We start from the raw sequence: 52,538 nt of genomic DNA on the forward strand, positions 1-52,538 counted from the left end.
TCGCCGGCAATGCCGCGCACGCAATGCCGATCTTCGGCGTGCGTGGCCTCAATTCGGGCTTCGACGATGCCGACAACCTCGCATGGAAGCTGGCGCTGGTGGCGCGCGGCGTGTCCGATGCCGCTCTGCTCGACAGCTACTCGCAGGAGCGCATCGCGGCCTTCCACATCAATGCCGAAAGCGCGATGCGCAGCACCGAATTCATGTCGCCGCCTTCGCGCGGCTTCGACCTGCTGCGCGAAGCCGCGCTTTCGCTCTCGGGCGCGCACCGCGAGATCGCGAACCTGATCAATCCGCGGCAGACGCAGGCGGTGCAATACGAGGCCTCGGCGCTGTCCAGCGCGAGCGACGAACTCTCGGCCGGACCCAAGCCGGGCGAAGCGATGCCCGAGCAGCAGCTGTCGGCCGAGCTGCATCTCACCGACTGGCTGGGTCCGGTGTTCACCGTGCTCGTGCTCAACATCGATCGCAAAAAAGACGCCGCGCTCGAAGCCGAACTCGCGGCCGCGCAGGCCGGCCCGCTGAAGGCGGTGCTGCGCAAGCTGCCGCCGGGCGCCGCCGATGCCGCGGTGTTCGCGGCCCTGGGCGCGCAGGACGGCGCCGTCTATCTGCTGCGCCCCGACGGCCACGTCGCCGCGCGCTGGCGCCGCGTGCCGCCGGGCGCGCTCTCGCAGGCGCTGGCGCGCGCATCCGCATTGGCAACAAAGGAGGCCGCATGACTGCTGCACTGAGCCCCGAAGCGCGCGACCGACTCTACGCCGACTGCGCGCGCGCCATCAGCGAGGCGGGCGTGGAACGAGAATCGCTGTTCCTTGCCCGGCTCGCGCTGCTGCTGTTCGAGCAGGTCGGCGACGAAGCGCGCTGCCGGGCCGCGCTGGCGCATGCGCTGGACCGACTGCCCACACCCTCGCTGTCTGCCGCGCCGGCCGACGAGCGCGCGAGCTGACCCTTTCACGCCAACTCACTAAAACCCAGGAGACTTTTCCAATGGATCGCAGAACCCTGCTCACCACCCTTGCCGCCAGCGCGGCTGCCGCTGCCGCACCGTGGGCGCGCGCGCAGAACTACCCCGAGCAGCTCATCAAGTGGGTGGTGCCGTATCCGGCCGGCGGCGGCACCGACGTGATCGCGCGCACCCTGGCCGAAGCCATGCGGCAGACGCTGGGCCAGCAGATCGTCATCGACAACCGCCCCGGCGCCTCGACCAACATCGGCGCCGACCTGGTCGCCAAGGCCAAGCCCGACGGCTACACCATCATGTCGGCCGACAACGCGGTGCTGGCCTTCAACGAATACCTGTTCAGCAAGCTGCCCTTCAGCCCCGAAAAGGACTTCAGCTACATCGGCGCCATCGGCAGGTTCCCGCTCGCGCTGGTGGTCCATCCGGACTTCCCGGCCAAGGACTTCAAGGCCTTCCTGGCCTACGTGAAGGCCAACCCCGGCAAGGTCAACTACGCCTCGCCCGGCAACGGCTCGCCGCACCACCTGGCGATGGAGATGTTCAAGAACCGCACCGGGACCTTCATCACGCACATTCCCTACCGCGGCGCGGCGCCGGCGATGGCCGACGTGATGGGCGGCCAGGTGCCGTGCATGTTCCTCGACCTTGCCTCGGGCCTTCCGATCATGCAGGGCAACAAGGTGCGCGTGCTGGCCATCGGTTCGGGCGCGCGCTCGAAGCTGCTGCCGGAGGTGCCGACGCTGGCCGAAGTGGGCGTGCCCAACAGCGAGGTATTCGCGTTCCAGGGGATTCTGGGCCCGGCCGGCTTGCCGGCGCCCGTGGTCGCCAAGCTCAACGCCGATTTGAACCGCGCCTTCGGCGTGCCGGCAGTGCAGAAGCGCTTCAGCGATTTCGGGATGGAGGCGATGCCGGGGACGCCTCAGCAATTCGCTGCGCTGTCGCGTGCCGAGTCGAAGCGCTGGGGGCCGATCATCAAGTCGGCGGGGATCAAGCTGGATTGAAGACTTCACCAGCAGCTCGGTGGCTAGGTCTGCAGCGATGACCCCCTCGCGGCCGGCGAAGCCAGGCCTGTTCGGGGAACACCGCGGAACCGGCTTTGCCGGGCCGCTGGTGTCGCCCCCGGCGAGGGGGTTGGCGGACCACACGAAGTGGGGGAGCCTGGGGGGTGAGCGCTACTTCGCGAAGGCCTTGCGCGACCCGTCCTCGAACACCTCGTCGTCGCGCTCCGGCTTGCCGTCGGCATCCCAGGTCCGTTCGCGCGTGACGCGGCCCTTGTCGTCGTAGATCGATTCGGCCATCAACGTGCCCTTGTCGCTGAAGCGCTGGTGCGTGCCGACGGCGATGCGGCGGAACCGGTCGATGAGCAGGTAGCGCCCGAGCGCGGCGCGCTGGCCGTTGTCGTGGAACTCGGTGATCTCCAGCTGGCGCGCATCGCCGGCCGTGCCGTAGCGGGCCTTGCTGCGCGGCTGTCCGTTGAGGTAGTAGCTCTCGTCGCTTTGCGGCTCGCCGGCCGCGTTCCAGCGCTGGTCGCGCACCAGCGTGCCCTTTTCCGAGAACTCCTGCTCGCGCTGCCTGATCGCGCCGCGTTCGACCAGCAGGAAGACCACTTCGCGGCGCTTGATGCCATCCGAAGACCAGCGCCGTTCGGTGCGCTGGTTGCCGCTGATCTCGTCCTGCACCGAAGGCTTGCCGTTGTCGTAGAGCTCCTCGCTGCGCACCCGCTTGCCGGCCGCATAGGCCAGCCGCGAACGCAGCGTGCCCTTGCTGTCGAACAGCTCCACCTGCGAGGGCCCGTTCACGAAGCCGCACAGCCGTGCATCGTCGACCGCCGGCGCCAGCATCGGCTTGTCGCCGCAGCGCAGTGCCGACAACTGGCCGCGCTCGGTGAACTCGGCCGAGGCACGTTCGCCCGGCTCGGCATAAAAGGCGATGCGGCGCACCTGGCCGCCGGGATGGAAGCTGCGCGTCAGGCCGGTTTCATGGCCGTTCTCGTAGATCGCCTCGCGCAGCACGCGGCCTGTGGGCGAGAACTCGCGTGCGCGGCCCTGCATGTTGCCGTTGGCGTTGACGCTGTGCTCCTTCACGAGCTTGCCCTTGTCGTAGTAGCGCACCAGGCCCATGAAGACGCCGTTCTGGATCTGCTGCTCGCGCATCAGCTCGCCGCTGTCGCGGTCCTTGCAGCGCATGAGGCCGGTCTTGCCTGCGGTGGTGTTGCCGTTGGCCGGATTCACGCTCTGGCCGTTGAGCTCGCAGTCCTGCACCGCATGCGCGGCGGGATGGAAGAGGGCGGCGAATACGGCAACGAGTCCGGCAATGCGCAGAGAAGTGACCATGGCGAAGCGGATGAAGTTCAGGTCATGCGTCGTAGACGGTGTCCAGCGATCGGAATCCCTTTGCCTCGATAGGGTTGCCGAAGGGGTCGCAGAAGAACATCGTCCATTGCTCGCCCGGCTGGCCTTCGAAGCGGACCTGCGGTTTCAGCACGAAGTCGGTGCCGGCCGCCTGCAGGCGCTCGGCCAGCGCGCGCCACGCGCGCAGCTCGAGCACGATGCCGAAGTGCGGCATCGGCACCAGCACGTCGCCGACGTGGCCGGTGCGCGAGGTGGCGAAGGGCTCTCCGAGGTGCAGCGAGATCTGGTGGCCGAAGAAGTCGAAGTCGACCCAGGTGTCGGTGCTGCGGCCTTCGACACAGCCGAGCAGGCCGCCGTAGAAGCGCCGCGCCTCATCGAGATCGCGGACATGGAAGGCAAGGTGAAATATGCTGCGCATGTAACAAGCATAGCCGCGCCGCTTCGCTTTGACACCCATGGATACAACTCCGATGACCTCGCCCGCCGCCCCTCCCGCCCCTGATCCCACCACTCGGCTGCTGCACGCCGACCGCCATTTCGGCGTCGAGCAGGGCGGCGTGCACATGGCGGTGCACCCGTCGGTGCAGTACGGCTACGAGCGCGTCGAAGACCTGATCGGCGTGTTCCAGGGCACGCTGAAGAACCGCTTCAACTACGCGCGCCAGGGCACGCCGACCACCGCGGCGCTGGAGGCCAAGCTCACGGCGCTCGAGGAGGGCGTGGGCACCGTCTGTTTCGCGACCGGCATGGCCGCGGTCTCGGCCGTGTTCCTGACGCTGCTGCGCGCAGGCGACCACCTGGTCGCGAGCCGTCATCTGTTCGGCAACACCCACAGCGTGCTGGGCACGCTCCAGGGGCTGGGCATTCAAGTGGGCCTGGTCGACGCGTCGTCGGCGGCAGCGGTGGCCGATGCGCTCACGCCCGCGACCCGCATGGTGTTCGTCGAGACCATCGCCAACCCCGGCACGCAGGTGCCCGACCTGGCGGGCATCGGCCGGCTCTGCGCCGAACGCGGCCTCGTCTACGTGGTGGACAACACCATCACCTCGCCGGCCCTGTTCCGGCCGAAGACGGTGGGCGCGAGCCTGTCGCTCAACTCGCTGACCAAGACCATCGCCGGCCACGGCAATGCGCTTGGCGGTGCGGTGACCGACACCGGCCTCTTCGACTGGAGCGGCTTCCCCAACATCTTTGTCGGCTATCGCCAGGGCGATGCGAAGCAGTGGGGCTTGGTGCAATTGCGCAAGAAGGGGCTGCGCGACCTGGGCGGCTCGTTGAGCTCAGACCATGCCCATCGCATCGCCGTCGGCGCCGAAACCCTGGCCCTGCGCGTCGCGCAGAGCAGCGCGACGGCCCTGTCGCTGGCCCGCTTCCTGGAGAGCCATCCGGCGGTGGCGCGCGTGCACTACCCGATGCTCGAATCGCATCCGCAGCATGCATTGGCGCGCGCACATTTCGCTTCGGGCGCCTGGCTGCTGTCCTTCGAGCTGCAGGATCCGCAGGCCTGCATACCCGTCATCAACCGGCTCCAGATCCCGATCAAGGCGACCGGCATGGGCGATACGCGCACGCTGATCATTCCGGTGGCGCCGACCATCTTCTGGGAGGCCGGTCTCGCGAGGCGGGCCGAGATGGGCATTGCGGAGGGGCTGATCCGCGTCTCGGTCGGGCTCGAGCGCGAGAGCGATCTGGTCGCCGATTTCGCGGCGGCGCTGGCATGAGCCGCCGGGCCGCTCCCAAGGCGAATACCGCAGCGCGCAGCGCGGAGGTTGCCTGATGACCGGCTGGCTTTCCCGCCTGCGCTGGCATCGTCCGCTGTGTGCCCTCGGCTTCGCGTTCCTGTGCGCCGGCGCCGCGCCCGCCTTTGCGGCCGACGAAGGCAGCGCCAAGCCCTTCTGCCCGCCGCCGGCCGCCATGCCCGACCTGTCGGCCGAGGCCATGCGGCGCGCGATGCAGCAGGCGATCGACCGCGGCCTCTTGTGGCGCATCGAGAAGGACGGCCGCAGCTCCTGGCTCTACGGCACCATGCACCTGGGCAAGGCCGAGTGGATGGTGCCGGGGCCGCGCGTGCTGCGCGCGCTGATGCAGAGCGACACGCTGGCGCTCGAACTCGATTTGCTCGATCCGGCGACGCTGGCCGTGTTCAGCGCGCCAGCTGACCAGGCGGCCAGCGCGCGCGTGCTCACGCCGGAACGGCAGCGCCGCCTGGACCGGCAAGCTGCCGCCGCCTGCCTGCCCCAGGGCGCGCTGGCCCGGCTGCGGCCGATCCTGCAGGTCACGACGCTGTCGATGCTCGCGGCGCGCTCCGAGGGGCTGTATGGCGACTACGGCAGCGAGGCCTTTCTCGCCGGCCTGGCGCGCGCCCGCGGCAAGCCCATCGTCGCGCTCGAGACCGCAGCGGACCAGTTGAAGATGCTCGGCGGCGATTCCGAGGCGGAGGAGGGCGAGCAGATCGACCAGGCCCTCGACGAACTCGAATCGGGCCGGACCGGCGCGCTAGCGGGCGAGCTGGCGCAGGCCTGGGCGCGCAACGACTGGGCCCGGCTCGACAGCTACACGCAATGGTGCGATTGCATGCGCACGCCCGCCGATCGGCGCGCGCTCAAGCGCCTGCTCGACGATCGCAACCCCGGCTTGGCCGATGGCATCGCGCGCCTGCATGCGCGGGGCCAGCGCGTGTTCGGCGCGGTCGGCGCATTGCACATGGTCGGACCGACGGGCCTGCCGGCGCTGCTGGCGGCGCGCGGCTTTCGCGTGACGGCGGCGGTGCCCGGCCCTTGAGCGCAGGACTGGCCGATAATCGCCGCCTCATGTCCTGCCTGCGCCACGCCCGCCACCTCGGCCGCTTCGTGCTGCTGTGGTTCGCGCTGTCGCTGGGCGTGGCGGTCGCCTCGCCGATCGTGAATCCGCAGGCGGTGGAGCTGGTCTGTTCCAGTGCCGGCGCCGTCAAGATGGTCGTGCACACCGACGACGGCGCGCAGGAGCTGGACATGAGCCACATGGACTGCCCGCTGTGCGTGTTGACCGGCGCGCCGCCACCCGCAGCAGCGGTTGCGCTGCCGAGTCCTCTCCCGCTGGCCCATGCGGTCCAGCCCATTCCGGCCGCACGCATCGCCGCGGCCACCGCCGCGCCGCTGCCCGCGCGCGGGCCGCCTTCCTTCTCCTGAACTTTTCATTCGTCGCAGCGCAGCACCCGCGGGGTGCCGGCTGCCGGCCGACCTGGCCTGAAGTTCTGGAGAGAATCCGTGAGAGAGAAATCCCTGGCCCTGGCGTTCGCCGTGGCCGTTCCCTGGGCCGCGCCGGCAATGGCGCAAGACGCGGCATCGCCGCCTGAAGGCCTGATTCGTTCCCTCGGCACCGTCACCGTGACCGGTGGCCGGCCGAGTTCGCTGCCGACGCAGATTCCCACCACCATCGAAGGCGTGACGCGCGAGCAGATCGGCGAGACGGTGAACGCCACCGACAGCGAGGACGCGCTCAAGTACCTGCCGAGCCTGGTGGTGCGCAAGCGCTACATCGGCGACTTCAACCACGCGGTGCTCGCGACGCGTGCCTCGGGCACCGGCAACAGCGCCCGCTCGCTGGTGTTTGCCGACGGCATCCCCTTGTCGAACCTGCTTGGCAACGGCGCCACCTTCGCGCCGCGCTGGGGCATGGTCTCGCCGGAGGAGATCGAGCGCGTCGATGTGCTCTACGGACCGTTCTCGGCCGCCTACTCGGGCAACGCGGCCGGCGCTGTGGTCGATTACGTGACGCGCATGCCGACGCAGCTCGAGGCGCATGCCAAGCTCACGGGTTTCCGCTCGAACTTCGATCTCTACGGCAGCCATTCCTCGCCCGCCGGCAACCAGGTCGATCTCTCGCTCGGCAGCCGCAGCGGCGACTGGTCGTGGTGGCTCGGCCTGAGCCGCACGCAAAGCAAGGGCCAGGCGCTGGTGTTCGCCAATCGTCTGCTGAGCGCGGGCACGGTGGGCAGTGCCGGCACGACGGTCACCGGCGCGGTACCGGGGCTCAACCCTTCGAACCAGCCCTGGTGGCTGCTCGGCGGCACGACGATCTACGACACGACCCAGGAGCAGGCCAAGATCAAGCTGGCTTACGATTTCTCGCCCACGCTGCGCGCCACCTACACTCTGGGCACCTGGAACAACAGCACGAGCGGCACGGTCGACAGTTGGTTGCGCGACCGCTTCGGCCAGCCGGTCTATTCGGGCCGTGTCAACATCGCCGGCCGCGTCTACAACCTCGACACGCCCAGCGCCGCCTTCGCCCCGACCCAGACCGATCTGCGGCACACCATGCATGGCCTCTCGGTCAAGAGCAACACGCAGGGGCAGTTCGACTGGGAGGTCGCGGCCAGCCTGTTCGACTACGCGAGCGACATCGCGCGCACGCCGACTGCGGCGCTGCCCGCTGCCTTCTACGGCGGCGCGGGGCGCATCACCGACATGGACGGCACCGGCTGGAACACCCTCAAGGCCGCCGGCACCTGGCGTCCGAGCGGGTCCGCCGAGGGCATCGGCGCCCATGTGCTCGACTTCGGATTCCAGCAGGAGCGCTACAAGCTGCGCACGCTGGTGAGCAATACGCCCGACTGGATCGAGGGCGGGGCCAAGAGCCGCTTCTCGGCCTTCACCGGCAACACCGAGCTGCAGTCGCTCTACGCGCAGGACACGTGGCGCTTCGCCCGGAACTGGAAGACCACGCTCGGCCTGCGCCACGAGCGCTGGCATGCCGACGGCGGCACGCTCGCCAACGCGACGGCCGTGCGAGCCTTTCCGACCCGTACCGACAGCTACAACTCGCCCAAGGCCGCGATCGCCTGGCAGGCCTCGCCCGAGTGGCTCTTCAAGGCATCGACCGGCCGCGCGGTGCGCATGCCCACGGTGAGCGAGCTCTATCAGGGCTCGATCGAGGGCAACACCATCCTCAACAGCGACCCGACGCTGCGGCCCGAGCGTTCGGTCACGACCGAGCTGAGCGCGGAACGCGATCTCAAGCGCTGGGGTATCGACGGCCTGCTGCGCACCACGCTGTTTTTCGAACGGACGAAGGACGCGCTCTACAGCCAGCAGCTGCGCCCGGGCGTCACCACGGTGCAGAACGTCGATGCGATCCGCACCCGCGGACTGGAGCTCGCCTTCCAGGGCGTCGACGTCGGCATCCAGGGGCTGGACCTCTCCGCCAGCCTGACGCTGGCCGATTCCGAGATCACCGCCAACCGCGGCTTTCCCGCCAGCGTGGGCAAAGCGCAGCCGCGCGTGCCGCGCACCCGCGCCACGCTGCTCGCCACCTACCGGCCCGACGCCCGCTGGTCATACTCCATCGGCGCGCGCTACAGCGGCAGGCAGTACGGTTCGCTCGACAACAGCGATCCGAACGGTTCCGCCTACATGGGCTTCAGCAAGTACTTCGTCGCCGACGTGCGAGTGCGCTATCGGATCGACAGGCAGTGGAGCGCAGCCTTCGGCATCGACAACCTCAACAACAACAAGTACTGGGCTTTCCACCCCTACCCGCAACGCACCTTCGTGGCCGAACTCAAGTTCGACCTTTGACTTTGACTCACACTCCCAAGGACCGTCCCCATGAACCTCTCGATCGCCATCAGAACCCTCGCGCTCTGCGCCGCCTTGACGGGTGCCGCCGGTGCTTTTTCGCAAACACCCGCCGCCGTCCAGGTGCGCGACGCCTGGGTGCGCCAGTCGGTGCCCGGCCAGAGCGGGACCGGCGCTTTCATGAAGCTCACCGCGCCGGCCGGCGCGCGGCTGGTCGGCGTCTCGACGCCCGCGGCCGGTGTAGCGGAAGTACACGAAATGAAGATGGAGGGCGACACGATGCGCATGCGCGCCGTGCCGGGCCTCGATCTGCCGGTCGGCAAGACCGTCGAGCTCAAGCCTGGTGGCTACCACCTGATGCTGATGGACCTCAAGCAGCCGCTGGCCAAGGGTGCCAGCGTGCCGGTCACGCTGCACTTCGAGGACGCGAAGGGCAAAACGAGCACGCTGGAATTCAAGCTGCAGGTGGGCGCGCCGGCCGATGGCGCGGCGGCGCCGGCGCACAACCACAAGCACTAGCTTTAGCGCCTGCCGCGGCGACAAAAGCGCATCCCCTTGGAGTAAGCTGCCCGGACAAGAATCACTCTCCAGGAGACCTCCCCATGAGCGACGCGAGCAAGCCTTTCGCCTTCAGCCAGTTCGTCCCGGGCTTCGACTTCCTCCAGAGCCTTGCGAGCGGTGCTGCGGGGAGCGCGAGCACGGTGCCCGGCATGCCGAGCCTGTCGAGCTGGGTGGCGCCGACCTTGAGCGTCGAAGAGGTCGACAAGCGCATCCAGGAACTCAAGACCGTGCAGTACTGGCTGGAGCAGAACGGTCACGCGCTCAAGGCCACCATCCAGGCGCTCGAGGTGCAGAAGATGACGCTCTCGACGCTGCGCGGCATGAATGTGCGCATGGAGGATCTGGCCAACGCGTTCACGCGGCAAGCGACGGCACCTGTCGCCGCGCCGGCGCCGCGCGCTGCACCGCCGGCTGCGCCGCCTGTGCCGGAACCGGAGGACGAGCCGGAAGACGAACCCGAAGACATCGAGACGCCGGTCGCGGCAGCCCGGGGCAACGGGCGCGGCAAGACCTCGGCGACTGCCGTCGCATCGTCGGACGCATCCGCCGGCGTGGTCGACCCGCTGCAATGGTGGGGCGCGCTCACGCAGCAGTTCCAGCAGATCGCCAGTTCGGCCCTGCAGGACGCGTCCCAGCTGAAAATGCCGGACATGGCCAAGCCGCTGGCCGATGCGGTCGGCAATGCGATGGGCACCGCATCGGGCAAGAAGCCGGCACGCAAGACGGCCGCGGCCGCCACGAAGAAGGAGAAGGCGCCGGCTGCGCCCGGCGCGGCCAAGAAATCCACGGCGCCGGCGCGCAAGCGAGCGCGCGGACGCTGATCCCCACACCGAACCACGCCAGAGAGCCGAGTCCATGAAGCTGTTTCCCTCCGGTCACGCCACCCATCCGCAATGGCGCATGGCGGCCGGGCTCGTGCTGGCCCAATTGCGGGCGCAGATGGCGTTGCCCGACTACGCACGTTCGCCCACGCTGGGCCTGCTCTACATCACCGACCACTACGCCGAGGATGCGCAGGAGATCCTCGACCACCTCGGCGCCGAGTTGCCCGAGATCACCGACTGGTCGGGCACCGTGGGCATCGGCGTCTCGGCCAACAACGCCGAGTACTTCGACGAGCCGGCACTCAGCGTGATGCTGTGCCAGCTCCCGAGCGACCAATACCGCGTGTTCTCGGGCGTGGCGCCGCTCGCCAGCACCGAGATGAGCGGCTTCGCGGCGCACACGGCGCTCGTGCATGCCGACCCGGCCACGCCCGAACTCGCCGAGCTGATCGCCGAGATGGCGGGCCGCACCGACACCGGCTACCTGTTCGGCGGCCTCTCCTCGGGCCGCGCCGGATCGCTGCAGTTCGCCATCGGCGGCAACGGCAATATTCGCGGCCACGGCGCCGCGGGCGGCGTGTTCTCGGGCGGGCTTTCGGGCGTAGTGTTCGGCGAGGGCGTGCGTGTGGTGTCCAGGGTTACCCAGGGCTGCCAGCCTGTGTCGCGCGAGCGCGTGATCACCGAAGCCGACGGCAACCTGCTGCTGCGGCTCGACGGCGAGCCGGCGCTCGACGTGCTGCTGGCCGAGCTCGGCGTTTCGCTGGAGGCGCCGCAGGAGGCGATCGATGCCGTGCGCGCCACGCTGGTCGGCCTGGTCGATGCCGGCAGCGACAGCATCCGTCGCACCGGCGACCTCGGCGCCGACGTGCTGGTGCGCCACATCATCGGCCTCGACCCCACGCGTCGCGGCGTCGCGATCGCCGACACGGCCGAAGCCGGCATGCGCATGACCTTCTGCCGCCGCAATGCGCAGGCCGCGCGCGCCGACCTGATGCGCGTGTGCGCCGAGGTCCGCGAAGAACTCGAGCCCCAGGAGCAGACGCTCGCGACCGCACGCGCCGTCGCGGCCGGCGAAGCCGAGGCCGCGCCCCATCCGGCGCGCCGCATCGCCGGCGCCGTGTACGTGAGCTGCTCGGGCCGCGGCGGCCCGCATTTCGGTGCGCCCGGGGCCGAGCTGCAGATCGTGCGCCATGCGCTCGGCGACGTGCCGCTGGTCGGCTTCTTCGCCGCCGGCGAGATCGCACGCCATCACCTCTACGGCTACACCGGCGTGCTGACCGTGTTCACCGCGGACGACTGAAAACTCACTGCCCTGCGTGCGCGAAAGCGCGAGAGTCCGGCGGGGAACACCGCGGAACCGGCTTTGCCGGGCCGCCGGTGTTGCCCCCGGAGAGGGGGTTGGCGGACCATACGAAGTGGGGGAGCCTGGGGGTGAGTTCAATCCCGCAGGAAGCGTTCGGTCAGAAGCACCCAGTATGCGGAGCCGATGGCGACGTTGTCGTCGTTGAAGTCGTAGCCGGGGTTGTGCACCATGCAGGCGCCGTGGCTGTCGCCCTCGCCATTGCCGATCAGCAGATAACTGCCGGGCACGCGCTCGAGCATGAAGGCGAAGTCCTCGCTGCCGGGCAGCGCCGGCGCCTGCAGCGTGACGCGCTCCGGGCCGAGCAGTTCGAGCGCCACTTCGCGCGCGAAGGCGGTTTCCTCGGGGGTGTTGACCAGCACCGCATAGCCGGGCCGCCAGTCGATCTGCGCCTTGACGCCGAAGCTCTCTGCCTGTGCCGCGACGAGCGCCTTGATGCGCTCTTCGAGCCTGCCGCGCACCTCGCGGTCGAGCGCGCGCACGCTGATCTCCAGCACGGCGCTCTGCGGGATCACGTTGTTGGCCTTTCCGGCATGGATGGCGCCCACCGTGACCACGGCCATCTGCAGCGGGTCGATGTTGCGCGACACCACGGTCTGCAGCGCCATCACGATGCTGGCCGCGGCGACGATAGGGTCGGCGGTGCGGTGCGGCATCGCGCCATGGCCGCCGATGCCGGCGAGCGTGACGGTGGCGTAGTCCGACGAGGCCATCGCCGGGCCTTCGCGCAGCGCCAGCCGGCCTTGCGGCAGGCCCGGCATGTTGTGCATCGCGAAGATCGCGTCGCACGGGTACTTGTCGAACAGGCCGTCCTCCATCATCCGCAGCGCGCCGCCGCCGCCTTCCTCGGCCGGCTGGAAGATCAGGTTCAGCGTGCCGTCGAAGCGGCCGCGTTCGGCGAGATGGTGTGCGGCGGCCAGCAGCATGGCCGTGTGACCGTCGTGGCCGCAGGCATGCATCACGCCGGCGTGGCTGCTCGCGTAGGCGAGGCCGGTGGCTTCGTCGATCGGCAGCGCATCCATGTCGGCGCGAAGGCCGAGCCGGCGCTTGCCCTTGCCGCGCACCAGCCGGCCCACCACGCCGGTGCCGCCGAGGCCGCGCTCGACCGCGTAGCCCCAGCTCTCCAGCTTCGCGGCGACCAGCGCCGAGGTGCGGTGCTCGTCGAAGGCCAGTTCGGGATGGTGGTGGATGTCGCGCCTGAGGCCGATGAATTCGCCGGCCTGCGCGTGCAATTGTTCGAGGAGTGTGCTCATGAGGCCAGCTTACTGCGGCTGCAGGTTGATCGACTTGGCGATGCTGCGGTAGCGGGCCGTTTCGGCCTCGAAGAACTTCGCCGATTCGGCCAGCGACATCGGCGCCGAAGCCACCTGCGTCTGGGCCGCGAGCTGGGCGCGCACGGTCGGGTCCTTCAGGGTCGCGCCGATCGCCTTGTGCAGGCGCTGCACCACTTCTTCCGGCGTGTTCTTCGGCACCATGAAGCCGCTCCAGATCTTGTAGGAGAAGTTCTTCAGCTCCTTGCCTTCGCTCACGGCCGGCACGTTCTTGAGCAGCTCGGAGCGCTGCGCGCCAAGCTGGCCGATCACCTTGAGCCGGCCCTGCTCGGCCAGCGCGCCCATGGCCGCGCTGTAGACCAGCACCGCGAAGTCCACCTGGCCGCCGCCGATGTCCTGCAGGAGCGGTGCGTTGCCCTTGTACGGCGCATGCATGAGCTTGATGCCGGCCTGCTGCTGCACGCTCTCGAGGATCAGGTGATAGAGCGATCCGACGCCCACGCTGCCGTAGCTCAGCGGCGCGTCGCCGGACTTGCGCGCCAGCGCGATCAGCTCGTCGACGGTGTTGGCCGGCAGGTCCTTGCGCGCGACGAAGACCATCACGGCGTCGGTCACCGGATGCACGAGGCGGAAGTCCTCGGCCTTGAGCTTGACGGCCGCATTGGCCAGCGGCGAGAGGATCACCTCGTTCGGCGAGCCCTGGAAGATGTAGTAGCCGTCGGCGGGCGCCGCCAGCACCTTCTGCGCAGCCATCGCGCCGCTGACGCCACCGAGGTTCTCCACCACGACCTGCTGGCCCAGTTCCTTGCCCAGCGGCACGGTGAAGATGCGCGCGGCGGCGTCGGAGGGCCCTCCGGCCGGGTAGGGAACCATCAGGCTGACGGGCTTCGTTGGATAGGTCTGCGCGAAGGCCGTGCTTGCGGCGAGCATGAGGCCGGCAAGAAGTAGGGTGCGCGAAGGTCGGGACAACGGTTTCATCGGGGCTCCGGTGGATGCGAGCGAATCGTAGGAGTCGTCAATCCGAACGTCCAATGCATTGTTGTCTGCATTAGCATGACTTCGATGCACTACTTTGCCGGGCACCCACGATGACGCTGGTTCAACTAAGGCATCTGATCTCGCTCGCAAAGAGCGGCTCCTTCAGCAAGGCCGCACAGGCCCAGCACCTGACCCAGCCGGCGTTGAGCCGCAGCATCCGCGCGCTCGAGGACGAACTGGGTATGCCGCTGTTCGACCGGGTCGGACGCCGCAACGAACTCACCGCTTTCGGGCGCGAAGTGCTGAACCGCGCGCGCCAGCTGGTGTTCGAGGCCGACGAGTTGCGCGACAGCGGCCGGCTAATGCGCGAGGGGCAGGGCGGCGTGATCCGCATCGGCATGGGCTCGGGTCCCGGCGCGATGCTGATGACGCCTTTTCTGATGCGCATGGCGACCCGCCATCCGAAGATGCGCGTGGTCGTGTCGCGCGGCGGCACCGATTTGCTGGCGCAGGCGCTGCGCGCGCGCACGCTCGATGCGCTGGTGGTCGATGCGCGTTCGCTGAAGCCCGCGGCCGACCTGGAGCTGAGCGCGCTGCACGAAATGCGCGGCGTCTTCATGTGCCGCCGCGGCCATCCGCTCGCGCGGCTTCGCAGCGCGGTGAGCTTCGAGGCGGTCCAGCGCTATCCCGTAGCCTCCACGCCGCTGAGCGACGAGGTGGCGCGCACCTTGGTCGAAGCCTATGGACCCGAGGCGCACCCGGCACTCTGCGTGACGCTGCAGTGCGAGGAAGTCCCGAGCCTGGTGGAGGTGGTGCGCCGGAGCGACGCCGTGCTGCTGGCCATTCGCGCGGCGGCGCCAGACCTGGTCGAGCTGAAGATGAAACCCGAGCTGAATGGCGTCGCGCGTTTCGGCCTCGTGACCTTGCGCCGGCGCACCGAGGCGCCGGCGCTGCCGATCCTGCGCGAGCTGATGCAGGAGTTGCTGCGCGACTGAGACTGAGACCTAGGAGGTGGCGAAAGCGAAGTCGACCTCGGGCTTGAGGCCGCTCACGATGCGCGCGATCGATTTGCCCGAGCCGCAGGCGTGGGTCCAGCCCAGCGTGCCGTGGCCGGTGTTGAGGAACAGGTTCGGCAGCTTCGTTTTGCCGATCAGCGGCACGTTGCTGGGCGTCGCCGGCCGCAGTCCGGTCCAGAACTGGGCTTGCGTGCTGTCGCCGGCGCCAGGGAACAGCTCTTCGACGCGCCGCACGATGGCCTCGCAGCGCACGCGGTTCAGGTCGCGGTCGTAGCCGTTGAGTTCGGCCGTGCCGGCGATGCGCAGGCGGTCGCCGGTGGCCGAGGTGTAGCGCGAGAACACCAGCTTGTACTCGTCGTCGGTCAAAGAGACCTGGTGCGCCTTCGAGGCATCCTTCACCGGCAGCGTGACCGAGTAGCCCTTGGCCGGGTAGATCGGCAGCCGGATGCCCAGCGGCGTCGCGTAGAGCGGGCTCAGCGAGCCCATCGCCAGCACGAAGGCGTCGCCGCGGATGCGCTGGAAGCGGCCTTCGTTGTCTGTCGCTTCCACGTGGTCGATGCTGCCGCCTGCTTCGCGCAGCGCGGTCACGGTGTGGCTCATGAGGAAGTTCACGCCGGCCGCAGAGGCCAGTGCGACCAGTTCGCGCGCGAAGCGGTTGGCATCGCCAGATTCGTCTTCGGCCGTGTAGGTGGCGCCGGCCAACCGGGGCCGGATGTGGGCTAGCGCGGGCTCGATCTTCACCGCCTCGTCGGCCGAGATCACCTGGCGCTCGCAGCCCAGTGCGCGCATCTGCTCGGCCGGCTTCAGCGCGCCGTCGAATTCCTTCTGTGTCGTATAGAAGTGCAGGATGCCCTGGGTGCGCTGGTCGTAGCTGAGACCGGTGTCGCGGCGCAGCTGCTGCAGCGTGTCGCGGCTGTAGGTGCCCAGGCGCACGATCTGCTCGATGTTGTGGCGCGTGCGCGCCGGCGTGCATTCGCGCAGGAACTGCAGGCCCCAGAGCCACTGGCGCATGTCGGCGCGGATGCGAAAGAGGAGCGGTGCATCTTCCTTGCCGAGCCATTGCAGCACCTTGAGCGGCGCGCTCGGGTTGGCCCAGGGTTCGGCATGGCTGACCGAGATCTGGCCGCCGTTGGCGAAGCTGGTTTCGGCAGCCGGTGTGGCCTGCCGGTCGATCACGGTCACTTCGTGGCCGAGTTGCTGGAGGTAGTAAGCCGAGGTCACGCCGAGCAGGCCGGCGCCGAGAACGATCACGCGCATTTCGAGAACCTTTGAGGTTGCAGCGCTTGAACGCAACGGAAACGGAAGCTCGAAAAAGAAAGCAACCGGACCATGCGTCCAAGTTGCCGCTCCCCCTGTCCTCGGTACCTGAGAGATTCACCCGCTGCGCCCGCAGCAGGTTTGCTCCTTCGGTGCATCACATGGCGTGATGGCTCTCCAGACGGCTTTGACAGTTGATGCAGTACAGGCTCATCTCGTGAGCCGACCTGAGCGTTTATGGGAGTTTGCGCCTTCGGTGGAGCCGCTTCCCGCGGCCCGCTCTCCTGCAGTGCAGCAATTGTAAGGCGGCGGGGACGCGCGCGGCTACGGATTTCTGAAGGCGAACTCGAGCTCGGGCCTGAGGCCGCTCACGATCCGGGCAATCGACTTGCCGGCGCCGCAGGCGTTGATCCAGCCGCGCGCGCCCGGCGCGACATTGAGGAACAGGTTGAACAGGCGGGTCTTGCCGATCATCGGCAGCCCGTCCCGGCTGACGGCATGCACGACCGTTTCGAGGGAGGCATGCGCCGTGTCGGCCGCGCCGGGCAGCAGCGTTTCGATGCGGCGCAGGATGGCGTCGACGCGGTCCGAATCGGGCTCGCTCTCTTCGTCGAAGCTGGCGCGTACCGTGGCGGAGACCCGCAGGCAGTCGCTGCCCGGCGTTTCGATGCGCCGGATGCCCAGCTTGCCCTGCCGGTCGCGCAGCGCGACGCGCGGTGCGCGAGTCGCGTCCTTGAGAGGGATCGTGACGATGTATTCGCGCAGGAAGCGAAAAGGCATGGCGATCTTCAGCTTTTCGGCGTGCATCGCGCTGGAGATGCCGAGCGCCAGCACATAGGCCTGGCCGCGCAGGACGACGGGCTGGCCATCGGCATCGAGCAGCTCGACATGGTCGATGCGGCCTGCGCGCTCCTCCAGGGAGATCACCGTGTGCTGGGTCAGGAAGCGCACGCCGGCCGCGCGGCACAGGAACACCATGCTGGCCGCGAACTGGGCCGGGTCGCGCGCCGCCGGATCGTCGAGCGAATAGGCTGCGCCGGCGAGCTCGCCGCGCAGGGCCTGCAGGGCCGGCTCGATGCGCAGCGCCTCTTCGGCGGAGACCAGGCGCTCCTCGCATCCCAGATCTTTCCAATGAGAGGCGCGCGCCAGCCGGGCGTTGAAGGCGTCGGCATCGGTGTAGATGCTCAGCAGGCCCGGGTTGCGCTGGCCCGGGGGCACGCCGACTTCGTCGCGCAACGAACGCACGATGTCGCGGCTGTAGGCGCCCAGGCGGACGAGGTGTTCGATCGGCTTGGATTTCGGCGCCTCGCCGATGGCGCGATCGAGCAGCTTCGCGAAGCGTCGCCGCAGGCGCACGTACAGCCCCACCCATTTCGCGCGGGCGGCACGGCGAGTGGCGGATTGCCGAAGAAGCTGGTCGGCCGCGGCCGTGACGACCGTGTCGACGCGCCCGCGCGCCTTGGCGGCCGGCGTGGCATGCCTGTCGACCACCGTCACTTCGTGGCCCAGCTGTTGAAGGTAATAGGCCGATGTCACGCCGAGCAAGCCGGCGCCGAGTACAACCACGCGCATGTCCAGATCCTTTTGGGATGGCATGAACGGCGGGTTTGGGCGCTCACTGTGCGGAGCTGCCGTAACCCGGGGTTCAGATGCCGCTCCCCCTGTCCTTGGTACCTGAGAGATTCATCCGCTGCGACCTGCAACGGACTTGCTCCTTCGGCGCATCACCTGGCGTGATGACTCTCCAGACGGCAATTGACTAAATGAGCAGTGATTCGAACCGATGCGAGGTTCACCTGAGCGTTCATGGGAGTTTGCGCCAACGGTGGGATGTCGATGCATCCGCTTTTCTGCGGTAAGAATCTTAGCTTAGAAACCGGTTTCCTGGCCGTCACGCGCGGCGCAGGCGGGTGAACAGCTCGAACTCCCAATTGCGCATGCCCAGCAGCAGCGTGTAGCCCTCGCGCTCCTTGGGCGAGAGCTTCTGGTCGGTCTGGTGTTGCTGGGCGAAATCCTGGGCCACGCGCTGCAGCCGGTCCAGAAAGGCCGGCGCCAGCGAGCGGCTGATCGAGCCGTGAACCAGCAGCAGGCCTTCGGCCGGCCCGTCGAAGCCGCCTCGGTAGTAGTCGAGCACCACGTTCTCGCGGAAGAAGTCCATCACCGGCCCGTGCGGGCGCCAGCGGAAGGTCTTGGCGAGTTTCAGGCGGTAGCGGTTCAGCGGCCGGAGCTCGATGATGCCGATGCGGTCGAGTTGCGCGAGGTAGCCGATGCATTCGGCCTCGCTGATCCGGTAGGCGGTCACGATCTGCTCCAGCGTCCACTGGCTCAGGACGCAGATGGCCAGGAGCAGCAGCTTCTTGTCCTTGACCACGGCCTTTTCCTGCTCGAGCGTCAATTCCTTGAGCAGCGGCTGCGCATCGGCCACGCGGCGGGCGAGTTCGGCGAAGTCGATCTTGAGTGCACGGCAGATCGCATCGACCCGCGTGAGCGGCATGTCGCCCTTGGCGAGCATGCGCTTGACGCTGGATTCGGCCATGTCGAGCGACTTGGCGAGATCCGCATAGGTCATGCGGGCGGTTTTGAGCTCGTTCTTGAGAGCCTGCACAAGGTCGACGGTGGTGCTCATGGCGGGAGTATTGGGATTTGATACCTGAGGTCGTGAAAAAGTACTCCGTATCGATTCTCGATGCTCCCGGAGCGGTTGACAACCTACATTCCGCCGCACACACATCACCCGGAGCCCGCCATGCCTCTGCCTTCTCTGACCCGCCGCGAACTTGGCCTCTTGTCCCTCTTCGTCCTGCTCCTGCTGCTTGCGATCGCCGGCCCGGCCCTGCCGGCGCCCGGCCTGGGCGGCGCGCCTTTCGCCGACGACCGCGGTTGGCACGGCGTGCCCTATGCGATGGACGTGCTGAGCAACCTGCCTTTCGCGGTGATCGGCGTCTGGGGGCTGCGCTGGTTGCGCTGGCTGGAACGGGCGCACGAGGAGGCGCAGGACGCCGCGCCGCTGCCCCAGGCCATGGCCCAGCCGCCGGTCAACACGCTCGACTGCGCCTGGATGTTCTTCGCGGGCCTGATCCTCATCGCCGCCGGCTCGGCCTTTTACCACCTGCAGCCCGACGGGCTGCGGCTGGCAGCGGACCGCGCCGGCATGGCGGTGGCCTTCGCCGGCCTGATCGGCTGTGCCGTCTGCGAGCGAGTCAGCGCCCGCGCCGGCTGGCCGGCCGCCTGGTTCACGCTGACCGGCGGGCTGCTGGCGGTGGCCGTCCACCAGGTGAGCGGCAACGTGCTGCCGTGGGCGCTGGTCCAGTTCGGCGGCATGGCGCTGGTGCTCGCGCTGGCACTTGCCAAGCCCCTGGACGGCGCCATCGGCCTCAGGCTCGGCTGGGTGATCTTCTTCTACGCGCTGGCCAAGTTGCTCGAGCTGTCGGACCATGCCATTTACGAAGCGACGCATCATCTGATGTCGGGCCACAGCCTCAAGCACCTGGTCGCGGCGCTGGCGGCGCTGCCGGTGCTGCATGCGTTGCAGTCCATGGGGCGGCAGACGCTGCGGCACAATCCGGGCGCGGCCGCGGTGACGGCCTGAGGAACCCGCCAGGGAATTCGCATGACAGCACCGGTCGACGCCTCCATTGCCATCGCGCCCGAAGCGCATGCGCACGCCAATCAATTCGCCTTGCTCGGGCAGCGGAGGTTCGGCCCGTTCTTCTGGACCCAGTTCGCTGGCGCGGCGAACGACAACCTCTTCAAGTTCGCATTCACCGTGATGGTGACCTACCAACTGCAGCTGGGCTGGATGCCGCCGGCCATGGCGGGATTGGCCATCGGCGCACTCTTCATCCTGCCCTTCCTGCTGTTCTCGGCGACCGCGGGGCAGCTCACCGACAAGTACGACAAGACGAAGATGATCCGCTTCGTCAAGAATCTCGAGATCGCGATCATGGCGGTGGCGGCGTGGGGTTTCATGCGTGCGGACGCCGTGATCCTGCTGGGCTGCGTGTTCCTGATGGGGCTGCATTCCACGCTGTTCGGTCCGGTCAAGTTCGCCTACCTGCCGCAGGTGCTTGATGCGCGGGAGCTCACCGGCGGCAACGGCATGGTCGAGATGGGGACCTTCGTCGCCATCCTGCTGGGACAGGTGGCCGGGGGCCTTCTCGTGGCATTGCCGCAGGTCGGCCACACCACGGTGGCGGTGGCTTGCGTGCTGTTGGCGCTCGCGGGGCGCGCGGTGGCGCAGGCGATTCCACCCGCGCCGGCCACCGATCCGGGCCTCGTGATCAACTGGAATCCGTTCAGCGAAACCTGGCGCAATCTCAAGCTGGCGCACGGCAACCTGGTCGTGTTCCGTTCGCTCCTGGGCATCTCGTGGATGTGGTTCTTCGGCGCCGTGTTCCTGAGCCAGTTCCCGAGCTTCGCGAAGGAGGTGCTGCACGGCAACGAGCAGGTCGCCTCCCTGCTGCTGGTGGTGTTCTCGGTCGGCATCGGCATCGGCTCGCTGCTGTGCGAAACCCTGAGCCGCCGCCAGGTGGAGATCGGCCTGGTGCCGCTGGGCGCGATCGGCATGAGCGTGTTCGCCATCGATCTCTACTTCGCCTCGCGCGCGCTGCCGCCCGCGGCGGAGATGGGGCTCGGTGCCTTCATGGCCCAGGCCGTCCATTGGCGCGTGATGGCCGACCTCGGCCTGCTGTCGCTCTTCGCGGGGCTCTACAGCGTGCCGATGTACGCGCTGATCCAGCTGCGCAGCCAGCCCACGCACCGGGCTCGGATCATCGCGGCCAACAACATCCTCAATGCCCTGTTCATGATCGGCAGCGCGGTCATCGCCGGCGCGCTGCTCAAGGCCGGCTTCACGATCCCGCAGATCTTCTTGTTTACCGGCATCGCCAATGCGGTGGTGGCCTTCTACATCTTCATGCTGGTGCCGGAGTACCTGCTGCGCTTCGTGGCCTGGGTGCTGTCGCGCATCGTCTACCGCTTCGACGTCAAGGGCGAGGAGCACATTCCGGCCGAGGGCGCTGCCGTGCTGGTCTGCAACCACGTGAGCTTCATCGATGCGGTGCTGCTGATGGCCGCGAGCCCGCGGCCGATCCGCTTCATCATGGACCACCGCATCTTCCGCGTGCCGGTGCTCGGCTGGCTGTTCCGGTTGGCCAAGGCCATTCCGATCGCGCCGCAGAAGGAAGACCCGGCAGCCTATGAAGAAGCCTTCGCGCGCGCGGTACAGGTGCTGCGCGAGGGCGATCTGCTCGCCATCTTCCCCGAGGGTGCGATCACGCGCGATGGCAGCCTGCAGCCCTTCAAGGGCGGGGTGATGAAGATCCTCGAGGCCGCGCGTGCCGAGGGCATCGATCCGCCGGTGATCCCGATGGCGCTGACCAATCTCTGGGGCTCCTACTTCAGCCGCTTCGAGGTGCGCGACGGCGAGAACGTGGCCATGGCGCGTCCGTTCCGGCGCGGCTTTTTCAGCCGGGTGGGGCTCCATGTCGGCAGTGCGATGCGGCACGCCGAGGTGCAGCCCGAGGCTTTGCAGCGGCGCGTGAGCGGGCTGCTGGAAAGCCAGCCGAGCTGATGCTGTTCCTGCCTGACGGCTTCTGGTATTCGATCACCTGGTTTGGTGACAGCGGCTTCCTGCTGCCCGTCGCGGCCTGGATTGCCGTGTGGCTGGGCGTGCGGACGGTCACACGGCCGATCGCATGGCGCTGGCTCGCGCTGTTCGGCTCCGCCGGCGCCATGGTGGCCGCTTCGAAGATCGCCTTCATGGGCTGGGGCATCGGCAGCGCCATGCTCAACTTCACCGGCATCAGCGGGCACACCATGCTCTCGGCCAGCGTCTGGCCGGTCGCCTTCTGGCTGACCGCAGCGCATTGGGAACCGCGCGTGCGCGTCTCCGCCGCCACGCTCGGCTGGGTCTTCGCTGCGCTCATCGGGCTGTCGAGGCTGGCGATCTATGCCCATTCCAAGTCGGAGGTGGCCGCCGGATTCGCGCTGGGCGCGGCCGTCAGCGCGTTCTTCCTGTGGCAGCAACAGCACCGGCCGCCGCCGCGGCTTCATTGGATCCTGCTGCTGATCAGCATGGTCTCGCCGATGCTCTTCCTGCGCCCCGGCACTACAGCGCCCACGCACGACGCGCTCGGGGTGATCGCGGTGCGGCTGGCCGGTACGGAGCGGCCCTTCACGCGCGACGACCTGCTGCGCCGTCGGGTGCGCCAAGGTATCGACTAGAGATACCGGAGGCGTCGCAAGGTGCCACTGGTGCAGTAATTTGCGCCTCGCCGAGGAAGTGCGAACCATCATTCGCGCACCTTCACTACGCCGCGAGGCATTCATGCAACCCTTCTCTTCCACCGTTTCCATCCAACGCGACACCCGTGCCTGGCAAGTCCAGGTCTGGATCTCCTTCGGGATGGCCGTGTTCCTCTGCGCGACCGGGCTCGGCTGGCTGCCGGGGCAGGCGCTGGACCGCGCGTTCATGGTGATGGGCTACGTGTTCTGCCTCTCGGCCGCCTTCGTGCTGGCGAAGTTCGTGCGTGACAACCAGCGCGGCACCACGCCCGGTGCCGGCGACACGCCGATGTGGAAGCTGGTCGTCTGGGGCGGCTTCTTCACCGCGATGGGCCTGACCGGCTGGGGCCTGCTGCGGATGGAGATCAGCGAGACCTACAAGGCCTTTCTCGGCGTGAGCTGGCTGTTCCTGATCAGCTCGGCCTTCACGCTCGCCAAGATCCTGCGCGACCGCCATGAAGCCGATCTCGCCGAGGCGCGCCTCCAAGGCCGCCGCGAAGCCCGCGCCGAAACCGGCCAGGGCGAATGAAGCACTCCATACACCTCATCTTTCGAAAGCACATCATGAAGAAGTCCTTCGTCACGGTTCTGATGGCGGCTTGCGCCGCGATGGCGGGTGTTGCCGCCCCGCTTCACGCTCATGCACAGAGCGAAGCCTCGGCAGCGCTCTCGATGCTGCCGCTGGCCTCGGTCGTCGGCGTCGCCTCGGTGGCCGGCAGCGCGGCGAGTGCCGCGGTGGCCGTGCCCGCGGCGCTGTCGGTGGGTGGCTCGGTGCTTACGGTGGTGGCGGTAGAGGCATCGGTCGACGGTACCGTCTACCTGCTCGAACGTGCCTCCGATGGCGCCCGGGCCAGCGTCAAGGTACTGGGCCGCGCGGCCCACGGTGCCTCGGTCGTTGTCGGCACGATGGTCACGGTCAGCGTGATCGGCTCGGGCATCGTGCTGTCGGCGGCCGGCGAGGTGCTGGCCTTCGTGCCCAATGCGGTCGGCCGCGCGCTGCTCTACAACGAGAGGCTGTCATGAGGCGCGCGCCCACCAACTTCGGCCCCTACGAAATCGAGTACCGGGCCCAGGTTTCCCGCCCGCGCCGAATGCTCCGGGCCATTCTTCAGGTGTTTGCGGCGGCGGCGGCCGTGGTGCTGGCGGGGCTCTTCCTGTTTCCGCTCAACGCGCACGCCGGTCGTTCCTGTGAACAGCAGAAGCCCGGCGCGGCGGCGGTCATGAAGGGTATGCAGCTCGCCGAGCGCACGGCACAAGGGCTCGATGCAAGCGGTGCGCGGGTCGTGCTGCTGGCGCGTGCGGGGCAAGACCTGAGCAGGTACGGCCTGCGCTACTCGCATCTGGGCCTGGCCTACAAGACAGAGGCGGGAACGTGGCGCGTGGTCCACAAGCTCAACCAGTGCGGCACGGCGGTGGCAGCCATCTATCGCCAAGGGCTGGGCGAATTCTTCCTCGATGACCTCTGGCGCCATGAAGCCGCCTGGGTGATCCCGGCGCCGGCCGTGCAGGCGCAGGTGCTGGCGGCGCTCAACGAATCGCCCGCTCGCATCACGCGGCTGCACGCCGCGCCCTACAGCATCGTGAGCTACGCCTGGGGTCACAAGTACCAGCAGTCGAACCAATGGGCGATCGAGACGCTGGCTGCGGCGATGGAGCCCGGCACCATCCGCACCCGCGAGCAGGCGCAGGCCTGGCTGCAGTTCAAGGGCTACGAGCCCGGCGTGCTGAAGCTCGGGCCGCTCACGCGACTCGGCGGACGCGTGGGTTCGGCCAACGTGGCCTTCGACGACCATCCCAACGAGAAGCGCTTCTCCGATCGGATCGAAACGGTGACGGTCGATTCGGTGTTCGCCTGGCTGCCGCGGGCGGGGCTCGGCGCCGCGCCGGTGGTGCTGCGCCTATGAGCCCGGCAAGCGGCATCCTAGTATCGCGCCGCACCCTGCTCGCCGCCGCACTGATGGGGGCCGGCCTGCTGCTGGTCTCGCCCACGGAGGTCCATAGCGGAACGCTGCACCCCGTCGAGAACGTGACGCGGCTCTACACGGTGAAAGTCGAACGTGTGGTGACTCCGCGCTCGCGCGAAGCAGTTCGCAACGCGCTTCTCGAGTGGCCCGGCCTGATCGCTGTAGGCGGCGGACGCTATTCCATGGGCGGCCAGGTTGCAGTCGCAGGTGGCCTGCACATCGACATGCGTGAAATGAATCGGCTGGTCTGGCTGCGCCCCGACACGAAGACGGTGCGTGTAGAGGCCGGCATGCGCTGGCGCGACCTACAGGATCACATCGACGCACATCAACTCTCGGTGCAGACCATGCAGAGCTATGCCAACTTCACCGTCGGCGGCTCCGTGTCGGTGAACGCTCATGGCCGGTATGTGGGCCATGGGCCGATCGGGCACTCTGTGCGAGCGCTGCAGCTGGTGCTGGCCGATGGCGAGATCGTCGAGGTCGATCGTCAGAAGCACCCGGAGCTTTTTCGCGCGGCCATCGGCGGCTACGGCGCCGTCGGCGTGATCACGGAGGTCGAGCTTGCACTGGACGACAACGTGCGGATCGAACGCACGGTCGAGGCACTGGCGCTGCGGGACTATCCGGCCTGGTTCGAGCGGGAAGTGCGGGCCGCAAACGGACTCCTCCTGCACAACGCTGACTTGGTCCCGCCCTTTTTCGACGAGGCATCGGCCGTGAGCTGGCGTCGCTCGGACAAGCCACTGACGGTGGCCGCACGACTGGTTCCGCGCGATCGGAGCTATCGGCTGGAACAGGGCATGGTCTGGGCAGTGACCGAGCTGCCGAACGGCGATGCGCTGCAGCGCAAATACATCCGCCCTGCGTTGCTCGATAGACCGGAGGTGGTCTGGCTGAACTACGAGGCGAGCCTGAACCTTCGTTCGCTGGAGCCAGCCAGCCGGCGAGCATCCACCTACGTGCTTCAGGAGTACTTCATTCCGACGCAGCACTTTCTCGTCTTTGCAACCGAGATGGCACGGATCATCCGAAAGCACCAGGCGAAAGTGCTCAATGTGTCGATCCGGCATTCGCCGACCGACGAGGTGTCGATGTTGGCTTGGGCACGCGAGGAAGTGTTTTCATTCGTCGTGTACTACAAGCAGCGCACCGACTCCCAAGCCTTGGAAGATGCGGGCCGCTGGACCCGCGACATGATCGACGCTGCGCTGAAGTGCGGCGGAACCTATTACCTGCCCTATCAGCTGCATGCGACCCGGGCGCAATTTGCTGCCGCCTATCCTCAGGCTGATGCGTTCCGGGCCGTGAAGCGCGCGGTAGACCCTCAAGGACGGCTGAGCAATGCGCTGTGGCAGCGATACCTTTGAATCGAAACAGGAGCTATTGCGATGAGCAAGTCCTTGCGTTTGTCCGAAAAGTGGTTTCGCCGCGGCCTCTGGGTGGTGGCGCTGGTGTTCGCGAGCTTTCTGGTCGGGCTGGGCAGCACGATCGTCGGCGATCTGCCGCAGGTCGAGCGCACGCTGACCCTCGACGATTTCATCGACAAGGCGGCGGCCGAGCCGCTTCGCGCCACGATCCGCAACGCGCAGCGCACCGAGCAGGAGTCGACACGCGAGCGCGAGCAGGCGGAGCTCGCGCTCCTGACCGCCCAGCAGACCAGCCGGGCGGCGCGCGAGACCTTCGGCAACTGGCTCGCGACGCGGCGCGCCACTGCGCAGCCCGACCAGGACACCGAGTTGATCGCGCGCACCAAGGCGCTCGATACGCTGAAGGCCAGGGAAGACGACGCCCAGAGGGCCGTGGGCGCGCAGCGCCAGATCGCGCTCGATGCGCGGCAGGCGCGCCAGAGCGCGCAGCAGAAACTCGCGCCGCTGGAAGATGAAGCGCGCAAGAAGCTCGAGGCGGAAAACCGTCGCGTCGAACTGCGCGTGTTCGGCTACCGGCTCGCGCTCACCTTGCCGCTGCTCTTGATCGCCGGCTGGCTCTTCGTGAAGAAGCGCAAGAGCACCTACTGGCCTTTCGTGTGGGGCTTCATCTACTTCGCGCTCTTCGCCTTCTTCGTCGAGCTCGTGCCCTATCTGCCGAGCTATGGCGGCTATGTGCGCTACGTGGTCGGCATCGTGGTGACCGTGCTCGTGGGGCGCTACGCCATCATCGCGCTCAACCGCTATCTCGCGCGCCAGAAGCTGGCCGAGGCGCAGCCCGACACGGTGCGCCGCAACGAGCTGAGCTACGACACCGCGCTGGCGCGGCTCGCCAAGAGTGTGTGCCCGGGCTGCGAACGGCCGGTGGACCTGAAGAACACCGAGATCGATTTCTGCCCGCATTGCGGCATCGGCCTGTTCGATCACTGCGGCGTCTGCGAAGCGCGCAAGAGCGCGTTCTCGCGCTTCTGCCACGCCTGCGGGACCGGTGCGGCTGCCGCGGCGGCGCCGGGTATTCCGCCTCAGGTCCAGCCTGCGTCCACCACGTAGTCCTGCGCGGTGCACATCTTCGAATCGTCGGCCGCGAGAAAGAGCGCCATGCTGGCGATGTCCTCGGCCATCACGCGGCCCGGCAGGCACTGGGCGGCATCGATCTGGGCCTCGGATTCGGGCTTGACCCAGAGCTTCAACTGGCGCTCGGTCATCACCCAGCCCGGCACGATCGAGTTGACGCGGACGTTGGCCTTGCCGAGGTCGCGCGCCAGCGAACGCGTGAGGCCGCGCGCGGCCGCCTTGCAGGCCTGGTAGACCGGGTAGCCGGCGCCCTTGATCATCCAGCTGATCGAGCCGAAGTTGATGATCGACCCGCCGCCCTGCGCGCGCATGTCCTCGGCCACGGCCTGCGCGGCGAAGAACTGGTGCTTGAAGTTGATCGCCACCAGCCGATCGAAGTCTTCGCTCGTGACGTCGGCCATCTCGTGGCGGCGGTCGTTGGCCGCATTGTTGAGCAGCACGCGGATCGGCCCGAAGCGCGCGCGCACCGCGGCGATGGCTGCGCCAAGCGCTGCGACGTCGGTCACGTCGCACTCGTGGAACAGCACCTCGTTTTCGCCCTGCAACCGGGCGGCAAGCGCGCAGCCCGCAGCCGCATCGATGTCGCAGAAGCCCACATGCGCGCCCTGCGCATGGAAGGCGCGCACCAGGCTTTCGCCGATGCCGGTGGCGCCGCCGGAGATGAACACGCTGCGGCCGGCGAGCGATGGATAGCGGGCGGAGGGGGTCGATGCCGTCATGAGGAGGATCCGTGCAGGAACGAAGTGCCAGTTGCGATTCTCCACGCCAACGATGGTGCGTGTCACCCGGGTTGGCCGAGAATGCCGCGTTCGCATCAACGATCGAAGGCACGCACTCCCATGAACGACAACGACGAACTGGTGCATCTTGCGGCGGGCGCATTGCATCTGGTGCTGGCGCCGGAGGTCGGCGGCGCGATCGCAGCCCTCTACGATGAGCGCGACGGCCGGCGCTTCGACTGGTTGCGGCCGGCCACGGCCGATGCGCTGGCCGCACGTCATCTCTTGGCCATGGCGAGTTTTCCGCTCCTGCCCTGGTGCAATCGCCTTCGCGACGGCCGCGCGCATGTCGGCGGGCGCGACATCGCCATTGCGCCGGGCCATCCTGCGGGGCCCTCGGGCCGGCATCCGCTTCACGGCATCGGTTGGCAACGGCCATGGCAGGTGGCAGAGGCCTCGCCAACCCGCGCGGAGCTCGTGCTGAGCGTCGAGGCCGATGCCCAGTGGCCCTGGCGCTTCGAAGCCTCGCAGCTGTTCGAACTCGATGCGACGGGGCTGCGTTGCACCATCACGCTGATCAACCGCGACAGCGCCCCGATGCCGGCCGGCATCGGCCATCACCCCTACTTCATCCATCACGCGGGCACACGCCTGTCGGCGAACACCGGCGCCATGTGGCGTGGCGATGCGGAGGTGATGCCGGTCGCGCTCGAGCCGACGCAAGAGGTGGCCCGGCTGCGCGAAGGCGTGGAGCTGGCCGAGCTCGATCTGGACAACAACTTCACAGGATGGCTGCGTGAGGCCCGCATCGAATGGCCGACGGCTTCGTGCGCGCTGGCGATGGCGGCCGAGGCGCCGCTCGACTTCTTCGTCCTGTACTGCCCGAGCGGCGCGGATCATTTCTGCGCCGAGCCGGTGAGCCAGTGCACCGATGCTTTCAACCTGTGGGACCGCCATGGGCTCGGCGAAGTGGGCGGCACGGTCCTCGCGCCCGGGGCCTCGCTTTCAGGGCGCTGGTCGCTGCTGCCGCAGCGCTGACGCGGGCACTCCCGCGTGCGGCGTATGGCTTCCGGCGTGTTCTCGCGCGAGCGGGTTCTGGCTACGCTCAACGCCTTTGATTCAGAGCACGATCATGTTCAGGAACCTCATTCGCCGCCATGCCGCCGCAGGTCTTTACGTCGCGTCGGTCGCTGCTGCCTTGCTGTCGGCGGCGAGCCTCGTGACCCATGCGCAGGAGCCGGCGACCGTCCGTCTCTTCAAGGTGGTTTCGCCGCGCGACGACATCGTGGTCGGCATCGAGGCGGCTCAGCTCGGCGCCGGCAGCACGCCGGAAGTGCAGCGCTTCGCGGCGCTGCTGGCGGACAAGAGTCCCTTGACGGTGTGGCAGTACGCGTCGCAAAAGGATGCGGGCGGCGCGCTGGTGCAGGCGCCGCTGCGGCAGGTCGCGCTGTTCACGAACGAGCTGCTGCGCATCGAGCCCTACACGACGCCGCTGCCCATCAAGGTGCCTGGCGCCAAGTAGGCGCATCCTAGACGCCGCGGGCCCGGTCGGCCTTGAACTGCGCGCGGAACTGCGTGTAGGTGCCGGCATCGAGCGCCGCGCGGATCTCGCGCATCAGGTTTAGGTAGTAGTGCAGGTTGTGGATGGTCGTGAGCATCGGGCCCAGCATCTCGCCGCAGCGGTCGAGATGGTGCAGGTAGGCGCGGCTGAAGCCGTCGCGGCCACCTTCGTTCCACGACACGCCTGATGCGCCGGCGCAGGCATGGCAGCTGCAGCTCGCATCGATCGGCTGCGGGTCGCTCTTGTGGCGCGCATTGCGCATCTTGAGGTCGCCGAAGCGCGTGAACAGCGTGCCGTTGCGCGCATTGCGCGTCGGCATCACGCAGTCGAACATGTCGACGCCCTGTGCCACGCCCTCGACCAGGTCCTCCGGCGTGCCCACGCCCATCAGGTAGCGCGGCTTGTGCGCCGGCAGCCGGTGCGGCGTGTGCGCCATGATGCGCAGCATCTCGTCCTTGGGTTCGCCGACGCTCACGCCGCCGATCGCGTAGCCGGGAAAGTCCATCTCGACGAGCTGGGCCAGCGACTCTTCGCGCAGGTTCTCGTACATGCCGCCCTGCACGATGCCGAAGAGCGCGTTGGGGTTCTCGAGCCGCGCGAACTCCGCCTGGCAGCGGCGCGCCCAGCGCAGGCTGAGCTCCATAGAACTGCGCGCCTCGGCCTCGGTCGTGAGGTGGCCCTGGGTGTCGTAGGGCGTGCACTCGTCGAACTGCATGACGATGTCGCTGTTGAGAATGGTCTGGATCTGCATCGAGACCTCCGGCGTGAGGAAGAGTTTGTCGCCGTTGACCGGCGACGCGAACTTCACGCCCTCCTCGCTGATCTTGCGCATCGCACCCAGCGACCAGACCTGGAAGCCGCCCGAGTCGGTGAGGATGGGCTTGTCCCATTTCTCGAACTGGTGGAGGCCGCCGAAGCTCGCCATCACGTCCAGGCCGGGACGCATCCAGAGATGGAAGGTGTTGCCGAGGATGATCTGGGCGCCCATCTCCTCGAGGCTGCGCGGCATCACGCCCTTGACGGTGCCGTAGGTGCCCACGGGCATGAAGATCGGAGTTTGCACCACGCCGTGGTTCAGCGAGAGCGTGCCGCGGCGCGCATGGCTCGCGGGGTCGGTGGCGAGGAGTTCGAAGTTCAGCATGGTTGTCTCGAAAGAAGCATCGCGTCGCCGTAGCTGAAGAAGCGGTAGCGCTCGCGGATCGCGTGGGCATAGAGCGCCATCACGCGCTCGTAGCCCGCGAAGGCGCTCACCAGCATCATGAGCGTGCTCTTGGGCAGGTGGAAGTTGGTGACCAGCAGGTCGACGTGTTCGAAGGCGAAGCCCGGCGTGATGAAGATGCGCGTGTCGCCCGCCGCTTCGCCGCTCTTGGCCCACGATTCGAGCGTGCGCACGGTGGTGGTTCCGACCGCGACGATGCGGCCGCCGCGCGCCCTGGTTTCGGCGATGGCGCGTTGCGTCGTCTCGGGCACCTCGTAGCGCTCTGCATGCATCGTGTGATCGGCGATGTTCTCGGTCTTCACCGGCTGAAAGGTGCCGGCGCCGACGTGCAGCGTGACGTTGGCGCGCTGCACGCCGCGCGCCTCGAGCTCGGCCAGCAGCGCCTCGTCGAAGTGCAGCGCCGCGGTCGGCGCGGCGACCGCACCCGGCACGCGTGCGAACACGGTCTGGTAGCGGCGCTCGTCGTCCTGCGAGTCGGCGTGTTCGATGTACGGCGGCAAGGGCACGTGGCCGCAGCGGGCCATCAGCGCATAGGGGTCTTCACCGGCGGCGCTGTCGAAGCGGAAGCGGAACAGCGCGCCGTTCTCGTCAGGCCAGCGGCCGAGCAGCGTCGCCCGGAACTCGCCGGCCATCGCCAGCGCGGTGCCGGCCGGCGGCTTCTTGCTGACCTTCATGTGCGCGACGATTTCGTTGCCTTGCAGCACGCGCTCCACCAGCAGCTCGAGCTTGCCGCCGGTGGGTTTTTCGCCGAAGAGGCGCGCCTTGACGACGCGCGTGTCGTTGAAGACCAGCAGATCGCCGGCGCGCAACTGCGAGGGGAGGTCCTTGAAGATGCGGCCGATGGGTGGATCGACCGTGCCGTCGAGCAGTCTCGAGGCGCTGCGCTCGGCGGCGGGATGCTGGGCCACCAGTTCGGGCGGCAGGTCGAAATCGAAATCGGAAAGCGTGAAGGCGCGCATGGTGCTTGAGGGCCGGACGGGCCCGTGCCAAGGAGGCGGAGGAAGAGGCGGCGAAGAGCCGGGCAGAATTGTCCCATGCCCGCCGCCGCCAAGTCGTCTCCACCGGAAAAGCCCGCAGCAGTACCGGCGCCAGCGCCCGGCGCGGGCCTGAGCCCGGTGCAGCGCGCGCTGCGCAAGCTCGGGCTCCTGCGCGACATCGATTTCGCGCTGTACCTGCCGATGCGCTACGAGGACGAGACGCGCATCGTGCGGCTGGCCGACACGCGCGACGGCGACACGGCCCAGATCGAGGCCGTGGTGAGGGATTGCGAAGTCGTGTTCAGGCCGCGCCGTCAGCTGATCGTGACGGTGGACGACGGCAGCGACACCTGCCAGCTGCGCTTCTTCAACTTCTATCCCTCGCAGCAGAAGCAGCTCGCGGTCGGCGCGCGGGTGCGGGTGCGCGGTGAGGTGCGCGGCGGTTTCGTCGGGCGGCAGATGATGCATCCGACGGTCAAGGCCGCGGGCACCGAGCTGCCGCAGGCGTTGACGCCGGTGTACTCGACGATCGCGGGGCTGGCCCAGCCGATGCTGCGGCGCGAAGTGCGCTCCGGCTTGGCGCGGGCGGTGCTCGACGAGACCGTTCCGCCGGCGCTCGCGCCGTCGGGCGCATGGGAACTGCGCCGGGCGTTGAGCTTTCTCCACTACCCGGCGCCCGACGTGGCGATGGCCACGCTGGAAGACCACAGCCACCCCGCCTGGCAGCGCCTCAAGGCCGACGAACTGCTGGCGCAGCAGCTCTCGCAACTGCAGGCGCGCCGGGCCCGCGCGGCGCAGCGCGCGCCGGTGCTTTCGGCGGCGGCTTCCGGTGACTCGCTGTACAAGGAACTGCTGGCCACGCTGCCCTTTGCATTGACCGGCGCACAGCATCGGGTCGGCGAGGAGATCACGCACGACCTCGCTCGCGACGTCCCGATGCACCGCCTGCTGCAGGGCGACGTGGGCTCCGGCAAGACCGTGGTGGCGGCGCTGGCCGCCGCGCGCTGCATCGATGCCGGCTACCAGTGCGCACTGATGGCGCCCACCGAGATCCTCGCGGCGCAGCACTTCGGCAAGCTGGTCGGCTGGCTCGACCCCTTGCTGGCCGAGCGCGGCCTGCGTGTCGCCTGGCTCACCGGCAGCCAGAAGAAGAAGGAGCGCGACGCGATGTCGGCCGCGGTCGAGAACGGCGAGGCCGCGCTCGTGATCGGCACGCATGCGGTGATCTCGGAGAAGGTGCGCTTCGACAAGCTCGCGCTGGCGATCATCGACGAGCAGCACCGCTTCGGCGTTGCGCAGCGCCTGGCCCTGCGCGGCAAGGCCGTCGGCGACCTCGAACCACACCTGCTGATGATGAGTGCCACCCCAATCCCGCGCACGCTCGCGATGAGCTACTACGCCGACCTCGACGTCTCCACGCTCGACGAGCTGCCGCCGGGTCGCACGCCGATCGTGACCAAGCTGGTGGCCGATCACCGGCGCGACGAGGTCATCGATCGCATCCGCGCCCAGCTTGCGCAAGGGCGGCAGGTCTACTGGGTCTGCCCGCTGATCGAAGAAAGCGAGGCGGTCGATTTGCGCAACGCGACCGAAACGCGTGACGAGCTGGCCGCCGCACTCGGCGCGCAGGTCAGCGTGGGGCTGCTGCACTCGCGCATGCCGACAGCCGAGAAGCAGGCGGTGATGGAGAGCTTCACGGCCAACCGGCTCCAGGTGCTGGTCAGCACCACGGTGATCGAGGTCGGCGTCGACGTGCCCAATGCCTCGCTGATGGTGATCGAGCATGCCGAGCGCTTCGGGCTTTCGCAGCTGCATCAGCTGCGCGGGCGTGTCGGACGTGGCGCGGCCGCTTCGGCCTGCGTGCTGCTCTATGCGCCGAACGAAGGCGGCCGGGTCGGCGAGGCGGCGCGCGCGCGGCTCAAGGCGATGGCCGAAACCAGCGACGGCTTCGAGATCGCACGGCGCGACCTCGAGATCCGCGGGCCCGGCGAATTCCTCGGCGCGCGGCAGTCGGGCGCGCCGCTCCTGCGCTTTGCCGACCTGAGCACCGATGTGTTGCTGCTCGATTGGGCGCGGGCGCTGGCGCCGCGCATGCTCGACCGCCATCCGGAACTCGCAATCAAGCACGTCGACCGCTGGCTCGGCAGCAAGGCGGAGTACCTCAAAGCCTGAATTCGGCAGAGGTCGCAGCGTCTGCGCATAATTGACGCAGGCTATGACTCTCACCGAACTCAAATACATCGTTGCAGTCGCGCGTGAGCGGCATTTCGGCAAGGCGGCCGAGGCCTGCTACGTGTCGCAGCCCACCTTGTCGGTCGCGATCAAGAAGCTGGAAGACGAACTCGAGGTCAAGCTTTTCGAGCGCAGCGCGGGCGAGGTCACGGTCACGCCGCTGGGCGAGCAGATCGTGCAGCAGGCCCAGAGCGTGCTCGACCAGGCCGCGAGCATCAAGGAGATTGCCAAGCGCGGCAAGGACCCGCTGTCGGGGCCGCTCAACCTGGGCGTGATCTACACCATCGGCCCGTACCTGCTGCCCGACCTGGTGCGCCAGAACATCGCGCGCACCCCCCAGATGCCGCTGGTGCTGCAGGAGAACTTCACCGTCAAGCTGCTCGAGATGCTGCGCGCCGGCGAGATCGACTGCGCGATCATGGCCGAGCCCTTTCCCGACACCGGCCTGGCGATGGCAGCGCTCTACGACGAGCCCTTCATGGCGGCCGTGCCCGTCCATCATCCGCTGGCGGAGCGCGAATCCGTGAGCTCCGACGAGCTCAAAAAAGAGACCATGCTGCTGCTCGGCACCGGCCATTGTTTTCGCGACCACGTGCTCGAGGTCTGCCCCGAGTTCGCGCGCTTCTCAAGCAATGCCGAGGGCATCCGCAAGAGCTTCGAGGGCTCGTCGCTCGAAACCATCAAGCACATGGTGGCGGCCGGCATGGGCGTGACGCTGGTGCCGCGCCTGTCGGTGCCGAACGGTGCGCTCAAGTCCAAGGCCAAGGGCCGCGGCAAGGAGCCCGAGCAGATCGTGCGTTACCTCCCCGTGCGCGACGAGCAGGGCGGCGAGCCGACGCGCCGCGTGGTGCTGGCCTGGCGCCGCAGCTTCACGCGCTACGAGGCCATCGCGGCGCTGCGCAACGCGATCTACGCCTGCGAGCTGCCGGGCGTCAAACGACTCTCGTAGGACTTGCTGTCATCGGCCTACGCGTTCGACCCCGGCCGAGGGCAATCGCTGCGATAGAGTTCGGCTGTTGCGAAGCCCGCCCTTGGCTTCTAAAGTTTCTGACCGCCAATTCAACCTTGAAGAAAGAACTCGCGCCATGGCCAAAGTCGTGAAGAAATCCAAGTCCCCGATCTCCGCTGCACCCTCGGCCTCCGCCGGCAAAGTGCCCAGGAAGGGCGGCGCCGTGGTGGCCCTGGAGTCGGGCAGCCGCAATGCGCCGATCATCAACATCGGCATCGAGCGTCAGGACCGCGCCGCCATCGCCGAAGGCCTGAGCCGCGTGCTGGCCGACACCTACACGCTCTACCTCACCACGCACAATTTCCACTGGAACGTGACCGGCCCGCACTTCAACTCGCTGCATGCGATGTTCATGGCGCAGTACACGGAGCTCTGGGGTTCGACCGACGTCATTGCCGAGCGCATCCGCGCCCTGGGTCATTACGCGCCGGGCTCGTATGCCGAGTTCAGCAAGATCGCGACCGTGCCTGACGTGCCGAAAGATCCGCCGAAGGCGATGGAGATGGTGCGCATCCTGGTCAAGGGCCACGAGACCGTTTCGCGCATCGCGCGCGAGTTCATCCCGGTGGCCGAGGAGGCCGGCGACGACCCGACCGCCGACATGCTCACCGCGCGCTGCACGGTGCACGACCAGACGGCCTGGATGCTGCGTTCGCTGCTCGAGGACTGATCCGCCCCGATCAGAACTTGGCGCGCAGGGTCAGCTGCAGTTCGCGCGGCGGACCCGGAATGATCAGGTTGTCGACGCTGCCGTGGGCCGAGATGTAGTGCTTCTTGTCGAAGATGTTCTTCAGGTTCAGCGCCAACTCGTAGCGATCCGTCTTGTAGCTGCCCGCCAGGTCGGCCGTCATGTAGCCTGGCAGGGCCACCAGGTTGGTCAGCGAGGCGTAGCGCGCGGCCACGTAGTTCAGGCCGCCGCCCGCGCTGAAGCCATGGCCCAGGTCCTTCATGAGCCAGACGAAGGCCGAGTGCCGCGGCGTGAGCGGTGCGACCTTGCCCTGGACCGGGATGGGTGCACCGACCGGCAGTTGCAGTGAACTGACGGTGGCCACCGACTTGACCATCCGCCCGTCCAGGTAGGCATAGCCCGCGCTCACGTCCCAGCGCCCCGGCAGCTTGCCGGCGAGCGTGAGTTCCAGTCCGTTGGTGCGCTGCGTGCCCACGTTGATCTGCCGCGCCGGATTGGCCGGATCGCTGTTCTTGATGCCCGAGCGCTCCAGGTTGAAGGCCGCGGCCGTGAAGCTGAGCGCACCGTCCAGGAAGTCCAGCTTGGCGCCGATCTCCTTGTTGACCGTGATCTCGGGTGCGTTGTCCGCGTTGCCGGCCGAGAGCGCGAAGGTTTCCGCCGAGGGCTGGAAGGAGCGGCTGTACGACAGGTAGTAGGACTGCGCCTCGCCGGGCTGCCACACCAGGCCGGCGCGCGGGCTGAACTTCTTGTCGGTGCGCGTCAGGGTCGGGAGACTGCGCTCGAACGAGGTCTCCTGGTCGAACACGTCGTAGCGCCCGCCGACCAGCGCCTTCCATTGCGGCGCCAGCGTGATCTGGTTCTGCGCGTACAGCGCAGAGGTTTTGAAGGTGGAGTTGCTGGGAATCGCGCTCGTCGCCAGATAGTTGGCGAGCGGGATGGGTGGCGGAACAGCGACAGGATTGAAGATGCTGACGCGCTGAAAACCGACGGCCGAGGACACGGAATAGGCGCGCTTGTCCTGCACGCCGAACTCCGTGCCGACGAGCCATTCCTGCTTGAAGCCGCCGATGTCGTTGCGCCACGTCAAGTCGGTCTGGTTGAACCAGCCGCTCTCGTCCCGATCGACGAAGCCGCGGGTGCGGCCCACGGTCAGGCGCACGGGGTCGGTGGTGCCGCTGGGCAGCGTGTTGTAGCGATCCAGGTGGTAGCTGGAGTAGCGCGTCGTGTTGCGCAGGTTCAGTTCATCGCTGAAACGATGGTTCAGCGTGGCGGTGAAAGACTGGACCTTGGAGGTGCTCGTGTCGTCGCGCTTGGCCAGGGCGGAGCCGTAGTAGGTGCCGATCGGCACGTCGACCGGCCGGCCGTTGAGCGCCGGGATGCCGAAATCCGTCAGCCGCTGGTCGTGGGCGTTGGTGTATTGCAGCAGCAGGTCGGTCTGCGGGCTGAACTTCATCGCGAGCGAGGGCGCGATGCTGTAGCGGTCGATGAACTGCTGGTCGCGGTAGCTGCCCGACTTCTCGCGGGCGACGTTGAGTCGGAACGCCATGTTCTCGCCGATGGGCGTGTTGAGGTCCGCGGTCGCGCGCTTGAAGTCGTGGCTTCCCAGGCCGAGCGACACCTCGCCGAAGGACTCTCCGAATACCGGCTTCTTCGTGACGCGGTTGATCAGGCCGCCCGACGACCCGCGGCCGTAGAGCACTGCGGCCGGTCCCTTGAGCACCTCGATGCGCTCGGTATCCGACAGGTCGCGGAAGTACAGCGCGTCGTCGCGCACACCATCCACGAACCAGTCGGCGATGGCGGTGAAGCCGCGGATGACCACCTGGTCGCGCTGGCCGTCGCCGCTGCTGAAGGAGACGCCCGGCGCATTGCGCAACGCATCCTGCATCGAGGTGGCGCCTTGATCGCGCAGCAATTGCGCCGGCAGCACGTTGACGGCTTGCGGTATGTCGCGCAGCGGTGCGCTGCCCTTGGTGGCGGTGCTGCTGGCGGCCGGGGCGTACCCGGCGTCCTGCTCCGTGCTGACCGTGATTTCCTTCAGCGTGTTGTTCTGGGCCTGCGCCGTGCAATGCAGCAAGGCGAGCGCGGCAGCGGTCAGGGGCAGATGGCGCAGGCGTGGGCGCAGCGCGCGTGGGCGTAGAGACATGGATTTCCTTCAGGGCAAGAACCGGATCGCGAAGCGCCACGCGGCTCGCCATCGAAGTGATGACTAAACCGGATGTGCCCTGCCTGGAAATGTCTGGGTTGGGTGCCTTTTGCGCGGAAGTCCTGGCGCTGGGCCGGGCTCGATGCAAAGGGTGATCGCGTCGCGCGAACCGCCGGATTCTAGTGTGGCAAACGAGGGCGTCTATTTGGCGTGACGCAAAATCGGCCCATGTCCGCATCCACTGCTGCCGCGCCGCGCGGCCGCCTTTCGCTCTACCTGGACCTGATCCGCTGGAATCGTCCCGCCGGTTGGCTGCTGCTGCTGTGGCCGTCGCTCGGCGCCCTGTGGTTTGCCGCCGGAGGCTGGCCGGGCTGGCACCTGCTCACCGTGTTCGTGCTGGGCACCATCCTCATGCGCAGCGCCGGCTGCTGCGTCAACGACGTGGCCGATCGCGATTTCGACCGCCATGTCAAGCGCACCGCCCAGCGGCCCGTCACCAGCGGCGCCATCTCGGTCAAGGAGGCGCTCGCCGTGGGGGCGGTGCTCGCGCTGGCCGCCTTTGCGCTGGTGCTCACGACCAACCGCGTCACCGTGCTGTGGTCGTTCGCGGCCTTGGCTGTGACCCTGATCTATCCGTATGCCAAGCGCTTCATGTCGATTCCGCAGGCGGTGCTGGGCATCGCATTCAGCTTCGGCATCCCGATGGCCTTCGCGGCCGTGCAGTCCAGCGTGCCGGCTTTCGCGTGGTGGCTGCTGGCGGGCAACCTGTTCTGGGTGCTGGCCTACGACACCGAGTACGCGATGGTTGATCGCGACGACGACCTGAAGATCGGCATGAAGACCTCGGCCATCACCTTCGGCCGCTTCGATGTTGCGGCCGTGATGGCGAGCTACGCGATCTTTCTGGCGGTATGGGCCGCGGCCGGCGCGAGCGAGGCCCTGGGCCCCGCCTTCTTCGCCGCCATCGGCATCGCGGCGGCGCAGGCGCTGTGGCATTGGCGGCTGATTCGCGACCGCATGCGTGACGGCTGCTTCAAGGCCTTCCGGCTCAACCACTGGCTGGGCTTCACCGTGTTTGCCGGTGTCGTGGCCGGCTACGCGCTGCGCTGAAGCCGCGCTGCCTCAATCGCGGCCGAATTCCTTGGCGAGTTCGCCGGCGCGCTGGTGTGCGGCGCGGATCGCGGCCTTGAACTTCGCCTTGACGTCCGCGCTCTCGAGCGAGCTGATCGCTGCATAGGTGGTGCCGCCCTTGGAGGTCACGCGCTCGCGCAGCACCGCGGGCGGCTCGCTCGCATTGCCGGCCAGGGCCGATGCGCCGCTGAAGGTGCCCACGGCGAGGCGATGCGCCTGCTCGGGCGAGAGGCCCAGCTCGACGCCGGCCTCCGTCATGGCCTCGATGAAATAGAAGACATAAGCGGGGCCCGAGCCCGAGACCGCGGTCACGGCATCGAGCGCGCCTTCGGCATCGACCCACAGCAGGTCGCCGGTGGCATCCAGCACCTGCTCGGCCAGCTTGCGGCCGGCGGCATCGACCGCCGGGCGCGCGAACAGGCCGGTCATGCCCTGGCCGACCAGGGCCGGCGTATTGGGCATGGCACGCACCACGCGCTCCGTGGCCAGCCAGCGCGCGATGCTGTCGGAGGGGATGCCCGCCGCGACGCTGAGATGCAGCGCCTCGCTCGCCAGAGCGCGGACCGGTCGCGCGGCCTCCGCAAAGCTCTGCGGCTTGACGGCCCAGACCACGACGGCGCAACGCGCGAGAGCGGCACCGGCCTCGGGTTGGGCGGTGATGCCGAAGTCGTGCAGGAGCCGTGCGCGGGCTTCGGCAAAAGGTTCGACCACTTCGAAGGTCTCTGCAGGGACGTCCCGCTTGATGAGCCCGCCGATGATGGCGCTGGCCATGTTGCCGCCGCCGATGAATCCGATCGGCGGCAAAGGGGTCGGTTCCCGGCGGGGCAGGAAGGTGACTGCGATGTTCATGACTTGTTCCGTGACACTCAACGATGGCCCCAGCGCTCTCGCGGCAGCGGCCGGACCGAAATTGTCGCCGCTCGCCAGTGCCCGGCAATGCAGAAGCAGGCAGTTTTTGAAAGCGCGCGCTCACATCTAAAAATAATCGCTGAGTGTTGTGCGGCGTCACGGATTGGCCGGTTGACAGTACTCATAGGCCGTGCAACAATCGTGGGCTTCGCTTTTCAAAAGGCGAAGCTTCTGCCCAACGGAGGCGCATCAAAGTGGTTTTGATGCGCGGACGACGGGCCCAAGACTGACCGCAGAGCCTTCGCAGGGAAATCCTGGGGAGATGAGCGGTACAAGTTGGGAACTACTAGACATGATCCAAACTGAATCCCGGCTCGATGTGGCCGACAACACGGGCGCGAAATCCGTCCTGTGTATCAAGGTGCTCGGCGGCTCCAAGCGGCGTTATGCCAGCGTGGGCGACGTCATCAAGGTCAGCATCAAGGAAGCCGCTCCGCGTGGTCGCGTCAAGAAGGGCGAGATCTACAGCGCAGTGGTGGTCCGTACCGCCAAGGGCATCCGTCGCAGCGACGGTTCGCTCGTCAAGTTCGACGGCAATGCCGCCGTTCTGCTCAACGCCAAGCTGGAGCCCATCGGCACCCGCATCTTCGGACCGGTCACGCGCGAACTGCGCACCGAGAAGTTCATGAAGATCGTGTCGCTGGCCCCCGAAGTTCTGTAAGGACAACAACGCCATGAACAAGATTCGCAAAGGCGACCAGGTCATCGTGTTGGCCGGGCGCGACAAGGGCAAGCGCGGCACGGTGTCGCTGCGCAAGGACGACTCGCACCTGATCGTCGACGGCATCAATCTGGTCAAGAAGCACACCAAGCCGAACCCGCTCAAGGGCACGACCGGTGGCATCGTCGAGAAGGCCATGCCGATTCACCAATCCAACGTGGCGATCTTCAATGCCGCGACCGGCAAGGCCGATCGCGTGGGCATCAAGGTCACGGACGGCAAGCGCGTGCGCGTCTTCAAGTCCAGCGGCGACGAAATCAAGACCGCCTAAGGGGTACTTACATGGCACGTCTCCAACAACACTATCGCGAAAAAGTCGCGAAAGACCTGACCGAAAAGTTCGGCTACAAGTCGCCGATGCAGGTTCCGCGTCTGACCAAGATCACGCTCAACATGGGTGTGGGCGAAGCGGTCGCCGACAAGAAGGTCCTCGACAACGCCGTCGCCGACCTGACCAAGATCGCCGGCCAGAAGCCGGTCGTGACCAAGTCGAAGAAGGCGATCGCCGGCTTCAAGATTCGCGAGAACCAGCCGATCGGCTGCATGGTCACGCTGCGCGGCGTGCAGATGTATGAGTTCCTGGACCGTTTCGTGACCGTGGCCCTGCCGCGCGTGCGCGACTTCCGCGGCATTTCCGGCCGTGCGTTCGACGGCCGCGGCAACTACAACATCGGCGTGAAAGAGCAGATCATTTTCCCCGAGATCGAATACGACAAGGTCGATGCCCTGCGCGGTCTCAATATCAGCATCACGACGACGGCCAAGACCGACGAAGAGGCCAAGGCGCTTCTCGCGGGCTTCCGTTTCCCGTTCAAGAACTGAGGTGATTTGTGGCTAAAGTAGCTTTGATCGAGCGCGAACTCAAGCGCGACAAATTGGTCGCAAAGTACGCCGCCAAGCACGCGGAACTGAAGGCGATCGCCAACGACGCGAAGAAGAGCGACGAAGAGCGCGCAGCCGCCCGCCTGGGCCTGCAGAAGCTCCCGCGCAACGCCAATCCGACGCGCCAGCGCAACCGCTGCGAAATCACCGGCCGCCCGCGCGGCACCTTCCGCCAATTCGGTCTGGCCCGCGCCAAGATCCGTGAACTGGCTTTCGCTGGCGACATCCCCGGTGTCACCAAGGCCAGTTGGTAAGCCAGGCAGGAGCAAACAATATGAGCATGAGTGATCCCATTGCCGACCTGCTGACGCGTATCCGCAACGCGCAGATGGTGGCGAAGCCCACCGTGTCGGTCCCGTCTTCCAAGGTGAAGATCGCGATCGCACAGGTGCTGAAGGACGAGGGCTACATCGACGGCTTCCAGGTCAAGACCGAAGCCGGCAAGACCGAACTCGAAATTGCACTGAAGTACTACGCCGGCCGCCCGGTCATCGAGCGCATCGAGCGCGTGAGTCGTCCCGGCCTGCGCGTCTACAAGGCCAGCGCCGCGATTCCGCAAGTCCAGAACGGCCTCGGCGTTGCCATCGTCACGACCCCCAAGGGCGTGATGACCGACCGCAAGGCCCGCGCTACCGGTGTCGGTGGCGAAGTGCTGTGCTACGTCGCCTAAACGAGACATCGAGGAGAAACTGAAATGTCCCGAGTAGGAAAAATGCCGGTCGCCATCCCCGCAGGCGTGGATGTGTCGATCAAGGAAGACCAGATCAGCGTCAAGGGCACGGGCGGCACGCTCAACCTGGCGTTGAACGCGCTGGTCAATGTCGTCAGCAAAGACGGCAAGCTGAGCTTCGAACCCGCCAACGAATCGCGTGAAGCCAACGCGATGAGCGGCACGGTTCGCCAGCTGGTGAACAACATGGTGGTCGGTGTGACCAAGGGCTTCGAGAAGAAGCTGAGCCTGATCGGCGTGGGCTACAAGGCCCAGGCGCAGGGCGCCAAGCTGAACCTGCAAGTCGGTTACTCGCATCCGGTCAACATCGACATGCCGCAAGGCATCACGGTGGCGACGGCGACGCCGACCGAAATCGTGATCAAGGGCGCCGACCGCCAACGCGTCGGCCAAGTGGCCGCTGAGATCCGCGCGATTCGTCCGCCCGAGCCTTACAAGGGCAAGGGCATCCGCTATGCGGACGAGAAGATCGTGATCAAAGAGACCAAGAAGAAGTAAGGGGCAGCAAAATGATGTTGACCAAAAAAGCACAGCGTCTTCGCCGTTCGCGCCAGACCCGCATCCGCATTGCGACGCAAGGCGTGGCGCGCCTGACGGTGAACCGCACCAATCTGCACATCTACGCCACCGTCATCTCCGACGACGGCACCAAGGTGATTGCCACTGCATCGACGGCCGAAGCCGAAGTGCGTACCTCGCTGGGTGGTTCCGGCAAGGGCGGCAACGCCGCTGCGGCCACCGTGGTCGGCAAGCGCATCGCTGAAAAGGCGAAGGCCGCCGGCATCGAGAAGGTCGCTTTCGACCGCGCAGGTTTCGCCTACCACGGCCGCGTCAAGGCGCTGGCCGATGCGGCTCGCGAAGCCGGCCTGCAGTTCTAACCGGACACGAGATTCAAAATGGCAAAGATTCAGGCAAGAACGCAGAGCGAAGGCCCCGAAGACGGTCTGCGCGAGAAGATGATCGCGATCAACCGCGTCACCAAGGTGGTGAAGGGCGGTCGTATCCTCGGTTTCGCGGCACTCACCGTGGTGGGTGACGGCGACGGCCGCGTCGGCATGGGCAAGGGCAAGTCGAAGGAAGTGCCGGCCGCCGTGCAGAAGGCGATGGAAGAAGCGCGTCGCAACCTCGCGAAGATCTCGATCAAGAACGGCACGCTGCATCACCGCGTGACGGGCCATTGGGGCGCTGCCTCGGTGGTCATGATCCCGGCCCCGAAGGGTACCGGCATCATCGCCGGCGGCCCGATGCGCGCCGTGTTCGAAGTCATGGGCATCACCGACATCGTGGCCAAGAGCCATGGTTCCTCGAACCCCTACAACATGGTCCGCGCCACGCTGGACGGCCTGAAGAATTCGACGACGGCGTCCGAAGTCGCTGCCAAGCGCGGCCTGACCGTCGAACAACTCTTCGCCTGAACGGGAGTATCGACATGACGACGCAACAACAAACCCTCAAGGTGCAATTGGTCAAGAGCCCGATCGGCACCAAGGAATCGCATCGCGCCACCGTGCGTGGCCTCGGCCTGCGCAAGCTCAACAGCGTGAGCGAGCTGCAGGACACGCCCGCGGTGCGCGGCATGATCAACAAGATCAGTTATCTGGTCAAAGTGCTCTAAACAGAGTCGCTGAGAGAGAGACGTATATGGAACTCAATGGCATCAAGCCGGCTGACGGCTCCAAGCACGCCAAGCGCCGTGTCGGCCGCGGCATCGGCTCCGGCCTGGGCAAGACCGCGGGTCGCGGTCACAAGGGTCAGAAGTCGCGTGCGGGCGGTTTCCACAAGGTCGGCTTCGAAGGCGGCCAGATGCCGCTGCAGCGTCGCCTGCCCAAGCGCGGCTTCAAGTCGCAGCTGCTCAAGTACAACGCCGAAGTAACGCTGACCTCGCTCGAGAAGCTCGGCCTGGCCGAAGTCGACGTGCTGGCGCTCAAACAAGCCGGCCTGGTCGGTCAGATCGCCAAGGTCGTCAAGGTCATCAAGTCGGGTGAACTCACCAAGGCCGTCAAGCTGACCGGCATCGGTGCGAGCGCCGGCGCCAAGGCTGCGATCGAAGCAGCCGGCGGCAGCGTGGCCTGATCGGACTGAAAGAAGTCTTCGTGGCAACCAACGCGGCAACGCTCGCAAAAACAGGCAAGTTCGGCGACCTGCGTCGCCGGCTCGTCTTTTTGCTGCTCGCGCTCGTGGTCTATCGCATCGGAGCTCACATTCCGGTGCCGGGCATCAACCCGGACCAACTCGCGCAGCTGTTCCAGGGCCAGCAGGGCGGCATCCTGAGCCTGTTCAACATGTTCTCGGGCGGGGCGCTGTCGCGCTTCACCGTGTTCGCGCTGGGCATCATGCCGTACATCTCCGCGTCGATCATCATGCAGTTGATGACCTACGTGGTGCCGACCTTCGAGCAATTGAAGAAGGAAGGCGAAGCCGGCCGGCGCAAGATCACCCAGTACACGCGCTACGGCACGCTGGGCCTGGCGCTGTTCCAGTCCTTCAGCATCGCGGTCGCGCTGGAATCGTCGGCAGGCCTCGTGATTTCGCCCGGCTTCGGCTTCCGCATCACGGCGATGGTCAGCCTCACGGCCGGCTCGATGTTCCTGATGTGGCTCGGCGAGCAGATCACCGAGCGCGGCCTCGGCAACGGGATTTCGATCCTGATCTTCGCGGGCATCGCGGCCGGCCTGCCGAGCGCGATCGGCGGATTGCTCGAACTGGTGCGCACCGGCGCCATGAACGTGATCGTCGCGCTGTTCATCGTCGCGGTGGTCATCCTGGTGACCTACTTCGTCGTGTTCGTCGAACGCGGTCAGCGCAAGATCCTCGTGAACTACGCGCGGCGCCAGGTCGGCAACAAGGTCTACGGCGGCCAGTCCTCGCACCTGCCGCTGAAGCTGAACATGGCTGGCGTGATCCCGCCGATCTTCGCGTCGTCGATCATCCTGCTGCCGACCACGGTCGTGGGCTGGTTCAGCACCGGCGAGAGCATGCGCTGGATCAAGGACATCGCGAGCGCGCTGACGCCGGGGCAGCCGATCTACGTGCTGCTCTATGCCACCGCGATCGTGTTCTTCTGCTTCTTCTACACGGCGCTCGTGTTCAACAGCCGCGAGACGGCCGACAACCTGAAGAAGAGCGGTGCGTTCATTCCAGGCATTCGCCCAGGTGACCAGACCGCGCGCTATATCGACAAGATCCTGGTTCGTCTGACGCTGGCCGGCGCGGTGTACATCACCTTCGTCTGCCTGCTGCCCGAGTTCCTGATCCTGAAATACAACGTGCCGTTCTATTTTGGCGGCACCTCTCTGCTGATCATCGTGGTTGTCACGATGGACTTCATGGCCCAAGTGCAGAACTACATGATGTCGCAGCAGTACGAATCGCTGCTAAAGAAAGCCAATTTCAAGACTTCCTAGGCGATTGAGATGTCGAAGGACGATGTCATCCAGATGCAAGGCGAGGTTCAGGAGAACCTGCCGAATGCGACCTTCCGGGTGAAGCTGGAAAATGGACACATCGTGCTGGGGCATATTTCCGGAAAGATGCGGATGCACTACATCCGCATCCTTCCAGGTGACAAGGTCACCGTCGAGTTGACGCCCTATGACTTGAGCCGGGCGCGCATTGTGTTTCGGGCGAAATGAGTCGCCGGGTTGGACAGAGTTTTAGGAGAATGAAATGAGAGTTTCGGCTTCGGTCAAAACCATTTGCCGTAATTGCAAGATCATCCGCCGCAAGGGTGTGGTGCGCGTGATCTGTACCGACCCGCGCCACAAGCAGCGCCAGGGTTGATTGAAAGAGTATTAGAGGACGCACATGGCACGTATTGCTGGCATCAACATTCCGCCGCACAAGCACGCTGAGATCGGCCTGACCGCCATCTTCGGCATCGGTCGCACCCGCGCCCGCAAGATCTGCGAAGCGAGCGGCATCGAATATTCGAAGAAGATCAAGGATCTGACCGACGCCGATCTCGAGAAGATCCGCGACCAGATCGCGCTCTTCACCATCGAAGGTGACCTGCGTCGCGAAACGACGATGAACATCAAGCGCTTGATGGACATCGGCTGCTACCGCGGCTTCCGTCACCGTCGCGGCCTGCCGATGCGCGGCCAGCGCACGCGCACCAACGCCCGCACCCGCAAGGGTCCGCGCAAGGCCGCGCAGTCCCTGAAGAAATAAGGATAGATCAGCATGGCTAAAGCTCCTGCCAACAACGCAGCGCAACGCGTTCGCAAGAAGGTCCGCAAGAACGTGGCGGACGGCGTCGCGCACGTGCACGCCTCGTTCAACAACACGATCATCACGATCACCGATCGCCAGGGCAACGCTCTGTCGTGGGCGTCGTCGGGTGGCCAGGGCTTCAAGGGCTCGCGCAAGTCGACGCCGTTCGCTGCGCAGGTCGCTTCGGAAGTCGCCGGTCGCGCTGCGGTGGAACAAGGCATCAAGAACCTCGACGTCGAGATCAAGGGCCCGGGCCCGGGACGCGAATCGTCGGTGCGCGCGCTCGCCGCGCTCGGCATCCGCATCAACTCGATCGCCGATGTGACGCCGGTTCCGCACAACGGCTGCCGCCCGCAAAAGCGCCGTCGCATCTAAGGCGAGGACGCCCGGCGCAGTCAGCTTTCGAGCCGGCTGCGCGTTTTGTTTTTTCAACAAGCCCACCGCCATCGGCACGCCGCTGATGGCTCCCGCAGACAGCCTCTGCGGCAGATGACACAAAGGAAGATCAAGTGGCACGCTACCTCGGCCCCAAGGCCAAACTTTCCCGCCGCGAAGGCACCGACCTGTTCCTGAAGAGCGCCCGCCGTTCGATCCAGGACAAGGCCAAGTTCGACTCCAAGCCCGGCCAGCATGGCCGCACTTCTGGTCAGCGCACCTCCGACTTCGGTCTGCAGCTGCGCGAGAAGCAGAAGGTCAAGCGCATGTACGGCGTGCTCGAGAAGCAGTTCCGCCGCTACTTCGAGGAAGCCGATCGCCGCCGTGGCAACACCGGCGCCAACCTGCTGTTCATCCTCGAATCGCGCCTGGACAACGTGGTCTACCGCATGGGCTTCGGCTCCACGCGCGCCGAAGCGCGCCAGCTGGTCTCGCACAAGGCGATCACGGTGAACGGCCAGTCGGTCAACATCCCGTCGTACCTGGTCAAGACCGGCGACGTGATTGCCGTGCGCGACAAGTCGAAGAAGCAGACCCGCATCGCCGAAGCGCTGCAACTCGCCCAGCAGGTCGGCATTCCGGCCTGGGTCGAAGTGAATGCCGACAAGGGCGAAGGCACCTTCAAGAAGGTGCCCGATCGCGACGAATTCGCGGCCGACATCAACGAATCGCTGATCGTCGAACTGTATTCGAGGTAACAGGCGAAAACGTGCCGCCATCCGGCGGCCCGGACTTTGATTTTTTGTTCCCTGCCGCGGACACCGCGGCCGGGCACTTCACCAGCCTTACCGGTGTAACGAGCCGGGGGTATTGAGAGGAAGTTCTGCATGCAAACCACCCTGCTGAAACCCAAGACCATCCAGGTCGAGCAACTGGCCGCCAACAAGGCCAAGGTCACGCTCGAGCCCTTCGAGCGCGGCTACGGCCACACGCTCGGCAACGCGCTGCGCCGCGTGCTGCTGTCGTCGATGGTCGGTTACTCCGCCACCGAAGTGACGATCGCCGGCGTGCTGCATGAGTACTCGTCGATCGACGGCGTGCAGGAAGACGTCGTCAACATCCTGCTGAACCTCAAGGGCGTGGTGTTCAAGCTCCACAACCGCGATGAAGTCACGCTGAGCCTGCGCAAGGACGGCGAAGGCGCGGTGACCGCGTCGGATATCCAGACGCCGCACGACGTCGAGATCATCAACCCCGACCACGTGATCGCCCACCTGTCGCAGGGCGGCAAGCTCGACATGCAGATCAAGGTCGAGAAGGGCCGCGGCTATGTGCCCGGCACGATGCGCCGCTACGCGGACGAGCCGACCAAGTCGATCGGCCGTATCGTGCTCGACGCCTCGTTCTCGCCGGTCAAGCGCGTGAGCTACACGGTCGAAAGCGCCCGCGTCGAGCAGCGTACCGACCTCGACAAGCTCCTGGTCGAGATCGAGACCAACGGCGCGATCACCGCCGAAGACGCGGTTCGCGCCTCGGCCAAGATCCTGGTCGAGCAACTGGCCGTGTTCGCGCAGCTCGAAGGCGGCGAACTCGCTGCGTTCGATGCACCCGCGCCGCGCAGCGCCCAGCAGTTCGATCCGATCCTGCTGCGCCCGGTCGACGAGCTCGAACTCACGGTGCGTTCGGCCAACTGCCTGAAGGCCGAAAACATCTACTACATCGGTGACCTGATCCAGCGCACCGAGAACGAGCTGCTCAAGACCCCGAACCTGGGTCGCAAGTCGCTCAACGAAATCAAGGAAGTGCTCGCCTCGCGCGGCCTGACCTTGGGCATGAAGCTCGAAAGCTGGCCACCGGCCGGCCTCGATAAGCGTTAAGAATCACCACACCTGTGTGTTGCACCGGGCAGTACCTGACACGGCTGCCTGTTTTTATAAAGTAAAGGAAAAGCACCATGCGTCACGGACACGGACTCCGCAAACTCAACCGCACCAGCTCGCACCGCCTCGCGATGCTGCAGAACATGATGAACTCGCTCATCGAGCATGAGGTCATCAAGACCACGGTCCCCAAGGCCAAGGAACTGCGCCGCGTCATCGAGCCGATGATCACCCTGGCCAAGAAGCCGACGGTCGCCAACAAGCGCCTGGCTTTCGATCGCCTGCGCGACCGCGACAGCGTGGTCAAGCTGTTCGGCGAACTCGGCCCGCGCTACCAGGCACGTCCGGGCGGCTACACGCGCATCCTGAAAATGGGTTTCCGCGTGGGCGACAACGCGCCGATGGCGCTGGTCGAACTGGTCGATCGTCCCGAAGTGACGGAAGCCCCTGCCGACGAGCAGGCCGGCGAAGAATAAGCTATAATTCCATCTTGCCGCGCGATGGAGCAGCCTGGTAGCTCGTTGGGCTCATAACCCAAAGGTCGCAAGTTCAAATCTTGCTCGCGCAACCAAATTTCCGGCAACCCAAAAGGTTGTTGCTGAAAAAGCAAAACGCCCACTTCGAGTGGGCGTTTTGCTTTCCGGCTGCTAAAGAAAAGACTGCGCGCCATCGATTTTGGGATCTGTCCCAAGGGCGTTTCGCTCCCAGTTTTCTGTTAGTGCCAAATTACTCTTTTCACCGTGAAACGAGTCTAAAACGCCCATGCCGTGTGACAAAGATCACGGATGCGTGCGCGTGACATGTGTAACATCTGGCCGATTCGAGAACAGTTGAAGGACGAGAAGTCTGTGAATTGCGCAAATAAGGGACTTTCATGATCGATCCTTCGATTTCGCGGAATCTGATTGAAAACGCAATGGGCGCTGTCGAGCAGGCGGTCGACTATATTTTCAATGACGAGCCTGCCGTTCCATTTCACCCGACGACCGATCTTCTTTCTCTCAGTCCGAGCGAGGAAGACCAGATTCGTCGCGGCGAACAGGCGAATTACCGCAGCCGTCCCACGACGTCGGCGCTCAGTTTTTGCCTGACTTCGGCTATTTCGCTGCTGGCGATTGCGCATTCATTGATCGATCAGCCCGCAGCCCTGTCGCCGGTCGAGCGGGAACAGCTGTGGAAAAAGCTGGCCGCGGAAACCAAGATTGCGGGGCGCGCTGCCTATCGCGCGGCGCTCATCCTCTCGGATCCGGGCGCCGAGGCAGCGACCCACGAGGAAGTACTCTGAGGCTGCGGGCGCGGTAGCCGCTGGGCTCAGTCGGGCAGCACCGCGGTGACCTCGATCTCCACCTTGGCGCGCGACTCCACCAGCGCTGCGACCTGCACGCAAGTCATCGCCGGGAAGTTCCGGCCCATCGTTTCGCGATAAACCGGCCCGAGCTCGCCCAGGCGCCGGTTGTATTCGTCGCGGTCGGTCACGTACCAGGTCATGCGCACCATGTGCTCGGGGCCGGCGCCGGCTTCGCGCAGGATGTCGGCGATGTTGCGCAGGGCCTGTCCTGTCTGCTCGATGAAATCGTCCGACACGAACTGCTGCTGCGCATTCCAGCCGACCTGGCCGCCGACGAACACCATCGTGCCGCGCGCGGCAACGCCGTTCGCATAGCCCTTCGGGGGTGCCCAGCCGGGCGGTTGCAAAAGTTTGATCATGGTGTGATTTGCCTCAGTTTGAATCGTTGGAGCTTGCCGGTCTCGGTGCGCGGCAGCGCAGCGACGAACTCGATCTCCCGTGGGTATTTGAAGGGCGCGATGGTGGCCTTGACGTGGTCCTGCAGCGCCTTGACCAGGGCAGCATCGCCGGTCTGGCCGGGCTTGAGCACGCAGAAGGCCTTGACGATCATTCCGCGTTCCTCGTCGGGCTTGCCGACCACGCCGCATTCGGCGACCGCCGGATGCTTCAGCAGCGCGTCTTCGACCTCCGGCCCGCCGACGTTGTAGCCGGCGGTGATGATCATGTCGTCGGCGCGCGACTGGTAGAAGAAGTAGCCTTCCTCGTCCTGCACGAAGGCGTCGCCGGGATAGTTCCAGCCCTTCTTCACATAGTCGGCCTGCCGCGGATCGTCGAGGTAGCGGCATCCGACCGGCCCGATGAGCGCCAGCTTGCCGACGGTGCCGCGCGGCACTTCATTGCCCTCGTCGTCCACCACCTTGGCGGTGAATCCCGGCACGACCTTGCCGACCGCGCCGCGCCGAACCTGGTCGCCGGCGGCCGAAATGTAGATGTGGAACACCTCGGTGCCGCCGATGCCGTCCAGCATCTCGATGCCCGTGGCGTCCTTCCACAGCTGGCGGGTCGCGTCGGGCAGGGCCTCGCCCGCGCTCACGCTGATGCGCAGGCTCGACACGCCGGAAGCCTTGGCGAAAGGCGCCATCTGCCTGTAGAAGGTGGGGGCCGTGTAGCAGATGGTGGCGCCGACCTCGCGGATCGCCTTGACCATCGTCTCCGGCGTGTAGGGGCCATCGTGGAAATACACGGATGCGCCGGCCCACATCGGGAAGACCAGCAAGCCGCCCAGGCCGAAGGTGAAGGCCAGCGGCGGCGAGCCCAGCACGATGTCGTCGCTGCGCGCCTGCAGCACGTGACGCGGCCAGGTCTCGCACATCGCGAGCACGTCGCGGTGGGTGGTCACGGGCGCCTTCGGCTTGCCGGTGGTGCCGGAGGTGAAGGCCAGCAGCGCAATGTCGTCGGCGGCTGTGGGGCAGGCCTTGAACACGCCGCTCTTGGCGGCAGCGCGCGCGCTCAGCGAATCGGCTGCATCCGGCTGGTTGAAGGCCACGAGGGTCTGCAGCACCGGATGCGCCTGCTGGGCGATCCGCAGCTCGTCGAGCAACTTGCCATCGCACAGCGCGACCACCGGCCGCGATTTCTCGATGATGTCGCCCAGCTCTTTCGCGCGCAGCAGCGGCATGGTGGCGACCGCGATCAGGCCGGCCTTGACCACGGCCAGCCAGGCCAGCGCCATCGCGATCGAATTGCCTCCGCGCAACAGCACGCGGTTGCCGGGCACCAGGCCCAGGTCTTCCACCAGCACCTGCGCGATGCGGTCGACCTCGGTCGCGGCCTCGGCGTAGCTCAGCGTACGGGCCGGCGAGCGCAGCATCGGCTTGTCCGCCAGGCCATTGGCGCTGGCCTTGTCGAACAGGACCTCGACCAGGTTGAGTTGGTCGGGCAACTGCAATTCGGGCCGGTCGTACCGGAACATGGGCAGTTGCTCCGCCGGCGGCAGACGGTCGTGAACGAAGCGATCGGTCTGCGCACTCATGCCTGGCTCCGCAAGACGGACTTGCCGATGATCAGTTGCTGCACCTCGGTCGCACCCTCGTAGATGCGCAGCGAACGGATGTCGCGGTAGAGGCTCTCGACCTTGGTGCCCACCTTCACGCCGAGGCCGCCGTGCATCTGCAGCGCCATGTCGATCACGCGGCTCGCGTTCTCGGTCGCGCACATCTTGGCCATCGCCGCCGCGGCCGTGAGGTCGCCGACGGCGGGCCCGCCCCGGGCTTCGCTGTCGTCTCGCATCCAGGCGGCGCGGTAGGTGAGCAGCGCCGCGCTGTCGATCAGCGCCGCCATCTCGCCGAGCTTGGCCTGCGTGAGCTGGAAGTCGGCCAGCGTCTGGCCGAACATGCGCCGGCGGCTCGCATGGTGGACCGCTTCGGCCAGCGCGCGCCGCGCCATGCCGAGCGCAGCGCCGGCGACCGAGGCGCGAAAGATGTCGAGCGTGCGCATCGCGAGCTTGAAGCCGCCATGCAGCTCGCCGAGCTGGGCCTCGCGCGGCACGACGCAGCCGTCGAAGCGCAGCGTGGCAAGCGGGTGCGGCGCCATCACTTCGATGTGTGCCGAGGTGTCGAGTCCGGCCGTCTTCGCATCGACGACGAAGGCCGTGATGCCGCGCGAGCCGGCGGCCGGATCGGTTTTCGCGAACACGCAGTAGAAGTCGGCGATGCCGCCATTGCTGATCCAGGTCTTCTCGCCCGTGAGCCGCCAGCCGTCCGAGATGGCGACAGCCTGCATCGCCATCGCGCCGACGTCCGAGCCCGCCTCGGGTTCGCTGAGCGCAAAGGCCGCGATCTTGTCGCCGCGCGCCACGGCGCCGAGGTAGTCGCGCTGCTGTGAGGCGCTGCCGGCCAGCGTGATGGCGCCGCTGCCGAGGCCCTGCATCGCAAAGGCGAAATCGGCCAGCGGCGAATGGAAGGCCAGCGTTT

59 protein-coding genes, 1 tRNA gene and 3 riboswitches (2 of these 63 only partly in view) are annotated in these 52,538 nt (G+C 66.9%); of the genes, 45 read left to right on the forward strand and 15 right to left on the reverse strand.

Going from position 1 to position 52,538, the window contains the following annotated elements:
• The 3 genes in view from ACSQ9I_RS03115 to ACSQ9I_RS03125 are tightly spaced (at most 41 nt apart) and all read left to right on the forward strand, a layout consistent with a single transcriptional unit that may run on beyond the window.
• Positions 1 to 719, forward strand: partial view of an FAD-dependent monooxygenase gene (locus tag ACSQ9I_RS03115; RefSeq protein WP_436312250.1) — the 3' portion only. Its footprint begins 1,030 nt before the window's first position; the window shows 719 of its 1,749 coding nt (coding positions 1,031-1,749); the start codon falls outside the window, past its left edge; its stop codon occupies positions 717 to 719.
• On the forward strand, positions 716 to 946 hold the full coding sequence (locus ACSQ9I_RS03120; protein WP_093105183.1) for a hypothetical protein: 231 nt from the start codon (positions 716 to 718) through the stop codon (positions 944 to 946). The genes ACSQ9I_RS03115 and ACSQ9I_RS03120 overlap by 4 nt, the downstream gene beginning before the upstream one ends.
• Positions 947 to 987: 41 nt before the next feature.
• Entirely contained in the window at positions 988 to 1,962 is a 975-nt protein-coding gene (locus ACSQ9I_RS03125) for a Bug family tripartite tricarboxylate transporter substrate binding protein (protein ID WP_436312251.1), read from the forward strand.
• A 171-nt stretch (positions 1,963 to 2,133) separates the two neighbouring features.
• On the opposite strand, the gene ACSQ9I_RS03130 is transcribed toward ACSQ9I_RS03125, so the two are convergent.
• Together ACSQ9I_RS03130 and ACSQ9I_RS03135 are read right to left on the reverse strand one after the other, a co-directional pair.
• On the reverse strand, positions 2,134 to 3,294 hold the full coding sequence (locus ACSQ9I_RS03130; protein WP_093105188.1) for a toxin-antitoxin system YwqK family antitoxin: 1,161 nt from the start codon (positions 3,292 to 3,294) through the stop codon (positions 2,134 to 2,136).
• 22 nt (positions 3,295 to 3,316) lie between these two features.
• Positions 3,317 to 3,730 (reverse strand): VOC family protein, encoded by a 414-nt coding sequence (locus ACSQ9I_RS03135; protein WP_436312252.1) that lies wholly within the window; start codon positions 3,728 to 3,730, stop codon positions 3,317 to 3,319.
• 52 nt (positions 3,731 to 3,782) lie between these two features.
• Here ACSQ9I_RS03135 and ACSQ9I_RS03140 point away from each other — a divergent pair, with 52 nt between their 5' ends.
• The 7 genes from ACSQ9I_RS03140 (at position 3,783) to ACSQ9I_RS03170 (ending at position 11,555) form a co-directional block, all read left to right on the forward strand.
• Positions 3,783 to 5,033 carry a cystathionine gamma-synthase family protein gene (locus ACSQ9I_RS03140; protein ID WP_436312253.1) on the forward strand — a complete coding sequence of 417 codons (1,251 nt, stop codon included), beginning with the start codon at positions 3,783 to 3,785 and terminating at the stop codon, positions 5,031 to 5,033.
• 55 nt (positions 5,034 to 5,088) lie between these two features.
• The gene (locus tag ACSQ9I_RS03145; RefSeq protein ID WP_436312254.1) at positions 5,089 to 6,093 is read left to right on the forward strand and encodes a TraB/GumN family protein; all 1,005 of its coding nucleotides are present in this window, start codon (positions 5,089 to 5,091) and stop codon (positions 6,091 to 6,093) included.
• 29 nt (positions 6,094 to 6,122) lie between these two features.
• Positions 6,123 to 6,479, forward strand: a complete 357-nt coding sequence (locus tag ACSQ9I_RS03150) for a DUF2946 family protein (protein ID WP_436312255.1) — start codon at positions 6,123 to 6,125, stop codon at positions 6,477 to 6,479.
• 138 nt (positions 6,480 to 6,617) lie between these two features.
• The gene (locus ACSQ9I_RS03155; RefSeq protein ID WP_436315705.1) at positions 6,618 to 8,870 is read left to right on the forward strand and encodes a TonB-dependent receptor; all 2,253 of its coding nucleotides are present in this window, start codon (positions 6,618 to 6,620) and stop codon (positions 8,868 to 8,870) included.
• A gap of 30 nt (positions 8,871 to 8,900) precedes the next feature.
• Positions 8,901 to 9,389 carry a copper chaperone PCu(A)C gene (locus ACSQ9I_RS03160; RefSeq protein ID WP_436312256.1) on the forward strand — a complete coding sequence of 163 codons (489 nt, stop codon included), beginning with the start codon at positions 8,901 to 8,903 and terminating at the stop codon, positions 9,387 to 9,389.
• 83 nt (positions 9,390 to 9,472) lie between these two features.
• Positions 9,473 to 10,252 carry a PhaM family polyhydroxyalkanoate granule multifunctional regulatory protein gene (locus tag ACSQ9I_RS03165; protein ID WP_436312257.1) on the forward strand — a complete coding sequence of 260 codons (780 nt, stop codon included), beginning with the start codon at positions 9,473 to 9,475 and terminating at the stop codon, positions 10,250 to 10,252.
• A gap of 34 nt (positions 10,253 to 10,286) precedes the next feature.
• On the forward strand, positions 10,287 to 11,555 hold the full coding sequence (locus ACSQ9I_RS03170) for an FIST signal transduction protein (RefSeq protein ID WP_093105207.1): 1,269 nt from the start codon (positions 10,287 to 10,289) through the stop codon (positions 11,553 to 11,555).
• Positions 11,556 to 11,692: 137 nt separating this feature from the next.
• Here the strand turns inward: ACSQ9I_RS03170 and ACSQ9I_RS03175 are convergent, their stop codons facing one another.
• On the reverse strand, positions 11,693 to 12,868 hold the full coding sequence (locus ACSQ9I_RS03175) for a M20 aminoacylase family protein (RefSeq protein WP_436312258.1): 1,176 nt from the start codon (positions 12,866 to 12,868) through the stop codon (positions 11,693 to 11,695).
• A gap of 9 nt (positions 12,869 to 12,877) precedes the next feature.
• Positions 12,878 to 13,864 carry a tripartite tricarboxylate transporter substrate binding protein gene (locus tag ACSQ9I_RS03180; protein ID WP_436312259.1) on the reverse strand — a complete coding sequence of 329 codons (987 nt, stop codon included), beginning with the start codon at positions 13,862 to 13,864 and terminating at the stop codon, positions 12,878 to 12,880.
• 110 nt (positions 13,865 to 13,974) lie between these two features.
• On the opposite strand from ACSQ9I_RS03180, the gene ACSQ9I_RS03185 reads away from it, so the two are divergent.
• Entirely contained in the window at positions 13,975 to 14,859 is an 885-nt protein-coding gene (locus ACSQ9I_RS03185; protein WP_436294448.1) for a LysR family transcriptional regulator, read from the forward strand.
• A gap of 9 nt (positions 14,860 to 14,868) precedes the next feature.
• Here ACSQ9I_RS03185 and ACSQ9I_RS03190 read toward each other — a convergent pair whose 3' ends face one another.
• The 3 genes from ACSQ9I_RS03190 to ACSQ9I_RS03200 form a co-directional block, all read right to left on the reverse strand.
• Entirely contained in the window at positions 14,869 to 16,137 is a 1,269-nt protein-coding gene (locus ACSQ9I_RS03190; RefSeq protein ID WP_436312260.1) for a D-amino acid dehydrogenase, read from the reverse strand.
• Between the two features lie 85 nt (positions 16,138 to 16,222).
• A riboswitch (glycine riboswitch) is annotated at positions 16,223 to 16,328 on the reverse strand.
• Between the two features lie 15 nt (positions 16,329 to 16,343).
• A riboswitch (glycine riboswitch) is annotated at positions 16,344 to 16,434 on the reverse strand.
• Between the two features lie 27 nt (positions 16,435 to 16,461).
• Positions 16,462 to 17,709 carry an FAD-dependent oxidoreductase gene (locus ACSQ9I_RS03195; RefSeq protein ID WP_436312261.1) on the reverse strand — a complete coding sequence of 416 codons (1,248 nt, stop codon included), beginning with the start codon at positions 17,707 to 17,709 and terminating at the stop codon, positions 16,462 to 16,464.
• 79 nt (positions 17,710 to 17,788) lie between these two features.
• Positions 17,789 to 17,895: riboswitch (glycine riboswitch) on the reverse strand.
• A gap of 133 nt (positions 17,896 to 18,028) precedes the next feature.
• Positions 18,029 to 18,763 carry a helix-turn-helix domain-containing protein gene (locus ACSQ9I_RS03200; RefSeq protein ID WP_093105224.1) on the reverse strand — a complete coding sequence of 245 codons (735 nt, stop codon included), beginning with the start codon at positions 18,761 to 18,763 and terminating at the stop codon, positions 18,029 to 18,031.
• Between the two features lie 120 nt (positions 18,764 to 18,883).
• Between ACSQ9I_RS03200 and ACSQ9I_RS03205 the strand changes: the two genes are divergently transcribed.
• The 8 genes from ACSQ9I_RS03205 to ACSQ9I_RS03240 all read left to right on the forward strand — a co-directional run bounded on the left by ACSQ9I_RS03205 (position 18,884) and on the right by ACSQ9I_RS03240 (position 26,863).
• Positions 18,884 to 19,726: a hypothetical protein gene (locus tag ACSQ9I_RS03205; RefSeq protein WP_093105227.1), complete on the forward strand. Its 843-nt coding sequence runs from the start codon at positions 18,884 to 18,886 to the stop codon at positions 19,724 to 19,726.
• A gap of 21 nt (positions 19,727 to 19,747) precedes the next feature.
• Positions 19,748 to 21,709, forward strand: coding sequence for an MFS transporter (locus tag ACSQ9I_RS03210; protein ID WP_436312262.1), 1,962 nt, complete (start codon positions 19,748 to 19,750; stop codon positions 21,707 to 21,709).
• Positions 21,709 to 22,362, forward strand: coding sequence for a phosphatase PAP2 family protein (locus ACSQ9I_RS03215; RefSeq protein ID WP_093105233.1), 654 nt, complete (start codon positions 21,709 to 21,711; stop codon positions 22,360 to 22,362). The genes ACSQ9I_RS03210 and ACSQ9I_RS03215 overlap by 1 nt, the downstream gene beginning before the upstream one ends.
• Positions 22,363 to 22,465: 103 nt before the next feature.
• The gene (locus tag ACSQ9I_RS03220; protein ID WP_436312263.1) at positions 22,466 to 22,951 is read left to right on the forward strand and encodes a YiaA/YiaB family inner membrane protein; all 486 of its coding nucleotides are present in this window, start codon (positions 22,466 to 22,468) and stop codon (positions 22,949 to 22,951) included.
• Positions 22,952 to 22,986: 35 nt separating this feature from the next.
• Positions 22,987 to 23,445 carry a hypothetical protein gene (locus ACSQ9I_RS03225; protein WP_436312264.1) on the forward strand — a complete coding sequence of 153 codons (459 nt, stop codon included), beginning with the start codon at positions 22,987 to 22,989 and terminating at the stop codon, positions 23,443 to 23,445.
• A gap of 68 nt (positions 23,446 to 23,513) precedes the next feature.
• Complete coding sequence (locus ACSQ9I_RS03230; protein ID WP_436315706.1) at positions 23,514 to 24,326, forward strand: DUF2145 domain-containing protein; 813 nt, start codon at positions 23,514 to 23,516, stop codon at positions 24,324 to 24,326.
• Positions 24,323 to 25,756, forward strand: a complete 1,434-nt coding sequence (locus ACSQ9I_RS03235) for an FAD-binding oxidoreductase (protein WP_436312265.1) — start codon at positions 24,323 to 24,325, stop codon at positions 25,754 to 25,756. Before ACSQ9I_RS03230 ends, ACSQ9I_RS03235 begins: the two co-directional genes overlap by 4 nt.
• Before the next feature lie 21 nt (positions 25,757 to 25,777).
• Positions 25,778 to 26,863, forward strand: a complete 1,086-nt coding sequence (locus ACSQ9I_RS03240; protein ID WP_093105245.1) for a serine endopeptidase — start codon at positions 25,778 to 25,780, stop codon at positions 26,861 to 26,863.
• On the opposite strand, the gene ACSQ9I_RS03245 is transcribed toward ACSQ9I_RS03240, so the two are convergent.
• Positions 26,836 to 27,606 carry an SDR family NAD(P)-dependent oxidoreductase gene (locus ACSQ9I_RS03245; RefSeq protein ID WP_436312266.1) on the reverse strand — a complete coding sequence of 257 codons (771 nt, stop codon included), beginning with the start codon at positions 27,604 to 27,606 and terminating at the stop codon, positions 26,836 to 26,838. The genes ACSQ9I_RS03240 and ACSQ9I_RS03245 overlap by 28 nt on opposite strands.
• Positions 27,607 to 27,726: 120 nt before the next feature.
• On the opposite strand from ACSQ9I_RS03245, the gene ACSQ9I_RS03250 reads away from it, so the two are divergent.
• Together ACSQ9I_RS03250 and ACSQ9I_RS03255 are read left to right on the forward strand one after the other, a co-directional pair.
• A complete protein-coding gene (locus ACSQ9I_RS03250) occupies positions 27,727 to 28,644 on the forward strand; it encodes an aldose 1-epimerase (RefSeq protein ID WP_436302669.1) in 918 nt (305 codons plus the stop codon).
• 94 nt (positions 28,645 to 28,738) lie between these two features.
• Positions 28,739 to 29,128 (forward strand): hypothetical protein, encoded by a 390-nt coding sequence (locus ACSQ9I_RS03255; RefSeq protein WP_436312267.1) that lies wholly within the window; start codon positions 28,739 to 28,741, stop codon positions 29,126 to 29,128.
• Positions 29,129 to 29,135: 7 nt separating this feature from the next.
• Here the strand turns inward: ACSQ9I_RS03255 and tgt are convergent, their stop codons facing one another.
• Both tgt and queA read right to left on the reverse strand, forming a co-directional pair.
• Positions 29,136 to 30,308, reverse strand: a complete 1,173-nt coding sequence (gene tgt, locus ACSQ9I_RS03260; RefSeq protein ID WP_436302671.1) for a tRNA guanosine(34) transglycosylase Tgt — start codon at positions 30,306 to 30,308, stop codon at positions 29,136 to 29,138.
• Positions 30,302 to 31,345, reverse strand: a complete 1,044-nt coding sequence (queA, locus tag ACSQ9I_RS03265; protein ID WP_436312268.1) for a tRNA preQ1(34) S-adenosylmethionine ribosyltransferase-isomerase QueA — start codon at positions 31,343 to 31,345, stop codon at positions 30,302 to 30,304. Before queA ends, tgt begins: the two co-directional genes overlap by 7 nt.
• A 75-nt stretch (positions 31,346 to 31,420) precedes the next feature.
• Between queA and recG the strand changes: the two genes are divergently transcribed.
• The 3 genes from recG to ACSQ9I_RS03280 all read left to right on the forward strand — a co-directional run bounded on the left by recG (position 31,421) and on the right by ACSQ9I_RS03280 (position 35,274).
• Positions 31,421 to 33,535, forward strand: a complete 2,115-nt coding sequence (gene recG / locus ACSQ9I_RS03270; protein ID WP_436312269.1) for an ATP-dependent DNA helicase RecG — start codon at positions 31,421 to 31,423, stop codon at positions 33,533 to 33,535.
• Positions 33,536 to 33,578: 43 nt separating this feature from the next.
• Positions 33,579 to 34,544, forward strand: a complete 966-nt coding sequence (locus tag ACSQ9I_RS03275) for a LysR substrate-binding domain-containing protein (RefSeq protein WP_093105260.1) — start codon at positions 33,579 to 33,581, stop codon at positions 34,542 to 34,544.
• Positions 34,545 to 34,680: 136 nt separating this feature from the next.
• The gene (locus ACSQ9I_RS03280; RefSeq protein ID WP_436312270.1) at positions 34,681 to 35,274 is read left to right on the forward strand and encodes a Dps family protein; all 594 of its coding nucleotides are present in this window, start codon (positions 34,681 to 34,683) and stop codon (positions 35,272 to 35,274) included.
• Positions 35,275 to 35,284: 10 nt separating this feature from the next.
• On the opposite strand, the gene ACSQ9I_RS03285 is transcribed toward ACSQ9I_RS03280, so the two are convergent.
• Positions 35,285 to 37,438 carry a TonB-dependent receptor gene (locus ACSQ9I_RS03285; RefSeq protein ID WP_436312271.1) on the reverse strand — a complete coding sequence of 718 codons (2,154 nt, stop codon included), beginning with the start codon at positions 37,436 to 37,438 and terminating at the stop codon, positions 35,285 to 35,287.
• A gap of 228 nt (positions 37,439 to 37,666) precedes the next feature.
• On the opposite strand from ACSQ9I_RS03285, the gene ubiA reads away from it, so the two are divergent.
• The gene (gene ubiA, locus ACSQ9I_RS03290) at positions 37,667 to 38,548 is read left to right on the forward strand and encodes a 4-hydroxybenzoate octaprenyltransferase (RefSeq protein WP_436312272.1); all 882 of its coding nucleotides are present in this window, start codon (positions 37,667 to 37,669) and stop codon (positions 38,546 to 38,548) included.
• Between the two features lie 12 nt (positions 38,549 to 38,560).
• Here ubiA and proC read toward each other — a convergent pair whose 3' ends face one another.
• The gene (gene proC, locus ACSQ9I_RS03295; RefSeq protein WP_093105270.1) at positions 38,561 to 39,418 is read right to left on the reverse strand and encodes a pyrroline-5-carboxylate reductase; all 858 of its coding nucleotides are present in this window, start codon (positions 39,416 to 39,418) and stop codon (positions 38,561 to 38,563) included.
• A 352-nt stretch (positions 39,419 to 39,770) separates the two neighbouring features.
• Between proC and rplN the strand changes: the two genes are divergently transcribed.
• From rplN to ACSQ9I_RS03395, 20 genes are all read left to right on the forward strand, one after another.
• Positions 39,771 to 40,139 (forward strand): 50S ribosomal protein L14, encoded by a 369-nt coding sequence (gene rplN, locus ACSQ9I_RS03300; protein WP_093105273.1) that lies wholly within the window; start codon positions 39,771 to 39,773, stop codon positions 40,137 to 40,139.
• A gap of 13 nt (positions 40,140 to 40,152) precedes the next feature.
• Complete coding sequence (rplX, locus tag ACSQ9I_RS03305; protein WP_093105275.1) at positions 40,153 to 40,470, forward strand: 50S ribosomal protein L24; 318 nt, start codon at positions 40,153 to 40,155, stop codon at positions 40,468 to 40,470.
• 11 nt (positions 40,471 to 40,481) lie between these two features.
• Positions 40,482 to 41,021 (forward strand): 50S ribosomal protein L5, encoded by a 540-nt coding sequence (rplE, locus tag ACSQ9I_RS03310; RefSeq protein WP_093105278.1) that lies wholly within the window; start codon positions 40,482 to 40,484, stop codon positions 41,019 to 41,021.
• A gap of 8 nt (positions 41,022 to 41,029) precedes the next feature.
• Entirely contained in the window at positions 41,030 to 41,335 is a 306-nt protein-coding gene (rpsN, locus tag ACSQ9I_RS03315; protein WP_093105280.1) for a 30S ribosomal protein S14, read from the forward strand.
• Positions 41,336 to 41,355: 20 nt separating this feature from the next.
• Positions 41,356 to 41,751 (forward strand): 30S ribosomal protein S8, encoded by a 396-nt coding sequence (rpsH, locus tag ACSQ9I_RS03320; RefSeq protein ID WP_093105283.1) that lies wholly within the window; start codon positions 41,356 to 41,358, stop codon positions 41,749 to 41,751.
• Between the two features lie 24 nt (positions 41,752 to 41,775).
• Positions 41,776 to 42,309 (forward strand): 50S ribosomal protein L6, encoded by a 534-nt coding sequence (gene rplF / locus ACSQ9I_RS03325; RefSeq protein ID WP_093105285.1) that lies wholly within the window; start codon positions 41,776 to 41,778, stop codon positions 42,307 to 42,309.
• A gap of 14 nt (positions 42,310 to 42,323) precedes the next feature.
• Positions 42,324 to 42,689 (forward strand): 50S ribosomal protein L18, encoded by a 366-nt coding sequence (rplR, locus tag ACSQ9I_RS03330; protein WP_093105479.1) that lies wholly within the window; start codon positions 42,324 to 42,326, stop codon positions 42,687 to 42,689.
• A gap of 18 nt (positions 42,690 to 42,707) precedes the next feature.
• Positions 42,708 to 43,226, forward strand: a complete 519-nt coding sequence (gene rpsE, locus ACSQ9I_RS03335) for a 30S ribosomal protein S5 (protein ID WP_093105288.1) — start codon at positions 42,708 to 42,710, stop codon at positions 43,224 to 43,226.
• Between the two features lie 14 nt (positions 43,227 to 43,240).
• Positions 43,241 to 43,426 carry a 50S ribosomal protein L30 gene (gene rpmD, locus ACSQ9I_RS03340; RefSeq protein ID WP_009124818.1) on the forward strand — a complete coding sequence of 62 codons (186 nt, stop codon included), beginning with the start codon at positions 43,241 to 43,243 and terminating at the stop codon, positions 43,424 to 43,426.
• Positions 43,427 to 43,452: 26 nt separating this feature from the next.
• Positions 43,453 to 43,884 carry a 50S ribosomal protein L15 gene (gene rplO / locus ACSQ9I_RS03345; RefSeq protein ID WP_093105289.1) on the forward strand — a complete coding sequence of 144 codons (432 nt, stop codon included), beginning with the start codon at positions 43,453 to 43,455 and terminating at the stop codon, positions 43,882 to 43,884.
• A gap of 20 nt (positions 43,885 to 43,904) precedes the next feature.
• Positions 43,905 to 45,215: a preprotein translocase subunit SecY gene (gene secY / locus ACSQ9I_RS03350; RefSeq protein WP_093105292.1), complete on the forward strand. Its 1,311-nt coding sequence runs from the start codon at positions 43,905 to 43,907 to the stop codon at positions 45,213 to 45,215.
• Between the two features lie 9 nt (positions 45,216 to 45,224).
• Positions 45,225 to 45,443, forward strand: coding sequence for a translation initiation factor IF-1 (infA, locus tag ACSQ9I_RS03355; RefSeq protein WP_093105295.1), 219 nt, complete (start codon positions 45,225 to 45,227; stop codon positions 45,441 to 45,443).
• Positions 45,444 to 45,477: 34 nt separating this feature from the next.
• Positions 45,478 to 45,591 carry a 50S ribosomal protein L36 gene (gene rpmJ, locus ACSQ9I_RS03360; RefSeq protein ID WP_038201958.1) on the forward strand — a complete coding sequence of 38 codons (114 nt, stop codon included), beginning with the start codon at positions 45,478 to 45,480 and terminating at the stop codon, positions 45,589 to 45,591.
• Between the two features lie 24 nt (positions 45,592 to 45,615).
• Entirely contained in the window at positions 45,616 to 45,981 is a 366-nt protein-coding gene (gene rpsM, locus ACSQ9I_RS03365) for a 30S ribosomal protein S13 (RefSeq protein WP_019653977.1), read from the forward strand.
• Between the two features lie 12 nt (positions 45,982 to 45,993).
• The gene (gene rpsK, locus ACSQ9I_RS03370) at positions 45,994 to 46,398 is read left to right on the forward strand and encodes a 30S ribosomal protein S11 (RefSeq protein WP_068674563.1); all 405 of its coding nucleotides are present in this window, start codon (positions 45,994 to 45,996) and stop codon (positions 46,396 to 46,398) included.
• Positions 46,399 to 46,532: 134 nt separating this feature from the next.
• The gene (gene rpsD, locus ACSQ9I_RS03375) at positions 46,533 to 47,156 is read left to right on the forward strand and encodes a 30S ribosomal protein S4 (RefSeq protein WP_093105298.1); all 624 of its coding nucleotides are present in this window, start codon (positions 46,533 to 46,535) and stop codon (positions 47,154 to 47,156) included.
• Between the two features lie 129 nt (positions 47,157 to 47,285).
• Positions 47,286 to 48,275, forward strand: a complete 990-nt coding sequence (locus ACSQ9I_RS03380; protein ID WP_028250818.1) for a DNA-directed RNA polymerase subunit alpha — start codon at positions 47,286 to 47,288, stop codon at positions 48,273 to 48,275.
• Positions 48,276 to 48,352: 77 nt separating this feature from the next.
• A complete protein-coding gene (rplQ, locus tag ACSQ9I_RS03385; protein ID WP_093105301.1) occupies positions 48,353 to 48,754 on the forward strand; it encodes a 50S ribosomal protein L17 in 402 nt (133 codons plus the stop codon).
• An 18-nt stretch (positions 48,755 to 48,772) separates the two neighbouring features.
• Positions 48,773 to 48,849: transfer RNA gene (locus ACSQ9I_RS03390), tRNA-Met, on the forward strand.
• A gap of 303 nt (positions 48,850 to 49,152) precedes the next feature.
• The gene (locus tag ACSQ9I_RS03395; RefSeq protein ID WP_139191665.1) at positions 49,153 to 49,563 is read left to right on the forward strand and encodes a hypothetical protein; all 411 of its coding nucleotides are present in this window, start codon (positions 49,153 to 49,155) and stop codon (positions 49,561 to 49,563) included.
• Between the two features lie 26 nt (positions 49,564 to 49,589).
• Here ACSQ9I_RS03395 and ACSQ9I_RS03400 read toward each other — a convergent pair whose 3' ends face one another.
• The 3 genes in view from ACSQ9I_RS03400 to ACSQ9I_RS03410 are tightly spaced (each overlapping or abutting the next) and all read right to left on the reverse strand, a layout consistent with a single transcriptional unit that may run on beyond the window.
• Complete coding sequence (locus tag ACSQ9I_RS03400; RefSeq protein ID WP_093105307.1) at positions 49,590 to 49,985, reverse strand: RidA family protein; 396 nt, start codon at positions 49,983 to 49,985, stop codon at positions 49,590 to 49,592.
• Entirely contained in the window at positions 49,982 to 51,598 is a 1,617-nt protein-coding gene (locus tag ACSQ9I_RS03405; protein WP_436312273.1) for an AMP-binding protein, read from the reverse strand. Before ACSQ9I_RS03405 ends, ACSQ9I_RS03400 begins: the two co-directional genes overlap by 4 nt.
• Positions 51,595 to 52,538, reverse strand: partial view of an acyl-CoA dehydrogenase family protein gene (locus ACSQ9I_RS03410; RefSeq protein WP_436312274.1) — the 3' portion only. It continues 253 nt past the right edge of the window; the window shows 944 of its 1,197 coding nt (coding positions 254-1,197); its start codon lies beyond the right edge, outside the window; it ends in the stop codon at positions 51,595 to 51,597. The genes ACSQ9I_RS03405 and ACSQ9I_RS03410 overlap by 4 nt, the downstream gene beginning before the upstream one ends.

Origin of the sequence: Variovorax sp. LjRoot84 (assembly GCF_964254305.1) — a bacterium.
Taxonomy (GTDB): domain Bacteria; phylum Pseudomonadota; class Gammaproteobacteria; order Burkholderiales; family Burkholderiaceae_C; genus Variovorax.

What these genes read in the sequence shown, in the direction of transcription:
- ACSQ9I_RS03205 (WP_093105227.1), top strand. Translation starts at nt 18,884, where the DNA reads ATGCCTCTGCCTTCTCTGACCCGCCGCGAACTTGGCCTCTTGTCCCTC.
- ACSQ9I_RS03160 (WP_436312256.1), top strand. Translation starts at nt 8,901, where the DNA reads ATGAACCTCTCGATCGCCATCAGAACCCTCGCGCTCTGCGCCGCCTTG.
- rplR (WP_093105479.1), top strand. Translation starts at nt 42,324, where the DNA reads ATGTTGACCAAAAAAGCACAGCGTCTTCGCCGTTCGCGCCAGACCCGC.
- ACSQ9I_RS03155 (WP_436315705.1), top strand. Translation starts at nt 6,618, where the DNA reads ATGGCGCAAGACGCGGCATCGCCGCCTGAAGGCCTGATTCGTTCCCTC.
- rplO (WP_093105289.1), top strand. Translation starts at nt 43,453, where the DNA reads ATGGAACTCAATGGCATCAAGCCGGCTGACGGCTCCAAGCACGCCAAG.
- ACSQ9I_RS03200 (WP_093105224.1), bottom strand. Translation starts at nt 18,763, where the DNA reads ATGAGCACCACCGTCGACCTTGTGCAGGCTCTCAAGAACGAGCTCAAA.
- ACSQ9I_RS03275 (WP_093105260.1), top strand. Translation starts at nt 33,579, where the DNA reads ATGACTCTCACCGAACTCAAATACATCGTTGCAGTCGCGCGTGAGCGG.
- ACSQ9I_RS03395 (WP_139191665.1), top strand. Translation starts at nt 49,153, where the DNA reads ATGATCGATCCTTCGATTTCGCGGAATCTGATTGAAAACGCAATGGGC.
- ACSQ9I_RS03150 (WP_436312255.1), top strand. Translation starts at nt 6,123, where the DNA reads ATGTCCTGCCTGCGCCACGCCCGCCACCTCGGCCGCTTCGTGCTGCTG.
- rpsM (WP_019653977.1), top strand. Translation starts at nt 45,616, where the DNA reads ATGGCACGTATTGCTGGCATCAACATTCCGCCGCACAAGCACGCTGAG.
- ACSQ9I_RS03255 (WP_436312267.1), top strand. Translation starts at nt 28,739, where the DNA reads ATGTTCAGGAACCTCATTCGCCGCCATGCCGCCGCAGGTCTTTACGTC.
- queA (WP_436312268.1), bottom strand. Translation starts at nt 31,345, where the DNA reads ATGCGCGCCTTCACGCTTTCCGATTTCGATTTCGACCTGCCGCCCGAA.
- ACSQ9I_RS03170 (WP_093105207.1), top strand. Translation starts at nt 10,287, where the DNA reads ATGAAGCTGTTTCCCTCCGGTCACGCCACCCATCCGCAATGGCGCATG.
- infA (WP_093105295.1), top strand. Translation starts at nt 45,225, where the DNA reads ATGTCGAAGGACGATGTCATCCAGATGCAAGGCGAGGTTCAGGAGAAC.
- ACSQ9I_RS03125 (WP_436312251.1), top strand. Translation starts at nt 988, where the DNA reads ATGGATCGCAGAACCCTGCTCACCACCCTTGCCGCCAGCGCGGCTGCC.
- ACSQ9I_RS03400 (WP_093105307.1), bottom strand. Translation starts at nt 49,985, where the DNA reads ATGATCAAACTTTTGCAACCGCCCGGCTGGGCACCCCCGAAGGGCTAT.
- ACSQ9I_RS03165 (WP_436312257.1), top strand. Translation starts at nt 9,473, where the DNA reads ATGAGCGACGCGAGCAAGCCTTTCGCCTTCAGCCAGTTCGTCCCGGGC.
- ACSQ9I_RS03250 (WP_436302669.1), top strand. Translation starts at nt 27,727, where the DNA reads ATGAACGACAACGACGAACTGGTGCATCTTGCGGCGGGCGCATTGCAT.
- ACSQ9I_RS03280 (WP_436312270.1), top strand. Translation starts at nt 34,681, where the DNA reads ATGGCCAAAGTCGTGAAGAAATCCAAGTCCCCGATCTCCGCTGCACCC.
- rpmJ (WP_038201958.1), top strand. Translation starts at nt 45,478, where the DNA reads ATGAGAGTTTCGGCTTCGGTCAAAACCATTTGCCGTAATTGCAAGATC.
- rpsE (WP_093105288.1), top strand. Translation starts at nt 42,708, where the DNA reads ATGGCAAAGATTCAGGCAAGAACGCAGAGCGAAGGCCCCGAAGACGGT.
- ACSQ9I_RS03140 (WP_436312253.1), top strand. Translation starts at nt 3,783, where the DNA reads ATGACCTCGCCCGCCGCCCCTCCCGCCCCTGATCCCACCACTCGGCTG.
- ACSQ9I_RS03210 (WP_436312262.1), top strand. Translation starts at nt 19,748, where the DNA reads ATGACAGCACCGGTCGACGCCTCCATTGCCATCGCGCCCGAAGCGCAT.
- rplE (WP_093105278.1), top strand. Translation starts at nt 40,482, where the DNA reads ATGGCACGTCTCCAACAACACTATCGCGAAAAAGTCGCGAAAGACCTG.
- ACSQ9I_RS03240 (WP_093105245.1), top strand. Translation starts at nt 25,778, where the DNA reads ATGAGCAAGTCCTTGCGTTTGTCCGAAAAGTGGTTTCGCCGCGGCCTC.
- ACSQ9I_RS03195 (WP_436312261.1), bottom strand. Translation starts at nt 17,709, where the DNA reads ATGCGCGTGGTTGTACTCGGCGCCGGCTTGCTCGGCGTGACATCGGCC.
- ACSQ9I_RS03145 (WP_436312254.1), top strand. Translation starts at nt 5,089, where the DNA reads ATGACCGGCTGGCTTTCCCGCCTGCGCTGGCATCGTCCGCTGTGTGCC.
- rpmD (WP_009124818.1), top strand. Translation starts at nt 43,241, where the DNA reads ATGACGACGCAACAACAAACCCTCAAGGTGCAATTGGTCAAGAGCCCG.
- ACSQ9I_RS03175 (WP_436312258.1), bottom strand. Translation starts at nt 12,868, where the DNA reads ATGAGCACACTCCTCGAACAATTGCACGCGCAGGCCGGCGAATTCATC.
- ACSQ9I_RS03215 (WP_093105233.1), top strand. Translation starts at nt 21,709, where the DNA reads ATGCTGTTCCTGCCTGACGGCTTCTGGTATTCGATCACCTGGTTTGGT.
- ACSQ9I_RS03120 (WP_093105183.1), top strand. Translation starts at nt 716, where the DNA reads ATGACTGCTGCACTGAGCCCCGAAGCGCGCGACCGACTCTACGCCGAC.
- rplF (WP_093105285.1), top strand. Translation starts at nt 41,776, where the DNA reads ATGTCCCGAGTAGGAAAAATGCCGGTCGCCATCCCCGCAGGCGTGGAT.
- ubiA (WP_436312272.1), top strand. Translation starts at nt 37,667, where the DNA reads ATGTCCGCATCCACTGCTGCCGCGCCGCGCGGCCGCCTTTCGCTCTAC.
- recG (WP_436312269.1), top strand. Translation starts at nt 31,421, where the DNA reads ATGCCCGCCGCCGCCAAGTCGTCTCCACCGGAAAAGCCCGCAGCAGTA.
- ACSQ9I_RS03180 (WP_436312259.1), bottom strand. Translation starts at nt 13,864, where the DNA reads ATGAAACCGTTGTCCCGACCTTCGCGCACCCTACTTCTTGCCGGCCTC.
- ACSQ9I_RS03245 (WP_436312266.1), bottom strand. Translation starts at nt 27,606, where the DNA reads ATGACGGCATCGACCCCCTCCGCCCGCTATCCATCGCTCGCCGGCCGC.
- ACSQ9I_RS03230 (WP_436315706.1), top strand. Translation starts at nt 23,514, where the DNA reads ATGCTCCGGGCCATTCTTCAGGTGTTTGCGGCGGCGGCGGCCGTGGTG.
- rplQ (WP_093105301.1), top strand. Translation starts at nt 48,353, where the DNA reads ATGCGTCACGGACACGGACTCCGCAAACTCAACCGCACCAGCTCGCAC.
- tgt (WP_436302671.1), bottom strand. Translation starts at nt 30,308, where the DNA reads ATGCTGAACTTCGAACTCCTCGCCACCGACCCCGCGAGCCATGCGCGC.
- rplX (WP_093105275.1), top strand. Translation starts at nt 40,153, where the DNA reads ATGAACAAGATTCGCAAAGGCGACCAGGTCATCGTGTTGGCCGGGCGC.
- ACSQ9I_RS03220 (WP_436312263.1), top strand. Translation starts at nt 22,466, where the DNA reads ATGCAACCCTTCTCTTCCACCGTTTCCATCCAACGCGACACCCGTGCC.
- ACSQ9I_RS03380 (WP_028250818.1), top strand. Translation starts at nt 47,286, where the DNA reads ATGCAAACCACCCTGCTGAAACCCAAGACCATCCAGGTCGAGCAACTG.
- ACSQ9I_RS03135 (WP_436312252.1), bottom strand. Translation starts at nt 3,730, where the DNA reads ATGCGCAGCATATTTCACCTTGCCTTCCATGTCCGCGATCTCGATGAG.
- ACSQ9I_RS03185 (WP_436294448.1), top strand. Translation starts at nt 13,975, where the DNA reads ATGACGCTGGTTCAACTAAGGCATCTGATCTCGCTCGCAAAGAGCGGC.
- ACSQ9I_RS03225 (WP_436312264.1), top strand. Translation starts at nt 22,987, where the DNA reads ATGAAGAAGTCCTTCGTCACGGTTCTGATGGCGGCTTGCGCCGCGATG.
- proC (WP_093105270.1), bottom strand. Translation starts at nt 39,418, where the DNA reads ATGAACATCGCAGTCACCTTCCTGCCCCGCCGGGAACCGACCCCTTTG.
- ACSQ9I_RS03235 (WP_436312265.1), top strand. Translation starts at nt 24,323, where the DNA reads ATGAGCCCGGCAAGCGGCATCCTAGTATCGCGCCGCACCCTGCTCGCC.
- ACSQ9I_RS03405 (WP_436312273.1), bottom strand. Translation starts at nt 51,598, where the DNA reads ATGAGTGCGCAGACCGATCGCTTCGTTCACGACCGTCTGCCGCCGGCG.
- ACSQ9I_RS03285 (WP_436312271.1), bottom strand. Translation starts at nt 37,438, where the DNA reads ATGTCTCTACGCCCACGCGCGCTGCGCCCACGCCTGCGCCATCTGCCC.
- ACSQ9I_RS03130 (WP_093105188.1), bottom strand. Translation starts at nt 3,294, where the DNA reads ATGGTCACTTCTCTGCGCATTGCCGGACTCGTTGCCGTATTCGCCGCC.
- rpsH (WP_093105283.1), top strand. Translation starts at nt 41,356, where the DNA reads ATGAGCATGAGTGATCCCATTGCCGACCTGCTGACGCGTATCCGCAAC.
- ACSQ9I_RS03190 (WP_436312260.1), bottom strand. Translation starts at nt 16,137, where the DNA reads ATGCGCGTGATCGTTCTCGGCGCCGGCCTGCTCGGCGTGACCTCGGCT.
- rpsK (WP_068674563.1), top strand. Translation starts at nt 45,994, where the DNA reads ATGGCTAAAGCTCCTGCCAACAACGCAGCGCAACGCGTTCGCAAGAAG.
- rplN (WP_093105273.1), top strand. Translation starts at nt 39,771, where the DNA reads ATGATCCAAACTGAATCCCGGCTCGATGTGGCCGACAACACGGGCGCG.